A 55,207-nucleotide genomic window follows, 5' to 3' on the forward strand; every position below is an offset into this window, starting at 1 on the left:
GATCCGGAGCGCCTCCTCGACCGCGTTGCGTTCGAACGGCGAGACCGCCGGGTCGCCGGCGGCGGCGAGCTGGCTCGCGGCCACCTGCCGGGCCAGGTCCCAGTTGACCGGCCCGCTGCCCGGCGCGGACAGCAGGTGCTGCAACTGCGACATGAACTGCTGCATCTGCGCGGGATCGTTGGGGTCTGGTGGTTGACCACCCGGGAGCGCGAAGCCGAACGGAATATCAGGCACGACCTCTACGGTACGCGGGCCCCGCCGCAGGTCGTGCCCGTCGGCGTTGCGCTGAGGGCGAAGTCCGTCGGTCACCGCGCCGGACGGCGCGGCGCGGATCGGTACGCTCTGGCGCATGAGACGTCGCGGCGTGACCGTCCTGCTCGGTGCCCTGCTCACCGCCCTGCTCAGCGTCGGCGTGCTGAGCGTGCCCCTGCCGTACGTCGTGCTCGGCCCGGGCCCGACCGTCAACACGCTCGGCAGTGAGAACGGCAAGGAGGTCATCCAGGTCACCGGACGCGCGACGTCCACCTCCGCCGGGCAGCTCCGGCTCACCACGGTCGGGGTGCAGCCCACGGTCCGACTCCGCTCGGCACTGGCCGGCTGGTTCTCCTCCGACGAGGCGGTGGTGCCACGGGAGCTGGTCTACCCGCCCGGGGAGTCGCAGGAGGAGGTCGAGAAGCGCAACGCGGAGGACTTCCAGAACTCGCAGACCAGCGCCGAGACGGCGGCCCTGCGTGAGCTGGGCTACCCGATCAAGGTGCTGGTCAAGACCGTCACCCCGGGTGGGCCGTCGGTGGACGCGCTGCGGGTCGACGACGTGCTCACCTCGGTCGACGGGGCGCCGGTGACCAGCGCGGCCAAGCTCACCGAGCTGATCCGGGCCAAGCCCGCCGGCACCGCGCTGAAGATCGGTTACACCCGGGGCGGCACGCCCGGCACGGCGACGGTGACCAGCCGGGAGCAGGACGGCCGGCCGCGCATCGGGGTCGAGATCGACCAGCAGCAGCCGCACCCGTTCACCCTCCGGATCGACCTCGGGGACATCGGCGGTCCGAGCGCCGGCCTGATGTTCACCCTGGGCATCATCGACAAGCTGGAGCCGGCGGACCTGACCGGCGGGAAGATCGTCGCCGGCACCGGGACCATCGACGACGAGGGTCGGGTCGGCCCGATCGGCGGCATCGCGCAGAAGCTGGTCGGCGCCAAGGAGGCCGGCGCGAAGGTCTTCCTGGTGCCCGCGGACAACTGCGCCGAGGCGGTCCGTAACCCGCAGCCGGATCTGCCGTTGCTCCGGGTGGCGACGCTCGACGACGCGCTCAAGGCGCTGGAGGCGCTGCGTGCCGGGGGGCAGCCGACGCGCTGCTGAGCAGGACCGGTCAACGGCCCCCGGGCGATCGTGACGTGACCTTGACCCGACGTGTTCAGGAACACCCCGTACTCTTGGGTGCCTGGTCGGAGCCGATCACCTCAAACGTGCGGAGCCAATAGTGGTCATGCGTAGCAGTCCCCTGCCGAGGATGAGTCGACGCGGGCGCGTCACCATCGGGGTCCTGGTCGGGGTGTTCGTGCTGTTCACCCTGCTCGGTTGGGGGGTCAACGCCTGGACCGACTGGCTCTGGTTCGACGAGGTCCGCTACACCCAGGTCTTCACCGGCGTGCTCGCCACCCGGCTGCTGCTGTTCCTGGTCGTCGGCGTCGGCCTGGCGCTGATCGTCGGCGGCAACCTCTGGCTGGCCTACCGGCTGCGGCCCCGGATGCGCCCGCACTCGGCCGAGCAGGCCACGCTGGAGCGCTACCGGATGCTGCTGACCCCCCGGCTCGGCACCTGGATCGCGCTTGTCTCCGCCGTGATCGGGCTCTTCGCCGGGCTCTCCGCGCAGACCCGGTGGGCCCAGTGGCTGCTGTTCCGCAACGGTGGCAACTTCGGCGTCAAGGACCCCGAGTTCGGCGTCGACGTCGGCTTCTACGTCTTCCAGCTCCCGTTCTGGCGCTACGTGCTCGGCGTCGGCTTCACCGCGGTGGTGCTGGCCCTGCTCGGCGCGCTGGCCGTGCACTACATCTTCGGCGGGGTGCGCCTGCAGGGCGTCGGCGACCGGATGACCAACTCCGCCCGCGCCCACCTCAGCTCGCTGGTGGCCGTCTTCGTCCTGCTCAAGGCCGTCGCCTACGTGCTCGACCGGCGGGCCATGCTGCTGGAGTACAACGAGGGCGCCAAGCTCTACGGCGCCGGCTACGCCGACGTGAACGCGCTGCTCCCGGCGAAGGAGATCCTCGCCTGGATCTCCGTGCTGGTGGCGCTCGCGATCATCGTGTTCTCCAACGCGGTGATGCGGAACCTGGTCTGGCCCGGCATCTCGCTGGCCCTGCTGGGCGTCTCCGCGGTGGCCATCGGCGGCATCTACCCGTGGGCCGTGCAGACCTTCGAGGTGAAGCCGAGCGCCCGGGACAAGGAAGCGCCGTACATCCAACGCAGCATCGAGGCGACCAGGTCCGCGTTCGGGCTCAACGGCACGAAGACCACCGGGTACGCGGCGAGCAACCTCGTGCCACCCGCCAGCCTGGCCACCGACACCTCGGTGGTGTCCAACGTGCGGCTGCTCGACCCGCAACTGGTCTCCGAGACCTACACGCAGCTCCAGCAGGTGCGGGGCTTCTACGACTTCGGCTCGAAACTCGACATCGACAGGTACGCGGTCAAGGACAAGACCTCCGACTACGTGGTCGGCGTCCGCGAGATCAACTACGGCGAGCTGACCGACCAGCAGAGCAACTGGATCAACCGGCACACCGTCTACACCCACGGCTACGGCCTGGTCGCCGCCCCGGCGAACCAGGTGGTCTGCGGTGGCCAGCCGTACTTCGTCTCCGGCTTCCTCGGCGAGAAGGCGCAGGAGGCGTGCTCCGCGCCGACCGAGGAGATCCCGGCCCAGCAGCCGCGGATCTACTACGGCGAGCGGATGGAGCCCGACGACTACGCGATCGTGGGGCAGAAGGGCGACCGCAACGTCGAGTTCGACCGCCCCACCCAGACCGGCGGCGAGCAGTACTACACCTACTCCGGCGAGGGCGGCGTCAAGGTCGGCTCGTTCCCCCGTCGGCTGCTCTACGCGATCAAGGAGCAGGAGTCGAACTTCCTGCTCTCCGAGGCGGTCAACGAGAACTCGAAGCTGCTCTACGTGCGTAACCCGCGCGACCGGGTGGAGAAGGTCGCGCCGTTCCTCACCCTGGACGGCGACCCGTACCCGGCGGTGGTCAACGGCCGCGTCCTGTGGATCATCGACGGCTACACCACGGCGGCCACCTACCCGTACGCCGAGCGGGTCAACCTCCAGGCGGAGACCGCCGACGAGCTGACCGGTCGGGGCACGTTCCAGCTCGCCCGGGAGAACGTCAACTACATCCGCAACTCGGTGAAGGCGACCGTCGACGCGTACGACGGGACGGTCAAGCTCTACTCGTACGACGACTCCGACCCGGTGCTGAAGGCGTGGAACAAGGCGTTCGGCGGTGACCTGGTGCTGCCCAAGGGCGACATCCCGGCGGAGCTGGCCGAGCACTTCCGTTACCCGGCCGACCTGTTCAAGGTGCAGCGCAACCTGCTCACCAAGTTCCACGTCACCGACCCCGGCGACTTCTACTCCGGCCAGGACTTCTGGCAGGTGCCGAACGTGCCGGACGCGCCGGACAGCGGGCAGAAACAGCCGCCCTACTACCTGTTCACGCAGTTCCCGGGGCAGGAGGGGCCACGGTTCCAGCTGACCTCCGCGGTCACCCCGAACGGGCGGCAGAACCTCGCCGCGCTGGTCTCCGGCTCGTACGTGGACGGGCAGCCGCGCCTGGAGGTGCTGGAGTTGCCGGACCAGACCCGGATCTCCGGGCCGACCCAGGTGCACCAGCAGATGACCAACAACGGCGACATCCGGCAGCAGCTCAACCTGCTCTCCTCCAACCAGGCGCAGGTGCAGTACGGCAACCTGCTGTCGCTGCCGTTCGCCGACGGCATGCTCTACGTCGAGCCGGTCTACGTGAAGAGCAGCAGCCAGGACGCGTACCCGCTGTTGCAGAAGGTGCTGCTCTCATACGGTGACGGCGGTTCGTACGTGGTGCTCGCCAACAACCTGAGCGACGGCATCAAACAGCTCGTCGAGCAGGGCAAACGTGCCGGCGCGGGTAGCCCGCCGCCGGCGACCGACGACGGCGAGACCCCGCCGCCGACCGGTGGCAACAACAACACCCCACCGCCGCTCACCGGCGAGCTGGCCGACGCGGCAGGCAAGGTGCAGAGCGCCATCGCGGAGGTCAAGGCCGCGCAGGCGTCCGGCGACTTCGAGCGGTACGGCCGGGCGTTGAAGGCGCTGGACGACGCGATGGCCGCGTTCCAGCGGGCCCAGGCGGCGGCGGGCGGGTCCGCCGCACCCTCGGGCAGCGCCTCGCCGGCACCCTCGGCCTCGTCGTCACCGTCGCCGTCCCCGAGCGGCTGACCCGTTTTGCGCCTCGTCGGGTCGGTGCGCTACGGTTAACGAGCCGACGCGGGGTGGAGCAGCTCGGTAGCTCGCTGGGCTCATAACCCAGAGGTCGCAGGTTCAAATCCTGTCCCCGCTACTCGTGACGAAGGGCCCCGGAGTTCACTCCGGGGCCCTTCACCGTTCCGGCGCGAGGCGGTGTCGGCGGGATCGGGGGACCCGGCTGATCTCCCCGATTCCGATGCGCTAGGCTGTACATACCGACGCGGGGTGGAGCAGCTCGGTAGCTCGCTGGGCTCATAACCCAGAGGTCGCAGGTTCAAATCCTGTCCCCGCTACTCGTGACGAAGGGCCCCGGAGTTCACTCCGGGGCCCTTCTCCCTATCCGGATCCTTCCCTCGCGTCCGACGTGCCCCGGTTGCGTGCCTCGGCGAGGATGGGGGCATGGCTGGATTGAACAGATGGTGGGGCCGCCTGACCGCGGTCATCGGTACGGTCGTGCTCTCGGTCTTCGTACCGGTCGCGGCCTGGGCGTCGACCGGCACCGGCGAGGTCGTGGTCGAGGCCGCGCGCCGGCGCTCCCGGGGTGGCTTCGGCGTCCTCGGCCTGCTCTGCTGCCTGGTGGTGGTCGGCGGGATCGTGCTGCTCGTGCTGATGCTGATGCGGAACCGGCGCAAGGGTCCGCCGCGCTGACGCGCGGTCCTGAGATGTCGAGCGGGGGCTCCTCCTCCACGGGACGCGTGAAGAAGGGGCCCCGCCCTACCCGCCGGCGAGGGCGGCGTTCGCCCGGGCCATGAACCGTGAGGTAGCGGTGCGGGCGCCGGCCCGCTTGCCACGGATGCTCTCGGCCGCGTCGATCAGCAGGCTCCGCACCGCGGCGTGCCCCTTCGGCGGCGGCGCGGGGGCCGGGCCGGCCAACTGGTCCAGCTCCCCACCCAGGGCCGCCACCCGCTTCTCGGCCCGGTCGGTCACGCCGTCGACGACGTACGTGCGGACCTGCGTGCTGGGGCTCAGCCCGCGTTCCACGCCGAGGATCCGACCGGCCGCCACGTTGGTGGTCAGGAAGTTGAGCACGTCCACCACCACGCCCGGGTGGCGGGTGCCGCGGAAGCCGGCCCAGTACATCGACGCCCGCGGCCACTGGGCGGCCGGCGTGCCCGGGAAGGCGACGACGCCCAGGTTGTCCTCGGTGAGGCGTTGCAGCTCCGGGAACTGGTGCGACCAGGCGAAGGACGCCGCGGTGTGGCCGGTGACCACGAGCTGGCGGGCCAGCTCGCCGGTGTCCGCCTGCTCCACCAGGGCCGCGCTCGGGGTGGCCCGGTCGAAGCGGGCGACCTCCCAGAACTCGAACCAGGCGAGCAGTTCGGCCGAGCTGAAACCGAGCTGCCGCCCCTGGTACAGCTCGCTGCCCTGGCCGCGCAGCCAGAGCCAGAGCGCCCGGTAGTCGCCGGAGGGGTCCATGGTGCCGGCCACCCGGTTGCCGGAGGCCCGGGTGACGCGGGCCGCCCAGCGGGCGTACTCCTTCCAGGACATGCCGGTGCGCGGCTCGGGCTGGCCCAGCCGGCGCAGCAGGTCCCGGTTGAAGACCAGCGCCGCGTTGGTCTGCGCGGCGGGCACCGCCACGGTCCGCTCCTCCACCCGGCCGTAGCGGGCCAACTGCTCCGGCAGGCCGCGCAGCTCCAGCCGGTCGTCGTCGGCGTAACGGGTGAGGTCGAGCAGGATGTCGCGGCGGTCGTACTCGGTGAGCAGGGTGTCGTCGATCTGGAACAGGTCGGGCACGTTGCCGCTGGTGGCCTGGGTGGCGAGGCGGTCGTAGTAGCCGGCCAGCCCCTGCCAGGTGATCCGGAAGCTGACCCGGGGGTTCTGCTGGGTGTAGAGGCGCAGCGCCTGCTCGGTCACCTGGGCGCGGCGGTTGCCGCCCCACCAGAACACCGACAGCTCGATCGGCCCGTCGTCGGCCGCGGCCTCGTCCTCCGCCGGGCTGCAACCGGCCAGCCCGCCGCTCAGCCCGCCGGCGAGCAGCGGCAGGCCGGTGAGCGCGCCGAGGAACCGTCGCCGGTCGAGGCCGGGACGGGGGACGGGCCGCTGAGCGCGCACGGTTCTCTCCGATGATGGGCTGGACGAATCATTCCACCGGCCCCGGACGGGGGTGTCAACGCCGGGTGGGACGGCCGGCGGGCGCGCCGGACGGCGTACGCCGGTCATGGTGTACTTACCGCCGTGGAACTTCTGCACTCGGGCAAGGTCCGGGACGTCTACGCCGACGGCGCGGACCTGATCCTGGTCGCCTCCGACCGCGTCTCCATCTACGACGTGGTGCTGCCGACCCCGATCCCGGACAAGGGCCGCCTGCTCACCGCGCTCTCGCTGTGGTGGTTCGAGCAACTGTCGGACCTGGTGCCGAACCACGTCGTCTCCGCCACCGACGTGCCGGCGGAGTTCGCCGGGCGGGCGGTCCGGTGCCGGCGGCTGGAGATGGTGCCGGTCGAGTGCGTGGCCCGGGGCTACCTGACCGGCGGTGGTCTCGCCGAGTACGAGCGCACCGGCTCGGTGTCCGGCGTGCCGCTGCCCCGGGGCCTGGTGGAGGCGTCGATCCTGCCCGAGCCGATCTTCACTCCGTCGACGAAGGCGCCGAAGGGCGAGCACGACGAGCCGATCACCTACGACCAGGTGGTCGACAAGGTCGGGCCGGAGACCGCGGAGCGGCTGCGGGAGATCACCCTCGACGTCTACCGGCGGGGCGCGGAGATCGCCGCGGATCGGGGCATCCTGATCGCCGACACCAAGCTGGAGCTGGGCTGGGCGCCGGACGGCACGCTGGTCCTCGCCGACGAACTGCTCACCTCCGACTCGTCCCGGTTCTGGCCGGCCGAGTCCTACCAGCCCGGTCGGGCCCAGTTCTCCTTCGACAAGCAGTACGTGCGGGACTGGGCCGTCGAGAGCGGCTGGGACAAGCTCCCGCCGGCGCCGGAGGTGCCGGCCGACGTGGTCGAGGCGACCCGCGCGCGCTACGTCGAGGCGTACGAGAAGCTCACCGGCGACCGCTGGGACTGACCGGACGTCTAGTCTCGTCCGCATGGCGACGAGGCTCGTGCAGATCAACATGAAGGCCCGGAACGACGCCGCGCTCGGCGGCTTCTGGGCGAAGGCGCTGGGCTGGGGCATCTCCAGCGAGGGGCCGGGCGTGACCAACCTCGAACCCGAGGGCATCGTCTACCCCGACCCGGTCGCGGTCTGCGTCGACCTCGTCGTCTCCACCGAACCCAAGGTGGGCAAGAACCGGGTGCACGTCGACCTGGCCACCACGTCGGCGGCCCATCAGGCGGAGCTGGTCGCGCGGCTGACGGAGCTGGGCGCGACGCCCGCCGACATCGGCCAGGGTGACGTCCCGTTCACGGTGCTGGCCGATCCGGAGGGCAACGAGTTCTGCGTGCTGGAGCCGCGCCCGATCTACCGGGACACCGGGCCGATCGCCGCGGTGGTGGTCGACTGCGCGGACCCGCGCGAGATGGCCCGGTTCTGGGGCGAGGCGACGGACTGGACCGTGCACGAGGTGACCGACCAGCACGCCTCGCTGCGTTCCGCCGCGGGTGTCGGCCCCTACCTGGAGTTCGTCCGCAACCCCGACCCGAAGACCGGCTGGAACCGCGTCCACCTTGACGTCCGCCCCTACCCGGGTGACGACATGGCGGCCGAGGTGGCCCGCCTGGAGACGCTCGGCGCCACCCGCATCGACCTGTCCGGCGCCCACATCCACTGGACGGTCATGGCCGACCCCGAGGGCAACGAGTTCTGCGTCCTCACCCCCTCCTGACCCGCGATCTTGCACTTCCTGCCCCGGCACAAGGGGCATTCAGGGCGGATCGCGGGCCGAAAGTGCAAGATCGCGGGGGAGGGCGGGCGGGAGGTCAGTCTTCCCAGTTCAGGGTGCGTTGGACGGCCTTGTGCCACTGGTGCAGCTCGTGCTCGCGGTGGGTCGGGTCCATGGCGGGCTCCCACTGGGCGTCGGAGCGCCACTTGTCCCGCAGCGTCGCCAGGTCGGGCCAGAAGCCGACGGCCAGGCCGGCCGCGTACGCGGCGCCGAGGCAGGTGGTCTCCGTGATCCGGGAGCGCACCACCGGCACGTCGAGCACGTCGGCAAGGAACTGCATCAGCAGCGCGTTGCCGGTCATCCCACCGTCCACCCGCAGCCGGCGCAACGCGACGTCGGAGTCGGCGTTCATCGCGTCGACCACCTCGCGGGTCTGGAACGCGGACGCCTCCAGCACCGCCCGGGCCAGGTGGCCCTTGGTGATGTAGCCGGTCAGGCCGGCGATCACACCCCGGGCGTCGCTGCGCCAGTGCGGCGCGAACAGGCCGGAGAAGGCCGGCACCACATAGCAGCCGCCGTTGTCGTCGACCGTGCGGGCCAGCTCCTCGACCTGACCGGCGGTGGAGATCAGGCCGAGGTTGTCGCGCAGCCACTGCACCAGCGAGCCGGTGACCGCGATGGCACCCTCCAGCGCGTACGTGGCCGGCTGCCCCTCGATCCGGTAGGCCACGGTGGTGAGCAGGCCGTGTCGCGACGGCACCGGGCTCGCGCCGGTGTTGAGCAGCAGGAAACTGCCGGTGCCGTAGGTGCACTTGGCCTCGCCGGGCTGGAAGCAGGTCTGCCCGAACAGCGCGGCCTGCTGGTCGCCGAGCGCGCTGGCCACCGGCACCCCGGCGAGGACGCCCTCGGCGGTGCCGTAGACCTCGGCCGAGCAGCGGATCTCGGGCAGCATCGCGGCCGGGATGCGCAGCGCGTCGAGCAGCTCCGGCGCCCAGTCGAGCGTCTCCAGGTCCATCAGCAGGGTGCGGCTGGCGTTCGTCACGTCGGTGACGTGCCGCCCGGTCAGCTTCCAGATGATCCAGCTGTCCATGGTGCCGAACAGCACCTCGCCCCGCTCGGCCCGCTCGCGCAGCCCGTCGACGTGGTCGAGCAGCCAGCGCAGCTTCGGCCCGGCGAAGTAGGTGGCCAGGGTCAGCCCGGTGCGGGCCCGCAGCCGGTCGGTGTCGTACGCCTCGGCCAGCTCGCGCAGCTGCGGGCCGGTGCGGGTGTCCTGCCAGACGATCGCGTTGGCCACCGGCCGGCCGGTGGCCCGGTCCCAGACCACTGTGGTCTCCCGCTGGTTGGTGATGCCCACCGCGGCGAGTCGCTCGGGGCCGATGTCGGCGTTCGCCAACGCCTCCCGCACCACGTGCTCCACGTTGGTCCAGATCTCCTCGGCGTCGTGCTCGACCCACCCGGGTCGCGGGAAGATCTGCCGGTGTTCGCGTTGGGCCACCGCGACGATCTCACCGGCGGAGTCGAAGACGAGGCACCGCGAGGAGGTGGTGCCCTGGTCGATGGCGGCGACGAACTCTCCGGTCACGCAGGCACCGTACCCGCCGGGCGCGTCCCGCGCCTCCGTCGGCCGGTCCGTACGATCATCAGACGTGCGTGACATTGCCGTGTTCAGCGGGACCGCCCACCCGGACCTCGCCGCCGAGATCTGCGCCCACCTCGCCGTTCCGCTGCACCCGGTGCGGGTGTCCCGGTTCGCCAACGACTGCCTCGAGGTGCAGTTGCAGGCGAACTGCCGGGAGCGGGACGTCTTCCTCATCCAGCCGCTGGTGCCACCGGTGCAGGAGCACCTGGTCGAGCTGCTGCTCATGATCGACGCCGCCCGGGGCGCGTCGGCCGCCCGGATCACCGTGGTGCTGCCGCACTACGCGTACGCCCGGTCGGACAAGAAGGACGCGCCGCGGATCTCCATCGGCGGCCGGCTCGTCGCCGACCTGCTCACCTCGGCCGGCGCGCACCGCGTGCTGGCCATGACGCTGCACTCGCCGCAGGTGCACGGCTTCTTCAGCGTCCCGGTCGACCACCTGCACGCGCTGCGTGAGCTGGCCGCCCACTTCAAGGGACACGACCTGAGCAACGCGGTGGTGGTCTCGCCGGACCTGGGCAACGCCAAGGAGGCGGCGGCGTTCGCCCGGATGCTCGGCACCCCGGTGGCGGCCGGCGCGAAGCAGCGGTTCAGCGACGACCGGGTGCAGATCAGCACGATCATCGGCGAGGTGGCGGACCGGGACGTGATCGTGCTGGACGACGAGATCGCCAAGGGCAGCACGGTGGTCGAGCTGATCTCGCACCTGCGGGAACGGCAGGTGCGTTCGATCCGGCTGGCGTGCACGCACGGGCTCTTCTCCAGCGGCGCGCTGGAGCGGCTGAGCGCGCAGGACGGCGTACTGGAGATCGTCTGCACCAACACGGTGCCGATTCCGGCCGAGAAGCGGGTGCCGAAGCTGGAGGTGCTCTCGGTGGCGCCGGCGCTGGCCGAGGCGATGCGCCGGATCCACAACGGCGAGTCGGTGAGCGCGCTCTTCGGCTGAGGGCGAGGCGGCCCGGCGGCCGGTCAGCCGTCCGGTGGACGGGTGGCGCTCCGCCGGGCGGTCACCGCCGTGGTGATCCGGACGACCGTGCCGGCGTCGCCGGTCTCGACCTCCATCGTGTCGCTCAGCTCCCGGGCCAGCCAGAGGCCCCATCCGCCGGCGGTCTCGGGAGCCGGGCGGTCGCGGTCGCGCAGTCGCCGTTCGCTGATCCCGTGCCCGTGGTCGGCGACCTCGCAGACCAGGTCGTCGCCGCGTCGCCAGAGCCGCAACCGGCCCTGCCCGCCGCCGTGGCGCACCGCGTTGGTGATCAGCTCGTTGACCGCCAGCACGAAGTCGTCGAGCCGCTGCCCGGTGAGCCCCACCGCGAGCGCGCAGGAGGTGACCGTGTGCCGCAGCTCGGTCACGTGGGCCTGGTCGAAGGCCTCGGCGATCAGTTGGGAAGGTTCGATGGGCACAACCGTACGCGGTGCGGGGAGTTCTGCGTTTGTCATGACCCCGTCCCGGCGATGGCCCTCGACGAATTTCGCGGCTTTTCCACCGTACGTCAGGGTTTCCCGACCCGCACCCCGCGGCCCGCGCGTGACCGACTGTGGCAGGGTGACGCCCATGCCGTCGTCCTCCGGCCTGGAAGGCCCGTTCTGGCGGTCCATCGCGGTGTTCCGGTTCGCCTCGCTCGCGTACGTCGGTGTGCTCGTGCTGCGCGACGGCGGCGAGTACGCGCACCCGGTGGCCGCCGGCGCCGTCCTGCTGGGCATGCTGGCCTGGAGCGGCGTGACGGCGGTCGGCTACCGGCGCCCGGCAGGGCGACGCTGGCCGCTGCTCCTGGCCGACCTCGCCGTGGTGCTGGCGATCATCCTGGCCACGCCGTGGGTGGTCGGCCGCCCGGCGCTCGCCGCCGGCGTGCCGGTGCTGACCTCGGCCTGGCTGGCCGGGCCGGTGCTGGCCTGGGCGGTCTCCGGCGGCCGGCGGCGGGGCACGGTGGCCGCGCTGGTGCTCGGCGGCGCCGACCTGGCCACCCGCGACCCGATCAACCCGTCGGCGTTCACCGGGGCCATCCTGCTGCTGCTCGCCGGCCTGGTGGTCGGGCACGTGGGCCGGCTGGTCGTCGAGGCGGAGGCCCGGTTGCAGCGGGCGGTGGAGCTGGAGGCCGCCACCCGGGAACGGGAGCGGCTGGCCCGCGACATCCACGACTCGGTGCTCCAGGTGCTGGCGCTGGTCCGGCGGCGGGGCGCCGACCTGGACGGCGAGGCGGCCGAGCTGGCCCGGCTGGCCGGGGAGCAGGAAGCCGCCCTGCGGTCGCTGATCGGCCGGGTGGACGCCGAGCCGGAGCGGGCCGGGGCCGACCGGGACCTGCGCGACCTGCTGGACCGCTACGCCTCGGCGGCGGTGCAGGTGGCCGCGCCGGCCACCCCGGTGCCGCTGCCCGCGCGGGCGGCCGGTGAGCTGGCCGCGGCGGTCGGCGCGGCGCTGGACAACGTGACCCGGCACGCGGGCGGGCGGGCCTGGGTGCTGATCGAGGACGAGGAGGCGACGGTGACCGTGTCGGTCCGCGACGAGGGGCCGGGGATCCCGGACGGGCGGCTGGCGGAGGCCGCGGCGCAGGGCCGGCTCGGGGTGGCCCAGTCCATCCGGGGCCGGGTGGCGGACCTGGGCGGCGAGGTGCGGATCGTCTCCGCCCCGGGCGCCGGGACCGAGATCGAGCTGACCGTGCCGAGGAGCCGGCGGCGGTGAGCATCCGGGTGATGGTGGTCGACGACCACCCGATGTGGCGGGAGGGGGTGGCCCGCGACCTCACCGAGGCCGGCCTCGACGTGGTCGCGACCAGCGGCGAGGGACGGCAGGCGGTCCGGGTCGCCGCGGCGGTCCGGCCCGACCTGGTCGTGCTCGACCTGCAGCTGCCGGACGTCTCCGGCGTCGAGGTGGTCCGGGGGTTGCGCGCCGCGTTGCCCGAGGTGCGGGTGCTCATGCTCTCGGCCAGCGGCGAACCGCAGAGCGTGCTGGACGCGGTGAAGGCCGGCGCCACCGGCTATCTGGTCAAGTCGGCCGCCCCGGCCGAGTTCCTGGACGCGGTGCGCCGCACCGCGGCGGGTGAGCCGGTCTTCACGCCGGGACTGGCCGGGCTGGTGCTGGGCGAGTATCGCCGGCTGGCCGCCGCGCCGCCGGCCCCGCACGACGACGCGCCCCGGCTCACCGACCGGGAGACCGAGGTGCTGCGGCTGGTCGCCAAGGGGCTGTCCTACAAGCAGATCGCCGAGCGGCTCCGGCTGTCCCACCGGACCGTGCAGAACCACGTGCAGAACACCCTGGGCAAGCTCCAGTTGCACAACCGGGTCGAGCTGACCCGGTACGCCATCGAGCGGGGCCTGGACGGGTGAGTCAGCGGGCCGGCGGCGGCTGGGTCTCGTGCACCGCCAGCTCCTCCGCGGTGGCCCCGCCGCCGGCGGCGCCCGCGTCGTAGGCGACGTTGTCGGTCTCCTGGTCGGTGTGCGCGCCCTCGTCCGGTTCGACCAGCCGGCCCACCTCGTGGTCGGCGACGGTGCCGAGCTGGCCGTGGTCGTAGACGGAGACCGGGGAGTGCGGGTCGGAGACCGGCCCCGGGTCGATCACGTCCGCGTCGAGCTGCGCCTGCGCGGCGGCCTCCTCGCTGTCCGCCTCGGCCGCGATCGCCGGGTCGACGGTGCCGGCCAGCGGGTCGTCGGCGGGACGCTCGTACTGCTCGCGGTCGAGCTTGTAGTCCAGCGACTCGCCGTCGAGCTGCTCCTCGGCGGTGGTGCCGAACCGGTCGACGGCGACCGGGGTGCGGTCGCCGGGGATCTGGGCCGGCTCCGGGCCGTCCGCCTCGCGCCCGGTCAGCACGTCGTCGTTGGCGGTCGAGTCGTCGTCGGCGGTGTCCGGCAGGCCCTCCGCCTCGGGATCGGACACGGGGGTGGGGTACTCGTCGTCGCGCATGGGAGTGACCTACCCACTGCGCTCACCGCATTAACCGCGACCGGCGGGGTGGATCGGGATCAACGGGGCGAAACGGCACCTCAGTTGCGGAAGGCCGCCTCGTCCTCGGCGTACAGCACGCACCAGACCACCTTGCCGTCGGGCAGCGGCGTGCTGCCCCAGCGCCGGGCCACCGTGTCGATGAGCAGCAGCCCACGACCGCCGACCGAGTCGACCGGCGCCGGCCCGGTGTACGCGGGACGCCCGGCGGCGTGGTCCCGGACCGCCACGTGCAGGGCGGCGCCGCGCGGGGCGAGCCGCAGCGTCATCGGGGTCGCCGCGTGCGAGACCACGTTGTTGACCATCTCGGTGACCGCGATGCAGGCCGGCTCGGCCAGCTCGGGCAGGCCCCATCGGGCGCACCCCTCGGCGATCAGCGAGCGGGCCACGCGTGCCGCCTCCACCACCGGTGGTAGCTCGACCTCGAGCAGGTCGGGTGGCGCCGGCCGGGGCTCCGGTGGGGCGCCCGAGTCCAGCAGCAGCTCGGCGGCCGGCCAGTCGGCGACCTCGCGGCGGACCTCGTGGAGCGCGTCGCGCACCGCCGGGTCGGGGATCCGCACCCCGGACAGGTCGACCCGCACCGGGCCCGGCCGCTGCCACAGCCGGGCGAGCAGCGTGCCCCGTACGGCCTCGGCCTCGGACCGGTCGAGCACACCCGTCAACCTGACCGTCGAGGATTCGTCGGTCTCGACCAGGCAACGCGCGTCCGTCCGCATGATCGTCCCATTGTGCACGTCGGTCCCGGCGCGCGCATCAGTCCGGTCGACGGGACTCACGCTCGCCCCGAACGGGAGCGCCGGTTGATCGCCGCGACGGTGCCGACCGCCGTGCCGGCGGCCGCCAGGCCGAACGCCGCCGTCATCCGCAGCAACTGGCCGCGCCGGCCGGACCAGCCGTCGGTCCGCTCGGCCGCCGAGCCGGGCGTGAAGACGTTGCCGGTGGCGTCCAGGCGGACGCCGGGGCCGAACTGGGTCCGCGCGGTGTACCAGCCGAGCGCCCGCTCGGCCAGCGCCGGGGCGAGCCGCCACTGGACCCCCATCAGCCGGGCCGCGCCGCCCGCGTACGCCTCGCGCCGGGGCCGGCGTAGCAGCCGGACCATCGTCTCGGCCACCATCTCCGGCGGGTAGACCGGCGGCGGCGGGGTCAGCTCGCGCCCGGTGTGGTTCGCCGCGTGCCGGAAGAACGGGGTGTCGATGCTGGCCGGCAGCACGGTGCAGAGCGAGATGGTGGTGCGACCGGTGACCCGGAGCTCCTGCCGCACCGTGTCGGTCAGCCCGCGAATGGCGTGCTTGGTCGCGTTGTACGCCGACTGGTACGGCATGGCCACCTCGGCCAGCACGGACGCGTTGTTGATCAGCACGCCGCCGCCGGCCGCGGTGAGCCACGGCAACGCGGCCCGGGTCCCGTGCACGGTGCCGAGCAGGTTCACCTCGACCACCCGGCGGAACTCGGCGACCGGGATCTCGTCGAACAGTCCCACCGTGCCCACGGCCGCGTTGTTGATCCAGGCGTCGATCCGGCCGAACTCGTCCGCCGCCCGGGCCGCCAGCAGCTCCACCGCGTCCGGATCGGTCACGTCGGTGGGCACCACGAGGGCCTGCCCGCCCAGGTCCCGGCAGTGCTCGGCGACGCGCCGCAACGCCGCCTCGCTCCGGGCGGCCAGCACCACCGCGACGCCCCGGCCGGCCAGCGCGTAGGCGGTGGCCGCACCGATGCCACTGGAGGCGCCGGTGATGACGACGGTGGCGTCGGCGAGACTGCGGGTGAGTGGCATTCCCCGGCGGTACCCCGACGCCGGCCGGTCATGCCGGCGAACCCCGCGCTGATCGGGTTCGGTCCGCCGTGCTGTCCCGTGGACGGGACGCCGGACACAGTGGCGATCTGCCAGGTTTGGGGCCACCGACCCCGGGTTAATGGGACGCTCTACCGGGAGACCCCGCTACCGAAGCAACGCATGGAGGTGCACCATGCGCGTCGGCCTTGTTTGCGCGCACGCCGGCTCGTCCACCGACGGTCCCACCGTCGGGACTCAGGAGCATATTGCGCGTGTGGCGGCTGAACTCGCCGCCCGGGGCCACGAGGTCCGCGTGTACGAGCGCCGCGACGCGGCCACCCAACCGGCCCTGGTCGAGCTGGACGGCTACCGCCTGGAGCGGGTGCCGGTCGGCCCGCCCGATCCGCTGCCCACCGGAGAACTGGTGCCGTACGTGGCCGAGTTCGGCCGCTGGCTGGCCGGCGAATGGTCCGGCGACTGGGCGCCCGAGGTGGTGCACGGGCACTACTGGGTGGGCGGGCTGGCCGCCGCGCACGCGGTCCGCGCCACCGACATCCCGGTGGTGCAGACGTTCCACTCGCTCGGCGTCGAGCAGCTCCGCCACCTCGGCCGCGGCTACGCCGGGCCGGGCCAGCGCATCCCGCTGGAACGGGCGCTCACCCGGGCCGTGGACGTGGCGGTCGCCCAGTGCAACGACGAGGTCGACGAACTGACCCGGATGGGCCTGCAACGGACCTCGGTGGCGATGGTGCCGACCGGTGTGGACACCGGATACTTCCACCCCGACGGCGAGGCGGCCCCCCGGGACCAGCGCCCGCGCATCCTCTCCGTGGGCGGGCTCGCGCCCGGGCACGGCCAGGACGACCTGATCCGGGCGATGCGCCTGGTCGGCGACGCGGAGCTGGTGATCGCCGGCGGCCCACCGGCCGAGCGGCTGGCCGGGCACGCGGAGGCACGCCGGCTGCGCGAGCTGGCCGAGCGGGCCGGGGTGGCGGAGCGGATCCAGCTCGTCGGCGCGGTGCCGCACGACCAGATGGCCACCTGGTACCGCTCCGCGGACGTGGTGGCCTGCACCCCGCACTACTCCTCCGCCGGCCGGGTGTCGCTGGAGGCGATGGCCTGCGGCGTGCCGGTGGTCGGCTACGCCATGGGCGGCATCGCCGACGCGGTCGTCGACGAGGTGACCGGCAAGCTGGTGCCGCCCGGCGACGTGCGCACCCTCGGGGTCACCCTGCGCCGGATGCTCACCGACAACGCCGGCCGGTTCGCGTACGGGCACGCGGCCGTGGACCGGGTGCGGTGCAGCTACACCTGGGAGCGCACCGCCGCCGCCCTGGAGCGGCTCTACGAGCGGGTGATCGGCCGTCGCCGGCCGGCCATGCCGGTGGAGCCGACGCCGCCGGTCGAGGTGGTCGTCTCCGAACGCGGGCCGGTCGAGGCGGCCTGAGCCGGCACCACCCCGGCGCCGATCATCGCCGGTTCCCGGTCCCGGGCGGTCACGTGGTGGTGCTGCGGCTCGGCGTACCGGGTCAGGCCCACCACGGCCGCCAGGGTGACCAGGAAGCCGAGCCCGGCCAACCACTCCCGGCCCGGCCAGATCTTGTCGTTGAGCAGCAGCAACCCGACGATCGCGGCGGGCACCGCCCCGGCCGCGTCCATCGCGGCCACCGCCGCGGTGGTCGACCCGCGTTGCATGGCCAGGCCGAGCAGCAACTGGCCGACCACCGAGTGGGCGATCAGCAGGTAGAGCAGCGGGTCACGGACGAACGCCTCCGCCGAGTCGGCGGAGGCGAGCGGGCGGGCGGCGACCGCGGCGGCCGAGAACGCCATCCCGGCCAGCGACCCGAGCACCACCGAACCGAGCGCCCCCCGTAACCGGGCGGCGAAGAAACCCGACCCGGCGATCAGGCCGAGCGCCGCCACCAGGCCTACCAGCCCGGCGGTGCCGAGCTGCCGGGACGGCGCCGGCTCGGCCGCCAGCACCAGCGCGGTGATGCCGCCGAACAGCAGCACCAGCAGCACCACCTCGGCGGCCGGCAGGCGCCACTTGAGCACCAGCACGCCCAGCACCGCGGTGACCCCGAGCCCGGCCGCCACCGACGCCTGGACCAGGAACAACGGCAGGTCCCGCCGGGCCAGGAAGGCCAGCACGAAGCCGACGACCTGGCAGGCCAGGCCGATCAGGTACGTCCGGTGACCGGCCAGCCGCAGCAGCAGCCCCGGGTCGAAGGTGTGGTGCACGGTGGTCCGCGCCGCGGCCACCGACTGGAGGAGGTTGGCGAAGCCGTACGCGACGATCATCGCCGCGAGAAAGCACCAACCGGAGGAGACCACCTGGCGAGGATAGAGGCTCGGGCCCCCTCAGCGCTCGGCCGGCCGGCCGAGCCGGCCCAGGATGTCCTCGTGCAGCCGGCCGTTGCTGGCCACGGCGCTGATGTCGGCGGCGTCGACGCCGGCCGGTGCGGGTCGCCCGGCCAGGTCGGTGAACCGGCCTCCCGCCTCGGTGACGATCGGCACCAGCGCGGCGACGTCCCACAGCGACAGCTCCGGCTCCACCATCACGTCCAACGCGCCCTCGGCCAGCAGCACGTAGCCGTAGAAGTCGCCGTACGCCCGGCTGCGCCAGGTGTCCCGCATGAGCTGGAGCATCGCGTCCAGCCGGCCGGCCTGTTCCCAACCGGTCAGCGAGGAGTAGCAGACGCTCGCGTCGGCCAGCGCCGAGACACCCGAGACCCGGATCGGCGTGCCGTCCGCCGCGCCGGTGCCGGCGAACGCGCCCGCGCCGAGCGCGCCCCACCAGCGCCGGCCCAGCGCCGGAGCGGAGACCAGCCCGAGCACCGGCCGATCGTGCTCCAGCAGCGCGATCAGGGTGGCCCAGACCGGTACGCCCCGGACGAAGTTCTTCGTCCCGTCGATCGGGTCGACCACCCAGCGCCGCCCGTCCGGGCCGGCCGGCGGCTGCTCCCCGTACTCCTCGCCGAGCAGGCCGTCGGCGGGGCGGTGGGTGGCCAGCAGCGCGCGGATCTCCCGCTCCACGGCGGTGTCCGCGTCGGAGACCGGCGTCAGGTCCGGCTTCGACTCCACCCGCAGGTCGAGCGCGCGGAACCGGGCCGACGAGACCGCGTCGGCGGCGTCGGCGAGCAGGTGGGCGAGGGCGAGGTCGTCGGCGTACCCGGTCATGGTCGACACGCTAGCGCCGCCGCCGCGGCCGGGACCGGCGGGTGCCGTGCGGCCCGCCGGTCAGGAACCGGCGAGCGGATCACCGGGGTTGCGCTCCGGCTCGCGCGCGTCGCCCTCGCCGCTCTGCGAGGCCAGCAACCGACGGTACGAGGCCAGCCGGCGCGGGTCCGCCTTGCCGGCGGCGACCCAGGCGTCCAGCGCGCAGGTCGCCTCGTCGGCGGTGTGCGGACAGTTGGCCGGGCAGTCGACGGTCGCCTCGACCAGGTCGGGGAAGCCGTGCAGCAGGCTCTCCGCGGAGACGTGCGCCAGCCCGAAGCTGCGCACCCCCGGGGTGTCGACGATCCAGCCCGGGTCGCCGCCGGCCCGCGCGCCCGGCTCCGGCGGCAGGCGCAGCGCCACCGCGCTCGTCGAGGTGTGCCGGCCCCGCCCGATCGCGCTGACCGTGCCGACCGCCCGCTCCGCCTCCGGGACCAGGCGGTTGACGAGCGTCGACTTGCCCACCCCGGAGTGCCCCACCATCACCGAGACCCGCCCGGCGAGCAGCGTGCGCAGATCGGCCAGCTCGGAACCCGGCCGGATCAGCACGTACGGCAGCTCCAGCTCGGTGTAGTAGCCGAGCACCGCCTCCGGGCCGGCCAGGTCGGCCTTGGTCAGGCAGAGCAGCGGCTCGATGTCCGCGTCGTACGCGGCCACCAGGCAGCGGTCGATGAACCCGGTACGCGGCGGCGGGTCGGCCAGCGCGCTGACGATCACCAACTGGTCGGCGTTCGCCACCACCACCCGCTCCAGCCGCCCCTCGGCGGTGGTGTCGTCGTCGTCGGCGGTGCGCCGCAGCACGGAGGTGCGCTCGGCGATGCGCACGATGCGGGCCAGCGCGCCGGGTGCGCCGGAGACGTCACCGACCAGACCCACCCGGTCGCCCACCACCACCGACTTGCGGCCCAGCTCGCGGGCGCGCATGGCGGTGACGACCGGATCGTCGAGGCCGGCGTCCGGTCGGACGCAGGTGTAGCGACCGCGGTCGACCGCGATCACGAACCCGTCGACCGCGTCGTCGTGCCGGGGTCGGGTGCGGGTGCGGGGCCGCGACGACCGGCCGGGGCGCACCCGGACGTCGTCCTCGTCGTACTCCCGCCGCCTGGTCGCCAGGACGTCCCCCCGCTGTCAGTTCTTGCCGGTCACCATTCCCGACCATAGTGCCGGGAACTCCGGCATGGTCTTCGAGGTGCACGTCACGTCGTCGACCTCGATGCCGGGGACGGCCAGCCCGGCGACCGCCGCGGCGTGCGCCATCCGGTGGTCGGCGTACGTCCGGAAGGTCCCGCCGCGCAGCGGGCGGGGCCGGATCTCCAGGCCGTCGCGGGTCTCGGTGATGTCGGCGCCCAGCGCGGTGAACTCCTTGGCCAGCGCGGTGACCCGATCGGTCTCGTGGCCCCGGATGTGGCCGATGCCGGTCAGCCGGGACGGCGTGTCGGCCAGCAGGGTGAGCGCGCTCAGCACCGGGGTCAGCTCACCGACGTCGGAGAGGTCGGCGTCGAGGCCGCGCACCGTGCCGGTGCCCCGCACCCGCAGCCCGTCGGTGCCGAGCGTCACCTCGCCGCCCATCCGGTGCAGCAGCTCGCGCAGCCGCTCCACCGGCTGGAGGCTGCTGCGCGGCCAACCCTGGAGGGTGACCTCACCGCCGGTGACCAGGGCGGCGGCGAAGAACGGCGCGGCGCCGGAGAGGTCGGGCTCGATCTCCCAGCCGCGCCCGGTGAGCGGGCCGGGCTCGACCACCCAGACGTCGGGGGTGGTGTCGTCCACCGCCGCCCCGGCGGCGCGCAGCATCTGCACGGTCATCCGCACGTGCGGCGCGGAGGGCACCGGTGGGCCCTCGTGCCGGACCACCACGCCCCGGTCGAAGCGGGGCCCGGCGAGCAGCAGCCCGGAGACCAGCTGGCTGGACGCGGAGGCGTCGATGACCACCTCGCCGCCGGCCACCCGGCCGGCGCCCAGGACGACCAGCGGCAGGCTGCCGACCGGTGGGGCGTCGATGCGGACGCCGAGCGCGCGCAGCGCGTCGATCAGCGGGCCGAGCGGACGGGTGCGGGCGTGCGGGTCGCCGTCGAAGGTGACCCGGCCGGCCGCCAGCCCGGCCACCGGGGGCAGGAAGCGCATCACGGTGCCGGCCAGGCCGACGTCGACGTGCGCCGGGCCGACCGGCGGGTGCGGCCGGACCAGCCATCGTTCGTCGTCGGAGATCGACACGTGCGACCCGAGCGCGCGCAGGCCACCGGCCATCAGCTCGGTGTCCCGGGCGCGCAGCGGCCGGTCGAGCGTCGACGGCCCGCTGGCCAGCGCGGCGAGCACCAGGGCCCGGGCGGTCATCGACTTGGAGCCGGGCAGGCGCAGCGTCGCGGCGACCGGGTCGCTCGCGGTCGGCGCGGTCCACGGCTGCGGCGGACGCGTAGCGGTCGGATTCCCCACGCCCTCATTCTGCCAACCCGACACCGCCGGTGGGACCGGTCGTCGGGCCTGCTCCCGGTGGGCGGGACAGCCGGATCGGCCGGGTGGGGCTAGCGTGGGCGCCATGTGCGGGAGGTACGCGACGACCCGGAGCGCGGGCGACCTGAGCGCGCTGTTCGAGGCGGCCGACCCGGCCGGTGCGGTCGGGCCCGACTTCAACGTCGCGCCGACCGATCCCGCGCCGTTGGTGCGGCTCGCGCCCGAGGGGCACCGGCTGCTCTCGCTGGGTCGCTGGGGGCTGCTTCCGCCCTGGGCCCGCAGCGCGACCGGCGCCGCCCGGATGATCAACGCGCGGGCCGAGACGGTCGCCACCAGCCGGGCCTACGCCCCGTCGTTCGCCCGCCGTCGCTGCCTGGTCCCGGCCGACGGGTGGTACGAGTGGGTCCGTCGGCCCGACGGCGGCCGGCAGCCCTACTTCATGACCCCGCGCGACGGCTCGGTGCTGGCCTTCGCGGGCATCTGGTCGGTCTGGGAGTCGACCGGGTCGTCCCGGCTCACGTTCAGCGTGCTGACCACCGCGGCCCTCGGCGAGCTGGCGGAGGTGCACGACCGGATGCCGCTGCTGCTGCCCCGGGAGCGGTGGGCGTCCTGGCTCGGCCCGACCGACGAGCCGGCCGCGTTGCTCGTTCCGCCCGACACCGGGCAGCTGGCCGGGTTGGAGATCCGGCCGGTCTCGACGGCGGTCGGCGACGTCCGCAACGACGGCCCGGAGCTGATCGCCCGGGTCGTGCCGGCGGGTGCGGAGGCCGACGCCGAACCGACGCTGTTCTGATCACACTCAGCACATTGTCGAGTGCTGATTTGCCGGGGTTGCGCCTGATACGTCGCCCGGCCGTTTAGTCATGTTTACCGAAGACACTTGTCCCCGCGTGCGCGAGTGCGATAGAACACAGCGCCGGTGATGGGCGTCTGTTCGCACGGGGCGGATGACATCCATCGATCTCTAGCAAGATCTTCGCCGGTCCCACGGGGGAGGTGGGTGTATTGACACGGGCACGCATGCCGCGCCCGCACGAGGTGGCCGCCGCGCGGCGTGATCCGCGCCTGTTGCGGGCCTTGCGCGAACGGCGCCAGGACGAGGCGTGGCGCACCAGGGGAACCTGCCAGAGCGTCGATCCGGAGACGTTCTTCCCGGCGCCCAACGAGCCGGCCGACGCGGCGGTGGCACTCTGCCGCACCTGCGACGTGCAGGGCTCCTGTCTGGCCTGGGCGCTGGAGGTGGGCGACTGCCACGGCGTCTGGGGCGGCACCACGCCGCGGGAAAGGCGGGCCATGCTGGTCGCCTGGCGCAGCGAGGTGCAGCCGGATCCGGACGCGGTCGACGAGCCCGGTCCGCCGGTGCGCGACCGCCTGCTCACCCTGGTGCCGCTGAGCTGACGCCGACGTCGCCCGTGGCCCGCCTGCCGGCCACGATCGACGTCGGCTGCCGCCCGGGGTGGTCCGGCCGGCGACGGAGCGGCCACCCCGGGGTGGTCCGGCCGGCGATGGCGTCCCGCGTCGGGTCTACCCGGCGTCTGCGTGCCGGCCGGCCGCCTGTGGCGTCTGGGTGCCGGCCAGGTGGCGATGGCGTCTGGGTGCCGGGGCCGGGTGGCGATGGCGTCTGGGTGCCGGGGCCGGGTGGCGATGGCGTCTGGGTGCCGGATCGGTCCGGCGGCGACGGCTGTCGCCGGGTCTGCGTCGCCGGGCGATGTGCCGTGCGCAGAATGGGCCGGTGCGGCACGACGACGAGATCGACACACCGAGGGGACCGGCCCGCATCCGGCTCGACCCGCCGTCGGTGGCCGGCGGCACCGTGCTGGTGCTGGGTCACGGCGCGGGCGGCGACGTCGACGCGCCGGATCTCGTGGCGGTCCGCGACGCGGTGTGCGGCGCCGGGGCGGGGGTGGCGTTGGTGACCCAGCCCTACCGGGTCGCCGGGCGGCGCGCGCCCGCGCCGGCCGGGCACCTGGACGAGGCGTGGGCCGTGGTGCTGGCCGAGCTGCGTCGACGCCTGCCGGAGGCCGGCCGCTGGGTGGTGGGCGGTCGGTCCAGTGGCGCGCGGGTGGCCTGCCGGACCGCCGACGTGGTCGGGGCGGCGGGCGTGGTGGCGTTGGCGTTCCCGCTGCATCCGCCCGGCCGGCCGGAGCGTTCCCGGGCCGGCGAGCTGGGCACCGGCCTGCCCACGCTGGTGGTCAACGGTGACCGGGACCCGTTCGGCGTACCCGATGCCGGGCCCGGGATCGAGGTGGTCGTCCGGCCGGGGGAGCGGCACGACCTGCGGCGGGATCCGGCCGGCACGGCCGAGGTGGTGCGCGGGTGGCTCGCGGCCCGGGGTTGGCTGCCGTGACGTCGGCCTGAGGCCGGAACCGTCCTGCTCCGGGCATGGGCATCGGCGTGCGTGACCGTCCCTGGTGGGCGGTCGTTGCACCGGTTGGTGCCGTCCGCCCGGTTCGGGCGGGGCCGGGACCACCTCCCAGGCCCTTCCTGGTCCCAGCGTCGGTCGCGGCCGAGGCTGGGGCCGGGACGGGTGGCCGTCCCTCCGACGCGCATCGCGGAATGCGGTGGCCCGTGGTCCGCGTTGACCCCCTTGGAACGACATTGTCAGCGCGAGGGGGGTGACCGGTGCCGATCGAGACACGGAGCCGGGAGCGGGACGAACGGGACGAACGGCAGCTCCGGCGGCTGCTCGACGCGCCGGAGTGGCCCGCGGCGGCGTCGGCCGTGAGCACCGGCACACACTCGGGAAGTGAATCTGCCGTCAGGCGGGTACGCGTATCCTCGGCGGGAAAGCATCCGACGCGAGGGGATGTGCGGTTGACCACCGAGAAGACGGACGAGCGCAGGGCCCGCTTCGAGCGGGACGCGATGCCCTTCGTCGACCAGCTCTACGCTGCCGGGCTGCGGATGACCCGCAACCCGGCGGATGCCGAGGACCTGGTCCAGGAGACATACCTGAAGGCGTACGCGGCCTTCCACCAGTTCGAGCAGGGCACCAACCTGAAGGCCTGGCTGTACCGGATCCTGACCAACACCTACATCAACTCCTACCGGAAGCGGCAGCGCCAGCCGGTCCAGGCGCCGACCGACGAGATCACCGACTGGCAGCTCGCCGAGGCGGAGTCGCACACGTCCAGCGGCCTGCGCTCGGCCGAGACCGAGGCGCTCGACCGGCTGCCGGACAGCGACGTCAAGGAGGCCCTCCAGCAGTTGCCGGAGGAGTTCCGCCTGGCGGTCTACCTGACCGACGTCGAGGGCTTCTCCTACAAGGAGGTCGCCGACATCATGGGCACGCCGATCGGCACCGTGATGTCCCGCCTGCACCGCGGCCGACGCAATCTGCGGAAGCTCCTGGAGCGTTACGCGGCGGAGCGCGGGTTCAGCGCCGCGCCGTCGAAGGGTTCGACCGCCGCCGCCGGCCGGGAGGTGTGACCGTGAGTTGTGGACAACCGCACGAGACGGACTGCCGTGAGGTGCTCGCCGAGGTCTACCTCTACCTCGACCTGGAGTGCGGCGAGGAGCGCCGGGTGCTGATCCGGCACCACCTGGACGAGTGCGGGCCGTGCCTGCGCGAGTACGGCATCGAGCAGGAGGTCAAGGCCCTGGTCGCCCGGTGCTGCGGTAACGAGGCGGCGCCCGAGAAGCTGCGCGAGCGGCTCCGGCTGCGGCTGACCGAGCTGGTGGTGTTCGAGACCAGCGAGTCCCGCGAGCTGGCCGACTGAGGTCGGCGACCGATCAGACACCGGTGGCCCGGGTCCACGTGGACCCGGGCCACCGGTGTGTCCGGCCCCGGGCCGGCGTCGCTGATCGGTGATCAGGAGTTGGGGCGCTTGCCGTGGTTGGCGCCGCTCTTCTTCCGGGCCTTCTTCTTCCGGGCCTTCTTCGCCATGCTCTGCCTCCTCGTACTGGTCACGGTCCGGCCGCGGGCGAGCGCGGCGGAGGTCGCGTGCGGCCGGCGGATCGCCGGGCGCCGACCCGCACGATGCTAGTGCCGCCGCTGCCGCGCCGGGCGCGGTGGGGCCGCGTCGCGGGCCGGTGGTCAGCGGGCCGGCGTGACCGGGGTCATGGTTGGATACGTTCGCAGGACCCGTCGGACTTGAGGGAGGGCCCGGAGATGGCCGAGGAGATCCGCGCCGAGATGGTGGCGAACGTCTGGAAGGTCGTCGCGTCGGCCGGGGACACCGTGTCCGAGGGTGACACGCTGGTGATCCTGGAGTCGATGAAGATGGAGATCCCGGTGGTCGCCGAGTCCGACGGCGTGGTGCAGCAGCTCGCGGTGAACGAGGGCGACGTGGTGCAGGACGGCGACCTGATCGCGGTGATCGGTTGACCGGCCCGCTCGTCCGCCGGGCCCGGCCGGCGGACTTCCCGGCGGTGGCCCGCCTGACGGTGGCCGCGTACGAGGCGGACGGCCAGCTCAAGGCCGAGAACGGGTACGAAGCGGTGCTCGCCGACGTGGCCGGCCGGGCGGCGACAGGTGAGGTGCTGGTCGCGGTGGACGAGTCCACCGGCGCGGTGCTCGGCGCGGTGACGTTCGTGCTGCCCGGCACCCCGTACGCGGAACTCGCCGGGCCCGGCGAGGCCGAGTTCCGGATGCTCGCGGTCGATCCGGCCGCGCAGGGTCGGGGCGCCGGCGCGGCGCTGGCGGAGGCGTGCGTGGCGCGCGCCACCGAGCTGGGGTGCGTGGCCGTGGTGATCTGCGTGCGCGCCGGCATGTCGGCGAGCGCGCGCCGGCTCTACGACCGGCTCGGGTTCGTCCGCGTGCCGGAGAAGGACTGGACCCCCGCGCCCGGCGTCGACCTGCTCGGCCTGCGCCTGGACCTGACCGCCGCCCGCTGAGCCGGCCCGCACCGTCCCGGTCGTCGGCTCAGTCGCCGTCGCCGATCCTGGCGAGCAGCTCGTCCGCCACCTCCAGGGCGATCTTCTTGCGCTCCTCGTCGGTGACCCCGGGGGCGCGCACCGCGAACCAGCTGCTGTGCACCGCGAACAGGGTGAGCGCGGCGCGCAGCTGCGCGGCGGGCGACTCGTCGCCGCGGCTCAACTCACCGGCGAGCCGCATCATCCGGTCACGCATCTGCTGACCGACGACGAGGCTCTTCAGCAGGGTCTGGTTCTGCTCGAAGAAGCGCATCACCTTGGGCAGCTCGCCGGCGAACATGCTGTCCGCGTACCGGCCGATGAGGGTGCGCCGGGTCGCCAGCGTGGCCGGCTGCTCGGCGGCCCAGGCGATCAGCTCGTCCATCCGCCGCAGTCGGTCGTCGGCGAAGCTGCTGACGATCTCGTCCTTGCTCTTGAAGTGGTAGTAGAGCGCGGCCTTGGTCACGTTGAGCCGCTCGGCGATCTCCCGGAGCGAGGTCTTCTCGTACCCCTGCTCGGTGAAGAGCTCCAGCGCGACGGCCTGGATCCGTTGCCGTGTGCCGCCTGTGCTCTCGCTCACCCGACCGACACCTTCCAATCCGCTTGACGTTGTCCTCGCATCGAGCTTACCGTGCGGCTGGTAAGTCAACTAGCCGGGCGGCAAGTAAGTCGATCACCGATCTGCGGGGGAGCCTACCCATGAGTCAACCAACCCCGGTCACCGCGAAACCGAACGTCCGGGTCGTCCTGTTCGGCCTGATGATCGCGATGATGCTCGCGATGCTCGACAACATGATCGTCAGCACCGCGCTGCCGCGCATCGTCTTCGAGTTCGGCGGCGCCGACCACTTCACCTGGGTGGTCACCGCCTACGTGCTGGGCACCACGGTCTCCACCCCGATCTGGGGAAAGCTCGGTGACCTCTACGGCCGCAAGGCGGTCTTCCTCACCGCGGTGGTCGTCTTCCTCGTCGGCTCCGCGCTCTGCGGCATGTCCGGCTCCGGCGTCTTCGGCGGCACCGACAGCGGCATGATCGAGCTGATCGCGTTCCGGGCGGTCCAGGGCCTCGGCGCGGGCGGTCTGATGGTCGGCGTCATGGCGATCATCGGTGACCTGGTCCCGCCCCGCGAGCGCGGCCGCTACCAGGGCATGATCGCCGGCATCATGGCCATCGCCATGGTGGCCGGCCCGCTGGTCGGCGGCTTCATCACCGACAACCTCTCGTGGCGCTGGGCGTTCTACGTCAACCTGCCGCTCGGCGGCGTGGCGCTGCTGGTCCTCGCCACCACCATGCACCTGCCGAAGTACCGCACCGAACACAAGATCGACTGGCTGGGCGCGGCGCTGCTCTCCGTCGGCATCACCGCGATCGTGCTGGTCACCACCTGGGGCGGCAACGAGTACGCCTGGGCCTCGCCGCAGATCCTCGGCCTGGCCGTGCTGGCCGCGCTCGCGCTGGCCGCGTTCGCGGTGGTGGAGCGGCGGGTGCCCGAGCCGATCCTGCCGCTCGGCCTGTTCACCAACCGCAACTTCGCCCTCATCTCGGTGATCGGCTTCCTGCTCGGCTTCGCCATGTTCGGCGCGATGAACTTCCTGCCGCTCTACCAGCAGACCGTGCAGGGCGCCTCGGCCACCAACAGCGGCCTGCTGCTGCTCCCGCTGATGTTCGGCATGCTCGTGGTCTCGCTGGTGGTCGGCCGGACGATCACCAAGACCGGCCGCTACCGTGCCTTCCCGATCATCGGGGGCGTGGTGATGGCGCTCGGCATGGGCCTGCTCAGCCTGCTCGACCTCGACACCAGCAAGGCCCAGTCCTCGCTCTACATGGTCGTGCTCGGCGTGGGCATGGGCTTCCTCATGCAGACCTCGATGCTGATCGCGCAGAACAGCGTCGAGCAGAAGGACCTGGGTGCGGCGAGCGGCGCGGCCACCTTCTTCCGCTCCATCGGTGGCTCGTTCGGCGTCTCGCTCTTCGGCGCCGTCTTCGCCAACCGGCTGGCCGACTCGCCGGCCGGGCCGGCGTTCGCCACCAAGGGCGGCGGCGAGGGCGGCGCGATGGACCTGGAGAAGCTCAAGGAGCTCACCGGCCCGGCGCGGGAGCTGGTGCTCGGTGCGCTCTCCGACGCCATCTCGCACGTCTTCCTCTGGGCCGTCTTCTTCACCGTGGCGGTCCCGGTGCTCGCCTGGTTCATCAAGGAGGTGCCGCTGCGCGCGACGAACGACGCCCCGCCCGCCGGTGCCACGCCGGAGGACGAGGCCGAGGTCGCCCTCGGCAAGGCCCCCGTCTGAGGAGGTAAGGAGGGGGCCCCGGTTAACGCCTGGCGTGGTGGAGGGGCCCCTTCTTAACGCCGCCGCGGGACGCCGCGGCGAGGCGCCGAGCGGCGGCGTCGCCGACGCGTGCTCAGGCGCGGCGGAACAGGCCGGTGAGGCGTCGCCACAGGCGGCGCAGCGGGCCGGCCCCGGCCTCGGCGACCACCGACTCGGCGGTGGCGCGGGTGGCCGGATCGAGGGCCGGAGTGGCGCGTGCCAGGTGCGCCAGCGACACCGCCGCCGGGCTGCGGCGGGCGGCGCCGACCGCCACCCCGGCGAGCCGCCCGGCCACCAGGCCGGCCACGTCGGCGCGGACCGCCGGGTCCACCCAGGCGGCCGTGACCAGGGCGAACAGTGCCGCCTCGGCGACCGCTCCCGGCTCGCCCCCGGCCAGTTCCCGCAGCACCCGGCGGCGCGTCGACTCCGCCCACGGCTCGTCGGTGCGGTGATGCAGCAGGCCGAGGCAGGCCCAGACCTGCGCGCAGCGCGCCCAGAGCGCCGGGTCCTGGTCGCCGAGCACCCGGCCCAGCGCGGTGGACGGCGCGTCCGGCGGGAACGTCACCAGGCCGAGCAGGTCGGCCAGGTCCAGCGTGGCCAGCCCGACCGCGGCGTCGTAGGCGGCCGGCGGGTGCGGCCAGGCCGGATGGGCCAGGTGCTGGAGCCGCCGTGCCGCGTTCGCCGACGGGCGCGCGGCGTCGGCGGACGGCGCGGGGACGGGATCCGGACCGGCGGGGGTGACCTGGCCGAGCCACGGGCGCCCACGGCAGCACTCGGCGAGGTCCCCGTGCTCGTGCGAGTCGTCCGGATGGTCCCGGACGAAGTCGGCGAGCGCCACCAGGTGGTCCACGTCGCCGTCGCGCTGGAAGCGCAGCCGGTGTGCGGTGTGCACGGCGCAGTCGAACGTCGGGTCCTTGGCCAGCGCCCGGTCGACCCACACCAGCGCCGTGTCGAGCTTGCCGTGGTCGGCCAGCGTGCCGGCGATGTCCGCGTAGACCGCCAGGTCGTCCGGGTCGAGCGCGACCGCCCGTTCCAGCGCGGCGAGCGCGTCGGTGGGGCGGCCGGCGCTGCGGTACGCGTACCCGAGCCACACCTCGCCGAGTTTGGTGGGCTCCGCGCGTACCCCCCGGGTGGCCCAGCCGACCGCGAGGGCGACCTCGCCGAGGCGCCGGGCCAGCGCGGACGCGGCGCCCAGCAGCAGCGGGTGCGTGGGGTGCACGGCGATCGCGTTGCGGGCCAGGGTGAGGTAGGGCAGCAGCGGTTCGTGCAGCCGGCGCGGGACGGGGTCGGGCGTGGCGGCGCAGACCTGCATGAGGATCCGGGCGGTGCGTTCGGGGTCGAGCCGCTCGGGCAGGTCGGCCGCGGTCACCCAGGGCACGGCGGCCCACGGCGCGCCGGGGGCGTAGCCGGTGGCGGCGGCCAGCAGGTCGAGTCCTTCGGCGGGCCGGCCGGCGGCGGCGAGCAGGTGTGCGCGGGCCACCACGGCACCGACGAAGGCGTGCTGGCCGAGCGGGAAGAGGTCCAGGTCGCCGCCGCTGGCCGCGGCGAGCCGGGACAGCGTCTCGTGCGCCTCGGGCAGGGTGGGGGAGCGCACCAGCGCGGCGGCGACGTGGTCGGCGGCGTGCTTGAGGTCGCCCTCGCCCAGCGCCAGCCGGGCCAGCGCGAGTTCCTCCTCCGCGGAGAGCGCGGCGTCGTCCTCGGGCACGTCGTCCTTTCCTCGCCGGCGGGTCTGTCGGTCAGCCGGGCCAGCGTAGGGGATCTTGCCAACCAATGGTGATCCACTGCGCAGTAGTGTTCGTTGCTTTGCTTCAGGCGGCAGAAACGTGCAAGACTGAGCATCGAACGCGCGGCAATCGCGCAGAAGGGGGTGCGGGGTGACCCGACCAGGGGCCGGCATGGCAGCCGACATCGACGAGCAGCCGGCGGGCTACGAGCGGCTGCTCTCCACCGAGCACGCCACGGCGATCGCCGAAGTCGCGGCCGTCGTCGCCGACCGGCGACCCCGCCACGTGGTCTTCACCGCCCGGGGCACCTCCGACCACGCCGCGCTCTACGCCGCCTACCTCACCGAGATCCGCCTCGGGCTCCCCGCCGGGCTCGCCTCGCCCAGCGCGGTCACCCTCTTCGGCGCCCGCCCCGACCTCTCCGACGCGCTCGTCGTCGGCGTCAGCCAGAGCGGCGGCTCGCCCGACCTGGCCGAGGTGCTCCGGGTGGCCCGGGCCTCCGGCGCGCTCACCCTCGCGGTCACCAACAACCCCGACTCGCCGCTGGTGGAGACCGCCGAACTCAGCGTGGACATCGCCGCCGGCCATGAGCGCGCGGTCGCCGCCACCAAGACCTACACCGCCGAGCTGCTCGCGCTGCTCATGCTGGTCGAGGGGGTACGCGCCGGCGACGGCGCGCTGCCGGCCGAGGAGCGGGCCGCCCTGGCCCGGCTGCCCGAGCTGGCCGCCCGCACGCTGGCCGACGACACCCCGGCCCGGCTCGCCCCGCGCTACCGGTTCGCCGCCCAGCTCGTCACCACCGGCCGGGGCTACGCGTACCCGACCGCCCGGGAGGCGGCGCTGAAGCTGATGGAGACGTCCTACCTGCCGGCGCTCGCCTTCTCCGGCGCCGACCTGCTGCACGGCCCGCTCGCCATGACCGACCCGGACGTGCCGGTGCTCGCCGTGGTCGGCTCCGGCCCCGGCGGCACGTCGATGCGCGAGGTGCTGCCCCGGCTCGGCGAGCGCCGCGCCGACGTGGTGGTGGTCGGCTCCGCCGACGTCGGCACCACCCGGATGGCGGTGCCGGACGTCGACGAGCGCTACGCGCCGCTGCTCGACATCCTGCCGCTGCAACGGCTCGCCCTGTCCCTGGCGCTGGCCCGGGGCGAGGACCCGGACGCACCACGCGGTTTGAAGAAGGTCACGGCGACGATGTGAGCCCGGCGTGGCACGCTGTGGGGCGTGTCCACCCTCCGTGACCTCGCCGAGGAGCACACCGCGCTCCGGCCGGCCGACATCGACCACCTGCACCGCATCGCCGGTGACTGGCAGCTGCTGTCCGACCTGTCCTTCGCCGACCTGCTGCTCTGGGTGCCGGTGGACGGCGACGGCACCTTCCTCTGCGTGGCCCAGGTGCGCCCGACCACCGCCCCGACCGCCTACCTGGACGACCAGGTCGGCCGGATCGTCGGCGGCCCCGAGGTGGCGCACCTGGAGGTCGCCCACCGGCAGGGGCGGATCTGGCGGGAGGGCGACCCGGTCTGGTACGGCGACGTGCCGGCCCGGCACGAGGCCATCCCGGTGCGGCTGCGCACCGGCGACGGGGAGAACGGCGAGGTCATCGCCGTGGTCGGCCGGGACACCAACCTCTCCACCGCGCGCACCCCGAGCCAGCTCGAACTGAACTACCTGACCACCGCCGACGACCTCGCCCAGATGATCGCCGACGGCACGTTCCCGCCGCCCCGGCACCCGGGCGAGACCACCTCCGCGCCCCGGGTCGGCGACGGCCTGGTGCGGCTGGACGCCAACGGCAAGGTCACCTACGCCAGCCCGAACGCCCAGTCCGCGTACCGCCGGCTGGGTTACGCGTCCCACCTGGTCGGGGAGGACCTGGCCAAGCTGCACCGCCGGCTGGCCGGCGACCCCCTCGACGGCACCGAGGCGGGCAACGCGGTGCTCGCCGCGCTGCGCGGCGAGGCACCGCCCCGGCGGGAGATCGACGCCCGGGGCGCCACCATGCTGACCCGGGCGCTGCCGCTGATGCCCGCCGGGGTGCCGATCGGCGCGCTGGTGCTGGTCCGCGACATCACCGAGGTACGCCGCCGCGACCGCGCGCTGATCACCAAGGACGCCACCATCCGGGAGATCCACCACCGGGTGAAGAACAACCTGCAGACCGTCGCCGCGCTGCTGCGCCTCCAGGCCCGCCGGGTGGCCATGCCCGAGGCGCGGGTCGCGCTGGAGGAGTCGGTACGCCGGGTCGCCTCCATCGCGCTGGTGCACGAGACGCTCTCCATGTCCAGCGACGAGGCGGTGGAGTTCGACGGCATCGTGGACCGGGTGGCCAGCGCCGCGACCGAGGTGGCCGCCACCGAGGTGACCGTCGGCATGCGCCGTAGGGGCAGCTTCGGCATACTGCCCGCCGAGATCGCCACCTCGCTGGTGATGGTCCTCAACGAGCTGCTGCTCAACGCCGTCGAGCACGGCTTCCCGCCGGCCGACGAGGAGGCGGAACCCGCACCGGCCGACGCGCCGCGACCCGAGGTGGTGGTCTCGGTGCACCGGCTGCGCAAGGAACTGCACGTCTCGGTCACCGACAACGGCCGGGGCCTGCCCGGCCAGTTCGACGCCGAGCGCGGCGGCAACCTCGGGCTCCAGATCGTCCGGGCGCTCGTCACGGGCGAGCTGCGCGGCACCATCGCGCTGCGTGACGGCGCGGCCGGCGGCACCGAGGCGGTCCTCGTCGTCCCGCTGGCCCGGGGCACCACCGACCGCCTGTCCGGCTGAGCCTCGGGTCGGCGACGGTCCGGGCGTTCACCTGGCGAGCAGGGCCACCGTGAGGCCCGGGCGGGGCCAGACCTGGCGGACCGTGAAGCCGTCGCGCAGCGCCTCGCCCTTGACCCCGGGCACCGCCGCCAGCGGGTCCGCCCGGCGACCGGTGACCACCAGCCAGACCCGGTCCACGCCGGCCAGGCAGCGGGCCGGGTCGCCGCACTCGACGGCCCAGAGGCTCGCGTTCGCCCGCTGGTCGCGCACCACCAGCACGTCACGCGGTCGCCGCGACCCCAGGTGGTACGCCAGGCCGAGGTCCGGAAAGAGCCACCCGTCGCGGGGCGAGTAGACGATCGCGTCTCCCGGACGCCGGCCTCCGGCCACGATCCCGGCCGCGCCCGCGTAGTCGACCGGGGCGCTGCGAGGCCACTCGTGGGTCCGGCGCAGCGCCGCCTGGTCGGGCAGGCCGAGCAGCCCGGCCAGGGCGACCACGGCCACCGCCGCCGCGAGCCCCCTGCCGTCCGATCCCCTGCCGTCCGATCCCCTGCCGGCCGCTCCCGGTCCGGGCGGTGGTGTTCGGGTCGGGCTGGTTCGCGCTGGTCCTGGTTCGGGCGGTCCCGCCGCGGCGGGACCGGCGCCGGCCGGCGCCGGTCCGGCCAGCGCGGCCCCGGCCGGCAGGCAGGCGAACGGCAGGATGAAGACCAGGTAGCGGGTCACCCAGAGCGGCACCACCGTGCCGGCGGCGAAGAGCAGCAGCACCGGCAGCAGCACCGCCGCCCCGGGCAGCAGCGCCCGCCGACCGAGCCGGACCGCGCCGAGCGCGGCGAGAGCCAGCACGAACCCACCGACCGCGCCGCTCTGCGCCAGCCCGCCGGGCAGCGAGGCCAGATCCGGCAGGCGCGCCGGGTCCACCCAGTCGAGCTGCCGGCCGCGCTGGCCCCGGGCGACAAGTGCCAGCGGGACGACGAGCACGACGGCCGGCACCAGCGCCAGCAGCCACCACGCGAGCACTCGCCGGCCGGTCACCGGTGTCCCGGGGTCGCCCCGATCCGTGCCGCCCACGTCCCTCGGCTGCGTTCCCGGGCCGTCGGTTGGGTTCGCGTCGCGATCCTCGCTCGCGTCGTGCTCGCTGCTCGCCGCGTGCGGTGACACCCATGGCGTTCCACCCGCGGTCGATGTCGCCGGTGAGTGGAACGCCATGGGTGTCTCCCGGGTGCCGTGACACCCATGGCGTTCCACTCCCGGTCGGCGTCCGGGGCGGGTGGGACGCTGTGGGGGTGAGGGCTGGGTGGGTGGGTCGAGGCCGGCGGCGGCCGGGCCGCGTGCGGTGGTCAGCAGCACCGCCACGGCGTGCGCGGCGAGCAGGGTGAGCGCGATGAGGTGGAGCAGGCCGAGCGCGGCGACCGCGACGGCGTACCCGGCCCAGCGCCGCCACGTCGGCCGGCGCAGTCCGTCGACCAGCAGCAGCGTGGCGAGCACGGCGAGCAGCGTGGCGAGCGCGTACGGGCGGGCCTCCTGGCCGTACCGCGAGGTGGCCGGCAGCACGCTGAACAGCAGTCCGGCCAGCAGCCCGGCCCGGTCACCGGCGAGCCGCGCGCCGAGGCGGGCGGTCAGTGCGGCGGCACCGGCCATGGCGAGCGCGGAGGGCAGGCGCAGCGCGGTGGGCGAGGTGCCGGCCAGCGCGGTCCAGGCGTGCATGAGCAGGTAGTACGGGCCGGTGGCGGCGTCGATGGTGCCGGTCAGGCGGGCCAGGTCGGGAAGGGGGCGGGTGGCGGCGCTCCAGGTGGCCAACTCGTCCCGCCAGAGCTGCGCGTGGCCGATCCCGACCAGCGTGACCGCGAGCGTGAGCAGGCCGGGGACCGCCCACACCGGCCAGCCGAGGCGGACTCGGGACGGCGCGGGCTCGGCGTAACCGCTCACACCCCGCAGCGTCACACGCCCACCCGCCCCCACCACCCCGCTCCGCCGATTCCACCCCGGCGCGGTTGCCTCGACGGAGTCGACCAAGGAGTTCGCGTCCCGGGGAGAGCCCTCCGCCGACCCGAACTCCTTGATCACCTCAAGGGAGGGAGGGGTGGGGTGGGAGTGACGCTGGTCACGAGGGGTGGGGGGTGGACGGGCGTCGATCTGGGCGGCGTTGGCCCGTGATGTGGGATCGGCGGGCCTGGCGGTGGTCGGGCCTGCCGTGGTGTGGCAGCATGAGGCGCATGACCGCCGCTGTCGTCCGCCGCTTCGTGGCCCGTCGCCACGTCGACTACGGCCGCGTGCGCAGCGCGATCTGTCCGGCCCACTGACGACGCCCGACCCATCCGTCTCGGGCGCGTATCCGCGCCGGCCGTCATCGACATCGCCGTCCACGGCCCCTGAAGGGCCGGCCGTCGCGTCCGCGCTCCCAGGCACCGCAGCAGACAAACGGAGGACGCCGCGATGGCGGTCAGCAGCACCCCCACCCGCCCGGACCAGCCGGCTCCCGCCGCCCGGGCGCCCCGTCGGCCGCGTGGCGAGGGCCAGTGGGCGCTCGGGCACCGCGAGCCGCTCAACCCCAACGAGCGGATCAAGAAGGACGACGACCCGCTGAACGTGCGGGACCGGATCGAGAACATCTACGCCCACCGGGGTTTCGCCTCGATCGACCCGCAGGACCTGCGCGGCCGGTTCCGCTGGTGGGGCCTCTACACCCAGCGCAAGGCCGGCATCGACGGCGGACGCACCGCCGTGCTGGAGCCGCACGAGCTGGAGGACGAGTTCTTCATGCTCCGGGTGCGGGTGGACGGCGGCCAGCTCAGCCTGGCGCAGCTCCGGGTGATCGCGGAGATCTCCCGGGAGTTCGCCCGGGACACCGCCGACATCACCGACCGGCAGAACATCCAGTACCACTGGATCCGGGTCGAGGACATGCCGGAGATCTGGCGCCGGCTGGAGGCGGTCGGCCTGCAGACCACCGAGGCGTGCGGGGACTGCCCGCGGATCGTGCTCGGCAGCCCGGTCGCCGGGGTGGCCCGCGACGAGCTGCTCGACCCCACCCCCGCGATCGACGAGATCGTCCGCCGGTACGTCGGCGACAAGCAGTTCTCCAACCTGCCCCGCAAGTTCAAGACCTCGATCTCCTGGCTCGTCGACACCCCGTACGAGGCGAACGACATCGCGCTGCTCGGGGTGGACCACCCGGAGCACGGGCCGGGCTTCGACGTGTGGGTCGGCGGCGGGCTCTCCACCAACCCGATGCTGGCCAAGCGGCTCGGCGTCTGGGTGCCGCTGCACGAGGTGCCGGACGTGTGGGCCGGCGTGGTCGGCATCTTCCGCGACTACGGCTACCGCCGGCTGCGCAACCGGGCCCGGCTGAAGTTCCTGGTCGCCGACTGGGGCGTGGAGCGGTTCCGCGAGGTGCTGGAGAAGGACTACCTGGGTCGGGCCCTGCTCGACGGGCCGGCCGCGGAGCTGCCGGCGAAGCCGGTCGACCACATCGGCGTGCACCCGCAGCGCGACGGCGCCAACTACGTGGGGGCGGCCCCGGTGGTGGGTCGGGTCTCCGGCACCCAGCTCGCCGCGCTGGCCGACGTGGTGGAGGCGCACGGCAGCGACCGGGTGCGGCTCACGCCGTACCAGAAACTGCTCGTGCTGGACGTGGCGCCGGAGCGGACCGAGGAGCTGGTGACGGCGCTGCGGGGGATCGGCCTGGAGGCCCGGCCGTCGGCCTGGCGGCGCGGCACCATGGCCTGCACCGGCATCGAGTTCTGCAAGCTGGCCATCGTGGAGACGAAGCGGCGCGGCGAGGAGCTGGTGGCCCGGCTGGAGGAGCGGCTGCGCGACTTCGACGCGGACATCTCCATCCACCTCAACGGCTGCCCGAACGCCTGCGCCCGCACCCAGGTCGCGGACATCGGGCTCAAGGGCCAGCTCGTGGTCGGCCCGGACGGCCGGCAGGTCGAGGGCTTCCAGGTGCACCTCGGCGGCGGGCTCGGCATGGCCGCCGGGCAGACCGCCGGCTTCGGGCGCAAGCTGCGCGGCCTGAAGACCACCGCCGACGAGCTTCCGGAGTACGTGGAACGGCTGGCCCGCCGCTATCTGGCCGGCCGGAGCGACGGCGAGAGCTTCGCCAACTGGGTGATCAGAGTCGACGAGGAGGAACTCCGATGAGTGATGCCCGATCTGCGCCTCTCTACTGCCCGTACTGCGGCGAGGAGGACCTGCGACCGCACGAGGCCGGCCACGGCGCCTGGGAGTGCCACGCCTGCGCGCGGGTCTTCTCGGTGAAGTTCACCGGCCTGCTGAGCCGGGCGGTGAACCGGTGACCGGCCTGCTCTCCGCCGCCGGCCTGGGTCTGGTCGGCGCGACCGCGACCGCCCCGGCGGACGAGGCCCGGCGGGATCCGGAGGAGCTGCGCGCGCTGGCCGAGGAGGCCGGGCGGGAGCTGGCCGACGCGCCCGCGTTGGAGATCGCCCGCTGGGCGGCGCAGACGTTCGGCGACCGGTTCTGCGTGACCAGCTCGATGGCGGACGGCGTGGTGGCGCACCTGGTGTCCCGGGTCGCGCCCGGCGTCGACGTGGTGTTCCTGGACACCGGCCTGCACTTCCCGGAGACGCTCCGGGTCCGCGACGAGGTGGCCCGGCGGATGCCGGTGCGGGTCCGCTCGATCCGGCCCCGGATGACGGTCGGCCAGCAGGACGGCCAGTACGGCCCGCGCCTGTTCAACAGGTCCCCGGACGAGTGCTGCCAGTTGCGCAAGGTGGAGCCGTTGGAGCGGGCGCTGGCCGGGTACGACGCCTGGGCCGCCGGGCTGCGCCGGGACGAGTCGCCGACCCGGGCCAACACGCCGGTGGTCGGGTTCGACCCGCGACGCGGCAAGGTCAAGGTGAACCCGATCGCGGCCTGGACGCAGCGCGAGGTGGACGCGTACGTGGCCCGCCACGACATCCCGGTCAACGAGCTGTTCGCCCGGGGCTACGGCTCGATCGGCTGCTGGCCGTGCACCCGCCGGACGAAGGCGGGGGAGGACCCCCGGGCCGGCCGGTGGGCGATGTTCGAGAAGACCGAGTGCGGCCTGCACACCTGACGGGCGCGCCGCCCGTGGTGCTGGTGGCGCACGGCAGCCGTGATCCGCGCGCGGCGGAGGCGACCCGGGCGTTGGCGCGGGCGGTGGCCACCGCCTGCCCGGGCCGGCCGGTGCGGCCGAGCTGGCTCGACCACACCGATCCCGGGCCGGCCGGCGTGCTGCGCGACCTGGCCGCCGACGGGCACTCCCGGGTGGTCCTGGTGCCGTTGCTGCTGACCGCCGCGTACCACCGGAAGGTGGACATCCCGGCGGCGGTGGCGTCGGCGGGCGTCGACCTCGACGTGCGGGTGACGGAGGTGCTGGGGCCGTCCGACGGCGTGGTCGACGGCCGGTTGCTGGCCGCGCTGCGGCGCCGGCTGGGCGAGGCGGCCGGCGCGGACGCGGACGCGGTGGTGCTGGCCGCGGCCGGCACCCGCGATCCCGGGGCCCGCGCGTCGGTGGGCCGGGTGGCCGCGGCGCTCGGCGCCGGCCTGGGCGTGCCCTGCCGCGTCTCGTACGCCTCGGCGGCGCCCCCGGAGGTCGGCGGCGCGGTGACGCGGCTGCGCGCGGCGGGCGCCCGCCGGGTCGCGGTGGCTGCCTACTTCCTGGCCCCGGGCCGGTTCCACGACGGGGTACGCGCGGCGGCCCGCTCGGCCGGCGCGGTGGCGGTCGCCGAACCGCTCACCGACCTGCCGGAACTGGCCGACCTGGTGCGTCGACGGGTGACGGCGGCAACGGACTGACCGGAGCGGACAGCGCGACGCCCCGGCCGGGATCCCGGCCGGGGCGTTCGCGTGTGATGTGGGTCAGGCGGAGTGAGCGCGCAGCACCCGGAGACCGCCGCGGCGCTTGACCGCGCGGCGCTCCTCCTCGCTCATCCCGCCCCAGACGCCGGCGTCCTGACCGGACTCCAGCGCCCACTGCAGGCACTGGTCGGTCACGGGGCAGCGCCGGCAGACGGCCTTCGCCTGCTCCACCTGCAGGAGGGCCGGACCGGACGTCCCGATCGGGAAGAACAGCTCCGGGTCCTCGTCGCGGCAGACCGAATCGTGGCGCCAGTCCATGGCGGCAACACTCCTCATTCTTAGTGGATGGCTGGATAACGCTTTGTTGCTATTCCTATATGCATCCGCATTGCCGATCGGTGACGGTCAGCATCCGTCAATTCGGCGCTGCGTGAGCAGGCTGCTGGCCCCCGGACCTGCTGGAACAGCTCAACCTGACGAGCATATCCAGGCAATGTCGCGGTAACACGAGTTCGCTTGTGAATACTTTCACGAACTACAGCGATGTCAAGGGTGACGCTCGGAAAAACTCCGAACAGTGAGCGGGCTCACCACCCATTTGTCCCGGTTTGCGAGGGCTCTCGTTACCCGGCGTGCCACAGTCGAGGATCAATATAGTACGGTCTGCGTGACGTTGCTGACATTTCCGGCACCCTTCCTCGGCGTGGCGGCCACCTCACCCTCTGCGGTGGGGGGTCCGCGTCAACCGACGGGGATACCCGAGACCTAGCAGATTACTCTCAGTGCGGCCGGCACGGAGGTGAATCTGACTTTTTCCCGTTCGCCGAGATAGTCGCCGTCCAGCTGGAACGGCAGCGGCCGCGTCGTGACCAGCGTGAACTCCGACAGGTCGTGCAACCGGAGCACCTGCTTGCCGTGCGGATCGGGCTGCCGGGAGAAGAACTGGGTCACCGTCCGTGCGGTGCTCGCCACCTTGAGCTGCCGGATGGCGAGCACGTCGAGCCCGAGGTCGAACGACGCCTCCGGATTCGGGTTGATCTCCCGGTCGCCGAGGAAGGTCCACGGTGCGGTGTTCTGGATGATGGCGGTCGCCAGCTCGGTCGCCGGGGCCTCACCGGGGCGCTCCAACGTGATCGACGGGTGGCGGCGGTCCGAGCCGACGAAGTACTGGCTCGCGGTGGAGCGGAAGTAGAGCGCCGGCGTGGAGACGCGCCCACGCTTGCGGGCCTGCTCCACCCGGCGGATGACGGCCGCGTCGAGCCCGAAGCCCGCGCAGAACGTGAAGTAGCGGTCGTCCGCCCGGCCCAGGCCGATGGTGCGCGAACGGCCCAGCCGCAGCCCCTCCAGGATCATGCTGGTGCCGTCCGGCCACTCCCGCGGCAGGCCGAGGGCGCGGGCGAAGACGTTCGTCGAGCCGCCCGGGACGGTGGCCAGCGCCGGCAGCCGCTCGGCCGACGTCGGCCCGGTGCGGAACGTCGGCGGCTCCGCCGCCATCAACCCGTTGACCACCTCGTTGACCGTGCCGTCACCGCCGAGCGTGACGACCAGGTCCACACCCTCCTGGGCGGCCTCCCGGGCCAGATCCATGGCGTGGCCCCGTCGGCGGGTGTAGCGCACCGACAGGTCGACTTCACTGCGCAGAGCCCGGACCAGCACGTCCCGGCTGCGCTCGCTTGTGGTGGTGGCCTTCGGATTGACCACCAGGACGGCCCGCATGGGCGGCACATTACCGCGCCTACCCACCGGTATCGTGGCGGCCGTGACGATCGACTCCGACCCGGTCCCCGGCCCGCTCCGCGCGGCGGTGCTCCTGCTGCGCGCCGAGGCGGTGGCGCTCGGGCTGGTCGCGGTGTGGCTGATCTGGTCGGATCTCACCGCGACCACCACCGACCTGACCTCCGCGCTGCTGGTGACCGCGTTCGCGGTCGGCGGCGCGGCGGCCCTCTGGGCGCTCGGTGGGGCGTTGTCACGCCGCCGGGCCGGTGCCCGCGCGCCCGCCATCGTGCTCCAGCTCATGCTGATGCCGATCGGGTTCTTCATGATCCAGGGCGGGATGGGCTGGCTCGGCGTGCCGCTGATGGCGCTCGGGCTCGGCGTGGCCGGGCTGCTGGTCAGCGGCCCGACGAACCGGGCGCTCGGCTTCGGCGACCCGGCCGGCCGCTGACCGCCCACCGGTGCCTCCGCGCCGTGGCCGATCGCAGCGGGCCGGCGCGACCCCCGGCCCGGACCGGTCAGAAGCCGCCGGAGCGGCGGGTCAGCAGCGAGATGGTGGCCCGGCCGTCGGCCGCCCGGGCACCCGCCGAGGTGGTCAACGCGGTGAGCACCTTCCAGGCGAAGGACGACTCGGACGGGAGCGTGGCCCCGCGCACGGTCGGCACGGTCACCTCGACGGTGAGCGCGTCCTCGGTGACCGCGAAGCGGCACTCCAACTCGGCGTCACGGGTGGCGATGGCGAGCAGCATGGCGCACGCCTCGTCGACCGCGATGCGCAGGTCCTCGATCTCGTCGAGGGCGAACTGGAGTCGGGCCGCGAGCCCGGCCGTGGCGGTGCGGAGCACGCCGAGGTAGCCACCGTCGGCGGGCACGGTGAGGTGCACGACGTCGTCATCCGTCGTCGGCTGCCCGGTCAGTTGAGTCACGGCTCATCCCCCCGGTGCGGGACTCTACCCGGTCAGGCGGCCGGGCGCGTGGGTGCGGGCGTCGCCTGTGCGGCGAGGTCGCGCAGCGCGGCCCCGGCCAGCCGGTACGGCGTCCACTCGTCCATCGGCGTGGCGCCGATCGCGGCGTAGAAGCGGGCCGCCGGATTCCAGTTGATCATCCACCACTCGAGTCGCCGGTAGCCACGCTCGACGCAGATCGCGGCCAGGGCGGCCAGCAGCAGCCGACCGGCGCCGCTGCCCCGGGCGTCCGGCCGGACATAGAGATCCTCCAGGTAGATGCCGTGCACGCCGGCCCAGGTGGAGAAGTTGAGGAACCAGAGGGCGAAGCCCACCGGGTGGTCCGCGGCGTCCACCGCGACGTGTCCGAACAGCGCCGGCTGCGGACCGAACAGTGCGGTGTGGAGCTGGTCGTCGGTCAGGTGGCACTGCTCCGGGGCGCGCTCGTACGCGGCGAGTTCGTGCACCATGACGACGACGGCCGGCACGTCCTCGGGACGTACCGGCCGGATCGTCGGTGCCGTGGCGGGCGACGTCACGCCTGCTTGGTCTCCCAGAAGATCTTGGAGATCTCGTCGATCTTCGAGAGCAACTCGTCGGCCTTGGCCGGGTCGGTGCCGCCCTTGGCGCCGGCCGCACCGGCCAGCTTGGTGGCCTCGTTGAAGAGCTGGTGCAGGTGCGGGTACTTCTCGAAGTGCTGCGGCTTGAAGTAGTCGGTCCAGAGCACCCACAGGTGGTGCTTGACCAGGTCGGCCCGCTGCTCCTTGATCAGGATGGCGCGGGTGCGGAACTCCGGGTCGGTGTTCGCCTGGTACTTCTCGCAGATCATTTTGACCGACTCGGCCTCGATCCGGGCCTGAGCCGGGTCGTAGACGCCGCAGGGCAGGTCACAGTGGGCACTGGCGGTCGTACGGGGCATGAGGATGCGAGGAAGGCGCATCAGGGTCCTCCACGGGATGTTTGCGATGATCCAAGACGACATTACTCCTGGAGATGCTTTCCAGCGGGCGGGAGGTGAAACCCGTGCTGCCCGTCCTGATCACCGGCCCGTCCATGTCGCCGACGCTGCGCCACGGCGACGCGGTGCTGGTCCGCACCGGTGGCCGCCCGGTCCGCGCCGGCGACGTGGTGATCGCGGTCTTCCGCAGCCGCCCCGACCTGCTGGTGGTCAAGCGGGCGGTCGAGCCGCGGGACGGCGGCTGGTGGCTGCGCGGCGACAACGACCTGGTCACCGACGACTCCCGGGCGTACGGGGTGGCCGACGTGCGCGGCCGGGTGGTGCTCCGCTGGTGGCCGCGCCCCGGCCGGATCAGGGGCGGACAGGGGTGGTGATGGATATGACCCCGCTCACATCCTGGGAGCCGGTGCGTGACTATGCTCGGAAAGTGCCCGGGTGACCCCCCGCACCGCCGCCCCGCCGGTCGCTGACCTCCGCTGACCGCGCCGGCCGGTCCGTCTGCTCGACAGATCCTGGAGTCACCATGTCTGCGTCCACCCCGGACCCCGCCGATCCCGTCTTCCGACTGCACGTCGGCGGCAAGATGGCCGTCGCCTCCACCGTGCCGCTGACCAGCCGGGAGGACCTCTCCCTCGCGTACACCCCGGGGGTGGCCCGGGTGTGCGAGGCGATCGCCGCCGACCCCACCCTCGCCGACACCTACACCTGGGTGTCGCACACCGTCGCCGTGGTCACCGACGGCTCCGCCGTGCTCGGCCTGGGCAACATCGGCCCGCGTGCCGCACTGCCCGTGATGGAGGGCAAGGCCGTGCTGTTCAAGCAGTTCGCCGGCGTGGACGCGGTGCCGGTCTGCCTGGACACCCAGGACGTGGACGAGATCGTCGCGACGGTGAAGGCGCTCGCGCCCTCGTTCGGCGGGATCAACCTGGAGGACATCAGCGCGCCCCGCTGCTTCGAGGTGGAACGCCGGCTGGACGAGGCGCTCGACATCCCGGTCTTCCACGACGACCAGCACGGCACCGCGATCGTGGTGCTGGCCGCGCTGCGCAACGCGGCGACGCTGCTCAACCGCAAGCTCGGCGACCTGCGGGTGGCGGTCAGCGGCGCCGGCGCGGCCGGGGTGGCGGTGACCAAGATGCTGATCGCCGGCGGCGTCGACCCGGCCCGGGTGGTGGTGTGCGACTCGCGCGGCATCATCGGCCGGCACCGCGAACTCACCGGCACCAAGGCCGAGCTGGCCGACCTCACCAACGCCGACGGCCGCCAGGGCGACGTCACCGAGGCGCTGCGCGACGCGGACGTGCTGATCGGCGTCTCCGGCGGCCAGATCCCCGAGGCGGCGGTGGCCGGCATGGCCCCCGGCGGCATCGTGTTCGCGCTGGCCAACCCCACCCCGGAGGTGCACCCCGAGGTGGCCGGCCGGCACGTCGCGGTGGTCGCCACCGGGCGCAGCGACTACCCCAACCAGATCAACAACGTGCTGGCGTTCCCCGGGGTGTTCCGCGGCGCGCTGGACGCCGGGGCCACCCGGATCACCGACGCGATGAAGGTGGCCGCCGCCGACGCCATCGCCGGCGTGGTCGCCGAGTCGCTGACCGCGGACGCGATCGTGCCGTCCCCGCTCGACCCGCGCGTCGCCCCCGCGGTCGCCTCGGCGGTGGCCGACGCCGCCCGCCGCGACGGGGTCGCCCGCCGCTGAGGTGTAAGGAGGGACCCCTCCTTAACGCCTCCGGTAGAGGAAGGGCCCCTTCTTAACGCCCGCTCAGCTTGTTACCGTGCCGATCATGCGTGCTGCCTATGCCTCGGCCTTCGACGCCGACAACCCGCTCGCCGCGCTCGCCGTCGGCGACCGCCCCGAGCCGACCCACCCGCAGGACGACTGGGTCACCGTGCGGGTGCGGGCCAGCTCGCTCAACCACCACGACCTCTGGTCGCTGCGCGGCGTGGGCCTCACCGCCGACCAGCTCCCGATGATCCTGGGCTGCGACGCGGTCGGCACCGACCCGGACGGCAACGAGATGGTCCTCTACCCGGTCGTGCCCACCCCGGGCGACCCGCGCGGGGTCTCCATCCTCTCCGAGCACTACCAGGGCACGTTCGCCGAGCTGGTCGCCGTACCCCGGACGAACCTGCTGCCGCTGCCCGACGGCCTGTCGGCCACCGACGCGGCGTGCCTGCCCACGGCCTGGCTCACCGCGTGGCGGATGCTCACCACCAAGGGCCGGGTCGCCGACGGCGAGTCGGTGCTGGTCCAGGGCGCCGGGGGTGGCGTGGCCACCGCGGCGGTCGCGCTCGCCGTCGCGCTCGGCAAGCGGGTGTACGCGACCAGCCGCGACGCCGCGAAGCGGGAGCGGATCGCCGAACTGGGCGCCACCGCGCTGGAGCCCGGCGCCCGGCTGCCGGAGCGGGTCGACGTGGTGATCGAGACGGTCGGCGCGGCCACCTTCGACCACTCGCTGAAGTCGGCCGCCCCGATGGCCCGGATCGTGGTCTCCGGCGCCACCGCCGGGCACGAGCCCACTGTCAACCTGCGCCGCGTCTTCGCCATGCAGCTGGAGATCCTCGGCACCTCCATGGGCACCCCGGACGAGTTGGCCGAGCTGCTCGCGTTCTGCGCCGAGCACGGGGTCCGCCCGGTGGTGGACCGGGTCGTGCCGTTCAGCCGGATCGACGAGGCGTTCGCGCGGCTGCACTCCGGCGACGTCTTCGGCAAGGTGGTCGTCGACCACACGGCGTGAGGTGTTAAGCGGGGCCCCCGCCTCTACCGCAGGCGTTAAGCGGGGGCCCCGCCTTACAGCCGGTCGTCGAGGGTGGCGACGCCGCCACGAGTCGCGTCGGCAGGGAGGCGCTTCTTCGCGGCGGGATCGCCGTAGAGGGTCCAGCGGAGGAACTCGACGGTGGTGTCGGCGACCACCCGCAGCGCCTTCCCGTCGCCGAGCAACGCCCGACCGTGGTCACCCTTCGGCAGGCTGAGCATCGCCTTCGGCCACGGGACCGCGTCGAAGACGGCCTTGCCGGCGGCGTAGGACACCACCTCGTCGGCCTCGCCGTGCACGAACAACTGCGGCGCCGCCGCGCCGGCGAACGCGGTGCCCACGCCGAGCGCGGTGCCGGCGAACACGATCCCGGCGTCCAACCGCTCGTCCCGGCCGGTGGTGAACAGCCCGATCGTGGTCACCCCACCGGCGCTGTGCCCGGTCGCGGCGACCCGTTCCGGATCCAGCCGGCCGCGCAGCGGGTCCCCCGCCGTCTCCCCGAGCGCGAGCACCCGGGTCAACACGTACGACACGTCGGCCGGCTGGTTGAGCACGTCCAGCGGGTTGCCGTCACCGCCCCGGGAGGTGTGCGGGAAGCGCGGCGCGGCGACCACGAACCCGGCCGCCGCCCAGCGGGTCAGCAGCACCTGGTAGTCCTCCGGCCGGGCGCCCAGGCCGTGGCTGAACAGCACCACCGGGAACCGCCCGGTGGCCGCCCGGGCGGACCGCTCGGCCGTGCCGCCGGCCGCGCCCGTCGCCGGGTACCACAGCGTCACCGGCAGCGGCCGGTCGCCGTCGCGGGTCAGCTTCAGCTGGCGTACCCCGACCGCGAAGCTGTTCGTGGGCGCCGTGCCGGCGGCTACCCGCGGACCGGGCGTGGTGGCCCGCGGCGGGCTGTCGGGAGCGGGCCGCCCGGCCGGGGCAGCCGGCGGCCCGGAACAGCCGGCCAGACCGACGCCGAGCAGCGCAACGGCAACGAGACGATGGCGCATGAACCCGATTGTGCCTCGCGATCTGAAGGAGGGGCCCCTTCTTAACGCCTGCGGTAGAGGCGGGGCCCCCGCTTAACACCTCGTGGGGGCGGTGCGGCGGGTCAGGCCGGTGGACGGTCGCCGACCGACGCTCGGAGGCGGGCCACGTCGGCGGCGTCCTTGGCGCGGCGGGGACGCTCCGGCATCCAGACCGGGAACATCTCCTTGAACTCGATCTGCGCGGTGACACTGATCACCGGTGCCACCAGCGAGCCGATCCGGCCGGGCGGAGCGGCCAGCATCCCGTCCGGCAGGGCGGTGCCGGCCCACGGCCCGGCGCCGACGACCACCCGGCCGGCCGGATCCCGCGCCAGGTAGGCGAAGCTCAGTTCCACGTCGTCGTGGATCAGGTCGAGCTGCTTCGCGGCCGGCATCCGGGGATCGGGACGCCAGCCCCACCCACGGAGCAGGGTGGCCAGCCCGTCGGCGTCGTGCCGCCAGCAGTACCAGTCGACGTCGACGTGCGGGCGGCTCACCGCGCCGAGGTGGAAGTCCATCGCCCAGCCGCCCCGCAGCCAGACCTCGATCCCGGCCGCGCCGGCCAGGTCGACCACCTCACGGATCGCGTCCAGTTGCCGCCCGGTCACCTCGTCCATCGCGGCAACGCTACCGCCGCCGGGGTGAAGGAGGGGCCCCCTGTTAACGCTCCCGGTAGAGGCGGGGCCCCCTGTTAACACCCGGCGACGGGTACGGGCGGCCGGCGACAGGGTGCCCGGGTCAGGCGGGGAAGGAGCGGGTGGTGAAGGCGGTGACGCCGGGCGTGGTGGCGTCGGCGGGGAGGCGGCGCAGGGCGGCCCGGTCGCCGTAGAGCGTCCAGCGGAGGAAGTCGGTGGTGGTGGCGAGCACCTCCGGGAAACCCGGCCGACCGGGCCCCAGGTACTCGCCGTGGCCCTGGCCGCGCAGGCTGAGGAACGCGGCCGGCCCGAGACAGCGGGCGTACGCGGCCCGGCCGATCGACTGCGGGACGATCCGGTCGGCGGTGCCGTGTACGAACAGCACCGGTGCGAGCGGCCGGACCGGGCCGACGACCGGTCGGCCACCGGCGATCACGATGGCTGCCCGCAGCGGGACCGGTGGTGCGGATCCGAACATGCCGAGGGTGGTGTGGCCACCCGCCGAGTGCCCGGCGGCGGCGAGCCGGTCCATGGCCAGGTGTGCGCCGAGCGGGTCACCGGGGCGGGTGCTCAGCCGGACGAGGTGGCGGACCAGCCGCCAGGCGTCGGCCGGTTGGTTGCGGACGTCATCGCGGCTGAAGGTCCGGGCCCGCCGGTTGGTACGCGGATAGGCGGGCGCGACCACCACCAGGCCGGCGGCCGCCCAGCGGCTGGTCAGCGGCGCGTGCAGCGCGGGGAGGCTGCGCAGCCCGTGGCTGTAGACGACCACCGGGAACCGTCCGGCGGCCACCGGCGCCCCGGCCCACACCCTCGGCCCGGTCTTCGTGCCGGGGCTCGGCGCGACGGCCGGTCGACCCGACCCGGACCGGCCGGGTGCGGGCGCCGCGTGGGAGGCCACGTCGGCGGCCGGATCGGAGGAGGGCGGCGCGGGCACGGTGCCGGAGGAAGGGCTGTCGGCGGCCGGATCGGCGGAGGACGGCGCGGGCACCGTGGCGGAGGAAGGGCTGTCGGCGGCCGGATCGGCGGAGGGCGGCGCGGGCACCGTGGCGGAGGAGGGGCTGTCGGCGGCCGGACCGGGCGCGGTGCGGGACGTGGTCCGGCCGGGGGAGGCCGGCGGGTCCACCGGGTACCAGACGGTGACCGGCAGGGGTCGGGGGCCGTCGGGGTCGACGGTGAACTGGCGCATGCCCACCGCGTACGGGTGCTCGGGCGCGGGCCGGACGGTGGCCGGGACCGGGTCGGAGGTCGCGACGGCCGGCCCGCAGCCGGCCAGCAGCGCTGTCGTCAGCGCGGCCACCAGCCGCTGCCCCCTCACCCCTGCACGGTAAGCGGCCGAGCGGTCGACGCGCGCCCGCCGTCCGGCCGGGCCGGGCCTCCACCGGCCGGACCGGTTTCGCCGGAAGCGGGACGCCGTGGGCGCGGGCGCCGGCCCGGCGGGGCACTCGGGTCCGGCGGGTTTCGCTAGGGTCACGCGCATGACTGAGAACTACACCGACCCGAGCGGCAACACGGCGCAGTTCCGTGCCTTCGTCGACGCGCCCGACTCGGCCGCGGCACCGTCGCCCGCCCCGTCCCGGCTGCCGCTGATCGCCGGGCTCGGCGTGGCCGTCGTGGTCGTCGTCGCCCTGGTCGCCTGGCTCGCGCTGCGCTGAGCCGGGCCGCGCTGAGCCGGGCCGCGCTGAGCCGGAGGGCGCCGCGCCGCGCCGCACCGGGCCGGGCGGGTGGTCAGGCGAGCACCTCGCGGGTCTCGCGGGCGATCTCCCGCTCCTCGTCGGTGCCGACCACGAGCACGGTGACCTCCGCGCCGGCCGGCGAGACGGCCCGGTCGCCCGTACCGTCGTTGCGGGCCGGGTCGACGGCGATGCCGAGCCGGTCCAGGCCGGCCAGCGACGCGGCCCGGACGGCCGCGGCGTGCTCGCCGACCCCGGCGGTGAAGGCGATCGCGTCGACCCGCCCGAGCAGCGCGTAGTACGCGCCCACGTAACCGGTGATCCGGCGGCAGTAGACGTCGAACGCCAGCGCGGCGGCCGGGTCGCCGGCGTCGCGGCGGGCCAGCACCTCCCGCATGTCGTTGGCCCCGGTGAGCCCGAGCAGACCGCTGCGGTGGTTGAGCAGGTCGTCGATCTCGTCCACGCCCATGCCGCCCTCGCGGCGCAGGTGGAAGATGACGGTCGGGTCGAGGTCGCCGCTGCGGGTGCCCATCACCAGGCCCTCCAGCGGTGACATGCCCATCGAGGTGGCGATGCTGCGGCCACCCCGGACCGCGCACGCGCTCGCCCCGTTGCCCAGGTGCAGCGTGATGGTGTTCAGCTCGGCGTACGGCCGGTCCAGCAGTTCGGCGGTCCGCCGCGACACGTACGCGTGCGAGGTGCCGTGGAAGCCGTACCGTCGCACGTCGTACCGTTCGGCGGTGGCCCGGTCGATGGCGTAGGTGGCGGCGGCCTCCGGCAGCGTGTGGTGGAACGCGGTGTCGAAGACCGCGACCTGCGGGGTGTCCGGCAGCGCTTCTCGGGCCACCCGGATGCCGGCCAGGTTGGCCGGGTTGTGCAGCGGGGCGAGCGGGACGAGTTCCTCGATCGCGGCGACGACCGCGTCGTCGATCAGCACCGGGGCGCTGAACCGTCGCCCGCCGTGCACCACCCGGTGCCCGACGCCGGCCAGGCCGGTGAGGTCGAGCCGGTCGATGATCTCCCGCACGGCGCTCTCGTGGTCGGCCGGCCCGCCGCCCGGCTCGCCGACCCGCTCCACGATGCCCTGGTCGAGGACGTCGTCGCCGTCGTACAGCCGGTACTTGACCGACGAGGATCCGGTGTTGAGGACCAGGATGCGGCTCATTCCGACGCCTCCGTGGCGGCCTGGATGGCGGTGATCGCCACCGTGTTGACGATGTCCGGTACGGTCGCGCCCCGGGACAGGTCGTTGACCGGCCGGCGCAGGCCCTGCATGACCGGGCCGACCGCCACCGCGCCGGCCGAGCGCTGCACCGCCTTGTAGGTGTTGTTGCCGGTGTTCAGGTCCGGGAAGATGAACACGGTGGCCCGTCCCGCCACCGCGCTGTCCGGCAGCTTGGTGGCCGCGACCTGCGGGTCGATCGCCGCGTCGTACTGGATCGGGCCCTCGACCAGCAGCTCCGGCCGGCGTTTCCGGACCAGCTCGGTGGCCGCCGCGACCTTCTCCACGTCCGCGCCGGCGCCGGAGCTGCCGGTGGAGTAGGACAGCATGGCCACCCGGGGTTCGATGCCGAACCGGGCCGCGGTGTCGGCCGACGAGATGGCGATGTCGGCGAGCTGGGCGGCGTCCGGGTCCGGGTTGACCGCGCAGTCGCCGTAGACCAGCACCCGGTCGGCGAGCAGCATGAAGAAGACGCTGGACGCGACCGAGACGCCGGGCACGGTGCGGATGATCTCGAAGGCCGGGCGGATGGTGGCGGCCGTGGTGTGGGTGGCCCCGGAGACCATCCCGTCGGCGCGACCGGCCTGCACCATCATGGTGCCGAAGTAGTTGGGCTGCGCCACGACGTCGTGCGCCAGTTCCTGGGTCATCCCGCGGTGCGCGCGCAGCTTCGCGTACGCGGCGGCGAACTCGTCCCGCCACTCGCTGGTCGCCGGGTCGACCACCTGCGCGTCGCCGACGTCGACGCCCAGCTCCCGGGTCCGTCGGGCGATCTCGTCCGGCCGGCCGAGCAGGGTCAGGTCGGCGACGCCGCGGCGCAGCAGCACCTCCGCCGCGCGCAGGATCCGCTCCTCGCTGCCCTCGGGCAGCACCAGCCGGCGACGGTGGGCCCGGGCCCGGTCGATCAGGTCGTTCTCGAACATCAGCGGGGTGACCCGCGCGGAGCGGGTGACCCGCAGCCGGCGGGCCAGGTCGTCGGTGTCCACGCAGCGCTCGAACGCGCCCAGCGCGGCCTCCACCTTGCGCGGGTTGGCGGTGCTGGGGCGGCCCTCGATCCGGCTGGACGCCTCGACCGTGTCGTAGCTGTCGCTGGTCACCGAGAGCACGGCCAGCCCGGTGTTCATCCGCTCGACCAGCCGCATCGCCCGCGGGTCGGGTTGTTCGCCGAGCGTGAGCACCAGCCCGGCCAGCGAGACCTGCCCGGCCACGTGCGCGGCGCCGGCGGCGACCAGCAGGTCGGCCCGGTCGCCGGGGGTGATCACCAGCGCTCCGTCGGTGAGGTGGTCCAGCAGCGTCGGCACGTGCGCGGCGCCGACCACGTAGTCGAGCACGTCGCGGTCCAGCGCGGCCTGGTCGCCGGCGAGCCGGCTGGCGCCGAGCGCCGCCGCCACCTCGGCCACCGTCGGCGCCGACACCGTCGGCACCTCCGGGATGGTGTACGCGGGGACCGGTAGCTCGGGCGCCGTGGTCGGCTCGGGCACCCGGTTGGCGACCACCGCGACCACCGTCGCACCCAGGTCGGCGAGATCGTGGTACGCGCCGCGCATCGTGGCCGCGATCGCCTCGGGTGGCTGCCCGAGCCCGTCCACCACGGGCACCACGACGCTGCCGAACTCGGTCGCGAGGCGGGCGTTGAAGGCCAGCTCGCGGGGGCCGGCGCCGTCGCCGTCGGCGAAGTCGCTGCCCACCACCACGACGGCGGGGCAGCGCCGCTCCACCTCCCGGTAGCGGGCCACGATCCGCGAGATCAGTTCCTCCCGCCGACCGTTCGCGACCAGGTCGGTGGCCTCGGCGTACGTCGCGCCGTGCAGCTCGTCGACCGGCAGCTCCACCCGGTAGCGCTCGGTGAGCAGGGCGAGGATCGGGTCGGTGCCGTCGCCGGCCACCAGCGGCCGGAACGCGGCGATCCGGCCGACCTGCCGGGACAGCAGCTCGGCCAGCCCGAGCGCCAGTGTCGACTTCCCGCCGCCCGATCCCACGCTGGTCAGGTACACGCTGCGCGCCACGCCCCCACGCTACAAGATCGCGGTAGCCCTCGCCCGGGTCCTTGGGCCCCCTGCGGCGCGGGCCGGAGTCTGTTGTGGCTGGTCAGGAGCGGGGGCGGGGGAGAAGGTGTGGTTTTTTCGCATCTATAGTGATCCGGGTGGAAGGCCCGACCGATCTGATCCCCGTCACCCCCGAACCGCCGCCCGTCTTCGTCGACTCGACCGGCCGGCGGCGTCGACGGCTGCGCCGTCTCGCCTACTGCGCCGGGGCGGCCGGGGTGCTCTACACGGGGCTGGTGGGGATCAGCTTCGCCGGCGGGCCGGTGACCCCGGACACCGTCATCCCGTTCGTCGAGGCGACCGCCGAGGACCAGCGGCCGGCGTCGACTCCGCCGACGACCTCGCCCCCGCCCTCGGCGACGGCCGTGCCGCCCCCGGCCCGTACCGCCCCGGCGCGGCCACCGGTCACCTCGGCCACGCCCGGCGGGACGTCCGGTACCGCCGGCCCGACCGCCGGTCGGTCCCCGCGACCGACCGGGAGCCCGTCGACCGTGCCCCCCACCACGAGGCCTCCGGCGGCCACCACCGCGCCGCCGACCACGACCCCGGCCACCACCGCGCCGCCCACCACGACCCCACCCCCGGTGATCGACCTGCCCGACCTGCCCGACCTGCTCACCGAGGCGGCCGGTACCGCCGGTGCGTGACGACCCCACCACCCGCCTCGACGGCCGCCGCCTCGCCGCCCTCCGCCGTCGCCGCGCCGCGCCGCCACTGGCGGACGCCCCCACCGTCGTGCTCGACGCCCGGGGGACGACCGCCGCCCGGCGGGTCCGCAGCCGGCGGATCGCGCCCCGGCCGAGCTGGCTGATCCTCACCATGGTCCTCGTCGTCCTGGGCGGCCTGCTCTTCGTCGAGGCGTACGCCAACGCCGCGTTCGTGCCCGGGGAACGGACGGCGCCGGGCAGCCAACGGGAGGTGCCCACCTCAATCGTCGAGGGCGGCCCGATCGTCAACGTCGGCGCGGAGGGCCGGACCCAGTCGCACCGGCTGCCGCCGCGTACCGTCGCGCTCACCTTCGACGACGGCCCGGACGCCCGGTGGACGCCCGAGGTGCTGCGGGTCCTGGACAAGCACCAGGTGAAGGCGACCTTCTTCGTCATCGGCACGCAGGTCGTGCGCAATCCTGAGCTGGCCCGCCGGATGGTGGCCGACGGGCACGAGCTGGGCGTGCACACGTTCACCCATCCCGACCTCGCCGCGCTGCCGGGCTGGCGGCGGGAACTGGAGTACGCGCAGACGCAGCTCGCCATCGCCAGCGCCACCGGCGTGCGGACGTCGCTGCTGCGCTTCCCCTACTCGTCGAGCGCGGACGCCTACACCGACCGGGACTGGCCGATGCTGCGCCAGGCCGGCGAGCTGGGCTATCTCACCGTGGTGAACGACGTGGACAGCCGCGACTGGGAGAAGCCCTCCGTCGACGCGATGCTCGCCAACGCCACCCCGGCAGGGACCGGCGGCACGATCGCGCTGTGGCACGACGCGGGCGGCGACCGGGCCGGCACCGTCGCCGCGCTGGACCGCTACATCCCGATGATGCGGCAGCGCGGATACACCTTCACCACGGTGAGCGAGGGCTTCGGCCGCACGCTCACCGACGCCGGCGTGACCGGTCCCGGTGCCCAGGTGGCCGCCCCGCGCGCCGACAGGTGGCGGGGTGACGTGCTGGTCGGCGCGGTGCGCGCGGCCGACGGCATGTTCCGGGTGTTCGGCGTCTTCTTCGTGGTGGTCGGCGTGCTCACCGTCGGCCGGGCCCTGCTGCTCTTCGTGCTGGCGCTGCGGCACGCGTACCGCCGTCGCCGGCGCGACTGGTCCTGGGGGCCGCCGGTCACCGCGCCGGTCTCGGTGATCGTGCCCGCCCACAACGAGAAGGAGGGCATTGCGGCGGCCGTCCGGTCGCTGGCGGCCGGCGACCACCCCGGCGGCATCGAGGTGGTGGTCGTCGATGACGGGTCGACCGACGGCACCGCCGACATCGTGGCGGCGCTCGGGCTGCCCGACGTGCGGGTGGTCCGCAAGCCCAACGGCGGCAAGCCGAGCGCCTTGAACACCGGCGTGGCGCTGGCCCGCCACGAGCTGATCGTCATGGTCGACGGCGACACGATCTTCGAACCCGACGCGGTCCGACGGCTGGTCCAGCCGTTCGCGGACCCCCGGGTCGGCGTGGTCGCCGGCAACGTCAAGGTCGGCAACCGCCGGAGCCTGATCGCCAAGTGGCAGCACATCGAGTACGTCATCGGCTTCAACCTGGACCGCCGCCTCTACGAGACGCTGCACTGCATGCCCACCGTCCCCGGCGCGATCGGCGCCTTCCGGCGGGAGGCACTGGCCCAGGTCGGCGGGATGACCGACGAGACGCTCGCCGAGGACACCGACGTCACCATGGCGTTGGGCCGGGCCGGCTGGCACATCGTGTACGAGGAGAGCGCCCGCGCCTGGACCGAGGCGCCGGCCACGCTCGGCCAGCTGTGGAAGCAGCGGTACCGGTGGAGCTACGGCACCATGCAGGCGATGTGGAAGCACCGGCGCGCGGTGCTCGACCGTGGCCCGTCGGGCCGGTTCACCCGCCGGTGCCTGTCCTTCCTGACCCTGTTCGGCGTGCTGCTGCCGCTGGCCGCCCCGGTGATCGACCTGCTCGCGCTCTACGGGCTGATCTTCCTCGACCGGGGCGAGACAGTTTTGGCCTGGCTGGCGATGCTCGCGGTGCAGTTCCTCACCGCGGTGGTGGCCTTCCGGCTCGACCGGGAGAAGCTCGGCGTGCTGTGGGTGCTGCCGTTGCAGCAGTTCGTCTACCGGCAGTTGATGTACCTGGTGCTGCTCCAGTCGGTGGTCACCGCGTTGACCGGCGGCCGGTTGGGCTGGCAGAAGTTGCGGCGTACCGGCGAGCTGGACCTGGCCGCGCGGCGCGGCACCGCTTGACCGCCGTCAGGCCGGTGTGGTGGAGCGGGGGTTGGGGTCGAGGGTGACCCGGGGTTCGGCGGCGCGCAGCAGGGCGTCGCTCTTCGCCACCCAGGCCGCGCCGAAGGCGAACACGGCGAGCGTCTCGCACCACAGCACCGGCTTGACGGTGTGCCGGACGTCCTCGGGAAGCTGCGTGCTGGCCAACGCGAGCGCGATCGCCAGCACGATCAGCCCGCCGCAGACCCGGTAGAAGACCACCGCCGAGCGGCGCGGCGGTACGCCGGCGGTGTCCGGGCGGACGAACAGCACCAGGCAGAAGATCGCGAGCAGGGCGAAGAGGCCGGCGGCCGCGACCTGGTGCACCACGCCGGCGGTCCGGTCCAGCCCGTCGACCGTGACGGCCGGCGCGCCGGTGGTGGTGGGGAAGAGGGCCACCGTGACGGCCAGGACGCCGGCGACGGTGCCCAGCACGTCCTCCGGCCGGCGGTAGCGGTAGCCGATCAGGAAGACGCCGACGGCGCACATCGACCCGACGAAGACGTCCCGCATCTCGGAGTGGTAGTAGCCGCTGAGCGAGTCCAGCAGGGTGAGTCGCCGGGTGGCGGCCATGTGGCCGACCACCAGCACGACGGGCAGCGCGAGACCTACCGA

The 55,207-nt window shown here is 73.9% G+C and carries 56 protein-coding genes and 2 tRNA genes (2 of these 58 cut by a window edge); 32 read left to right on the forward strand and 26 right to left on the reverse strand.

Features of this window, described 5'->3' with window-relative positions:
* Window positions 1-234, reverse strand: partial view of a zinc-dependent metalloprotease gene (locus GA0070213_RS23040; RefSeq protein WP_091069063.1) — the beginning only. 1,041 nt of this gene lie to the left of the window's left edge; the window shows 234 of its 1,275 coding nt (coding positions 1-234); it begins with the start codon at window positions 232-234; its stop codon lies off the left edge, out of view.
* A gap of 115 nt (window positions 235-349) precedes the next feature.
* Between GA0070213_RS23040 and GA0070213_RS23045 the strand changes: the two genes are divergently transcribed.
* From GA0070213_RS23045 to GA0070213_RS23065, 5 genes are all read left to right on the forward strand, one after another.
* Window positions 350-1,363, forward strand: a complete 1,014-nt coding sequence (locus tag GA0070213_RS23045; RefSeq protein WP_175441450.1) for a YlbL family protein — start codon at window positions 350-352, stop codon at window positions 1,361-1,363.
* A 127-nt stretch (window positions 1,364-1,490) separates the two neighbouring features.
* Complete coding sequence (locus tag GA0070213_RS23050; RefSeq protein ID WP_175441451.1) at window positions 1,491-4,478, forward strand: UPF0182 family membrane protein; 2,988 nt, start codon at window positions 1,491-1,493, stop codon at window positions 4,476-4,478.
* 47 nt (window positions 4,479-4,525) lie between these two features.
* Window positions 4,526-4,599 (forward strand) — tRNA-Met (locus tag GA0070213_RS23055).
* Window positions 4,600-4,724: 125 nt separating this feature from the next.
* Window positions 4,725-4,798 (forward strand) — tRNA-Met (locus tag GA0070213_RS23060).
* 106 nt (window positions 4,799-4,904) lie between these two features.
* A complete protein-coding gene (locus GA0070213_RS23065; protein WP_091068640.1) occupies window positions 4,905-5,153 on the forward strand; it encodes a hypothetical protein in 249 nt (82 codons plus the stop codon).
* 66 nt (window positions 5,154-5,219) lie between these two features.
* Here GA0070213_RS23065 and GA0070213_RS23070 read toward each other — a convergent pair whose 3' ends face one another.
* On the reverse strand, window positions 5,220-6,557 hold the full coding sequence (locus tag GA0070213_RS23070; RefSeq protein WP_091068644.1) for an ABC transporter substrate-binding protein: 1,338 nt from the start codon (window positions 6,555-6,557) through the stop codon (window positions 5,220-5,222).
* A 123-nt stretch (window positions 6,558-6,680) separates the two neighbouring features.
* On the opposite strand from GA0070213_RS23070, the gene GA0070213_RS23075 reads away from it, so the two are divergent.
* Both GA0070213_RS23075 and GA0070213_RS23080 read left to right on the forward strand, forming a co-directional pair.
* Entirely contained in the window at window positions 6,681-7,514 is an 834-nt protein-coding gene (locus tag GA0070213_RS23075) for a phosphoribosylaminoimidazolesuccinocarboxamide synthase (RefSeq protein WP_091068648.1), read from the forward strand.
* Window positions 7,515-7,536: 22 nt separating this feature from the next.
* On the forward strand, window positions 7,537-8,274 hold the full coding sequence (locus GA0070213_RS23080; RefSeq protein ID WP_091068651.1) for a VOC family protein: 738 nt from the start codon (window positions 7,537-7,539) through the stop codon (window positions 8,272-8,274).
* Between the two features lie 94 nt (window positions 8,275-8,368).
* Here GA0070213_RS23080 and glpK read toward each other — a convergent pair whose 3' ends face one another.
* Window positions 8,369-9,853, reverse strand: a complete 1,485-nt coding sequence (gene glpK, locus GA0070213_RS23085) for a glycerol kinase GlpK (RefSeq protein ID WP_175441452.1) — start codon at window positions 9,851-9,853, stop codon at window positions 8,369-8,371.
* A 64-nt stretch (window positions 9,854-9,917) separates the two neighbouring features.
* Here glpK and GA0070213_RS23090 point away from each other — a divergent pair, with 64 nt between their 5' ends.
* Window positions 9,918-10,856 carry a ribose-phosphate diphosphokinase gene (locus GA0070213_RS23090; protein ID WP_091069066.1) on the forward strand — a complete coding sequence of 313 codons (939 nt, stop codon included), beginning with the start codon at window positions 9,918-9,920 and terminating at the stop codon, window positions 10,854-10,856.
* A gap of 23 nt (window positions 10,857-10,879) precedes the next feature.
* On the opposite strand, the gene GA0070213_RS23095 is transcribed toward GA0070213_RS23090, so the two are convergent.
* Window positions 10,880-11,347: an ATP-binding protein gene (locus tag GA0070213_RS23095; protein ID WP_091068658.1), complete on the reverse strand. Its 468-nt coding sequence runs from the start codon at window positions 11,345-11,347 to the stop codon at window positions 10,880-10,882.
* Window positions 11,348-11,462: 115 nt separating this feature from the next.
* Between GA0070213_RS23095 and macS the strand changes: the two genes are divergently transcribed.
* Together macS and GA0070213_RS23105 are read left to right on the forward strand one after the other, a co-directional pair.
* Window positions 11,463-12,587, forward strand: a complete 1,125-nt coding sequence (macS, locus tag GA0070213_RS23100) for a MacS family sensor histidine kinase (RefSeq protein WP_091068662.1) — start codon at window positions 11,463-11,465, stop codon at window positions 12,585-12,587.
* An 11-nt stretch (window positions 12,588-12,598) separates the two neighbouring features.
* Complete coding sequence (locus tag GA0070213_RS23105; RefSeq protein WP_175441460.1) at window positions 12,599-13,231, forward strand: response regulator; 633 nt, start codon at window positions 12,599-12,601, stop codon at window positions 13,229-13,231.
* A 1-nt stretch (window position 13,232) separates the two neighbouring features.
* On the opposite strand, the gene GA0070213_RS23110 is transcribed toward GA0070213_RS23105, so the two are convergent.
* From GA0070213_RS23110 to GA0070213_RS23120, 3 genes are all read right to left on the reverse strand, one after another.
* The gene (locus GA0070213_RS23110) at window positions 13,233-13,805 is read right to left on the reverse strand and encodes a DUF5709 domain-containing protein (protein ID WP_091068669.1); all 573 of its coding nucleotides are present in this window, start codon (window positions 13,803-13,805) and stop codon (window positions 13,233-13,235) included.
* An 80-nt stretch (window positions 13,806-13,885) separates the two neighbouring features.
* Window positions 13,886-14,560: an ATP-binding protein gene (locus tag GA0070213_RS23115; RefSeq protein WP_091068673.1), complete on the reverse strand. Its 675-nt coding sequence runs from the start codon at window positions 14,558-14,560 to the stop codon at window positions 13,886-13,888.
* 56 nt (window positions 14,561-14,616) lie between these two features.
* Complete coding sequence (locus GA0070213_RS23120) at window positions 14,617-15,618, reverse strand: SDR family oxidoreductase (RefSeq protein ID WP_091068676.1); 1,002 nt, start codon at window positions 15,616-15,618, stop codon at window positions 14,617-14,619.
* Between the two features lie 193 nt (window positions 15,619-15,811).
* Here GA0070213_RS23120 and GA0070213_RS23125 point away from each other — a divergent pair, with 193 nt between their 5' ends.
* Window positions 15,812-17,065: a glycosyltransferase gene (locus GA0070213_RS23125; protein WP_091068679.1), complete on the forward strand. Its 1,254-nt coding sequence runs from the start codon at window positions 15,812-15,814 to the stop codon at window positions 17,063-17,065.
* Here GA0070213_RS23125 and GA0070213_RS23130 read toward each other — a convergent pair.
* From GA0070213_RS23130 to aroA, 4 genes are all read right to left on the reverse strand, one after another.
* Window positions 16,963-17,919, reverse strand: a complete 957-nt coding sequence (locus tag GA0070213_RS23130; RefSeq protein WP_175441461.1) for a hypothetical protein — start codon at window positions 17,917-17,919, stop codon at window positions 16,963-16,965. The genes GA0070213_RS23125 and GA0070213_RS23130 overlap by 103 nt on opposite strands.
* Window positions 17,920-17,979: 60 nt before the next feature.
* On the reverse strand, window positions 17,980-18,798 hold the full coding sequence (gene hisN, locus GA0070213_RS23135; protein ID WP_091068686.1) for a histidinol-phosphatase: 819 nt from the start codon (window positions 18,796-18,798) through the stop codon (window positions 17,980-17,982).
* A gap of 60 nt (window positions 18,799-18,858) precedes the next feature.
* Window positions 18,859-19,758, reverse strand: coding sequence for a ribosome small subunit-dependent GTPase A (rsgA, locus tag GA0070213_RS23140; RefSeq protein ID WP_091069070.1), 900 nt, complete (start codon window positions 19,756-19,758; stop codon window positions 18,859-18,861).
* Between the two features lie 204 nt (window positions 19,759-19,962).
* Window positions 19,963-21,264, reverse strand: a complete 1,302-nt coding sequence (gene aroA / locus GA0070213_RS23145) for a 3-phosphoshikimate 1-carboxyvinyltransferase (RefSeq protein WP_091068689.1) — start codon at window positions 21,262-21,264, stop codon at window positions 19,963-19,965.
* A 103-nt stretch (window positions 21,265-21,367) separates the two neighbouring features.
* Between aroA and GA0070213_RS23150 the strand changes: the two genes are divergently transcribed.
* The 5 genes from GA0070213_RS23150 to rsrA all read left to right on the forward strand — a co-directional run bounded on the left by GA0070213_RS23150 (window position 21,368) and on the right by rsrA (window position 25,001).
* Entirely contained in the window at window positions 21,368-22,075 is a 708-nt protein-coding gene (locus GA0070213_RS23150; RefSeq protein WP_091068692.1) for an SOS response-associated peptidase, read from the forward strand.
* A 212-nt stretch (window positions 22,076-22,287) separates the two neighbouring features.
* Window positions 22,288-22,680 carry a WhiB family transcriptional regulator gene (locus GA0070213_RS23155; RefSeq protein ID WP_091068696.1) on the forward strand — a complete coding sequence of 131 codons (393 nt, stop codon included), beginning with the start codon at window positions 22,288-22,290 and terminating at the stop codon, window positions 22,678-22,680.
* 334 nt (window positions 22,681-23,014) lie between these two features.
* Complete coding sequence (locus GA0070213_RS23160; RefSeq protein ID WP_091068700.1) at window positions 23,015-23,629, forward strand: alpha/beta hydrolase family protein; 615 nt, start codon at window positions 23,015-23,017, stop codon at window positions 23,627-23,629.
* 275 nt (window positions 23,630-23,904) lie between these two features.
* The gene (locus GA0070213_RS23165; protein ID WP_091068704.1) at window positions 23,905-24,711 is read left to right on the forward strand and encodes a sigma-70 family RNA polymerase sigma factor; all 807 of its coding nucleotides are present in this window, start codon (window positions 23,905-23,907) and stop codon (window positions 24,709-24,711) included.
* A 2-nt stretch (window positions 24,712-24,713) separates the two neighbouring features.
* Window positions 24,714-25,001 carry a mycothiol system anti-sigma-R factor gene (gene rsrA, locus GA0070213_RS23170; protein WP_091069073.1) on the forward strand — a complete coding sequence of 96 codons (288 nt, stop codon included), beginning with the start codon at window positions 24,714-24,716 and terminating at the stop codon, window positions 24,999-25,001.
* Between the two features lie 92 nt (window positions 25,002-25,093).
* On the opposite strand, the gene GA0070213_RS32805 is transcribed toward rsrA, so the two are convergent.
* Window positions 25,094-25,168, reverse strand: coding sequence for a 50S ribosomal protein bL37 (locus GA0070213_RS32805; protein WP_369700219.1), 75 nt, complete (start codon window positions 25,166-25,168; stop codon window positions 25,094-25,096).
* Window positions 25,169-25,393: 225 nt separating this feature from the next.
* Here GA0070213_RS32805 and GA0070213_RS23175 point away from each other — a divergent pair, with 225 nt between their 5' ends.
* Window positions 25,394-25,609: a biotin/lipoyl-binding carrier protein gene (locus GA0070213_RS23175; protein ID WP_091068708.1), complete on the forward strand. Its 216-nt coding sequence runs from the start codon at window positions 25,394-25,396 to the stop codon at window positions 25,607-25,609.
* Complete coding sequence (locus GA0070213_RS23180) at window positions 25,606-26,118, forward strand: GNAT family N-acetyltransferase (protein ID WP_091068712.1); 513 nt, start codon at window positions 25,606-25,608, stop codon at window positions 26,116-26,118. The genes GA0070213_RS23175 and GA0070213_RS23180 overlap by 4 nt, the downstream gene beginning before the upstream one ends.
* A gap of 28 nt (window positions 26,119-26,146) precedes the next feature.
* On the opposite strand, the gene GA0070213_RS23185 is transcribed toward GA0070213_RS23180, so the two are convergent.
* On the reverse strand, window positions 26,147-26,716 hold the full coding sequence (locus GA0070213_RS23185) for a TetR/AcrR family transcriptional regulator (RefSeq protein WP_091068715.1): 570 nt from the start codon (window positions 26,714-26,716) through the stop codon (window positions 26,147-26,149).
* A gap of 119 nt (window positions 26,717-26,835) precedes the next feature.
* On the opposite strand from GA0070213_RS23185, the gene GA0070213_RS23190 reads away from it, so the two are divergent.
* Window positions 26,836-28,425, forward strand: a complete 1,590-nt coding sequence (locus GA0070213_RS23190) for an MDR family MFS transporter (RefSeq protein ID WP_091068719.1) — start codon at window positions 26,836-26,838, stop codon at window positions 28,423-28,425.
* A 112-nt stretch (window positions 28,426-28,537) separates the two neighbouring features.
* Here GA0070213_RS23190 and GA0070213_RS23195 read toward each other — a convergent pair whose 3' ends face one another.
* Window positions 28,538-30,148 carry a tetratricopeptide repeat protein gene (locus GA0070213_RS23195; protein ID WP_091068724.1) on the reverse strand — a complete coding sequence of 537 codons (1,611 nt, stop codon included), beginning with the start codon at window positions 30,146-30,148 and terminating at the stop codon, window positions 28,538-28,540.
* A 190-nt stretch (window positions 30,149-30,338) separates the two neighbouring features.
* Here GA0070213_RS23195 and GA0070213_RS23200 point away from each other — a divergent pair, with 190 nt between their 5' ends.
* Window positions 30,339-31,367: an SIS domain-containing protein gene (locus tag GA0070213_RS23200; RefSeq protein WP_091068728.1), complete on the forward strand. Its 1,029-nt coding sequence runs from the start codon at window positions 30,339-30,341 to the stop codon at window positions 31,365-31,367.
* 24 nt (window positions 31,368-31,391) lie between these two features.
* The gene (locus GA0070213_RS23205; protein WP_091068732.1) at window positions 31,392-32,939 is read left to right on the forward strand and encodes a PAS domain-containing sensor histidine kinase; all 1,548 of its coding nucleotides are present in this window, start codon (window positions 31,392-31,394) and stop codon (window positions 32,937-32,939) included.
* 27 nt (window positions 32,940-32,966) lie between these two features.
* On the opposite strand, the gene GA0070213_RS23210 is transcribed toward GA0070213_RS23205, so the two are convergent.
* Window positions 32,967-34,844 (reverse strand): glycosyltransferase family 39 protein, encoded by a 1,878-nt coding sequence (locus tag GA0070213_RS23210; RefSeq protein WP_091069078.1) that lies wholly within the window; start codon window positions 34,842-34,844, stop codon window positions 32,967-32,969.
* 507 nt (window positions 34,845-35,351) lie between these two features.
* On the opposite strand from GA0070213_RS23210, the gene GA0070213_RS23215 reads away from it, so the two are divergent.
* The 4 genes from GA0070213_RS23215 to GA0070213_RS23225 are packed head-to-tail and all read left to right on the forward strand — an operon-like array spanning window position 35,352 to window position 38,699.
* Complete coding sequence (locus GA0070213_RS23215; RefSeq protein WP_091068736.1) at window positions 35,352-37,061, forward strand: nitrite/sulfite reductase; 1,710 nt, start codon at window positions 35,352-35,354, stop codon at window positions 37,059-37,061.
* The gene (locus GA0070213_RS31210) at window positions 37,058-37,216 is read left to right on the forward strand and encodes an IS1 family transposase (protein WP_139128717.1); all 159 of its coding nucleotides are present in this window, start codon (window positions 37,058-37,060) and stop codon (window positions 37,214-37,216) included. Before GA0070213_RS23215 ends, GA0070213_RS31210 begins: the two co-directional genes overlap by 4 nt.
* Window positions 37,213-37,977, forward strand: coding sequence for a phosphoadenylyl-sulfate reductase (locus GA0070213_RS23220; RefSeq protein ID WP_091068738.1), 765 nt, complete (start codon window positions 37,213-37,215; stop codon window positions 37,975-37,977). Before GA0070213_RS31210 ends, GA0070213_RS23220 begins: the two co-directional genes overlap by 4 nt.
* Complete coding sequence (locus GA0070213_RS23225) at window positions 37,959-38,699, forward strand: sirohydrochlorin chelatase (RefSeq protein WP_175441454.1); 741 nt, start codon at window positions 37,959-37,961, stop codon at window positions 38,697-38,699. Before GA0070213_RS23220 ends, GA0070213_RS23225 begins: the two co-directional genes overlap by 19 nt.
* A 63-nt stretch (window positions 38,700-38,762) precedes the next feature.
* Here the strand turns inward: GA0070213_RS23225 and GA0070213_RS23230 are convergent, their stop codons facing one another.
* The gene (locus GA0070213_RS23230; RefSeq protein WP_013288358.1) at window positions 38,763-39,020 is read right to left on the reverse strand and encodes a WhiB family transcriptional regulator; all 258 of its coding nucleotides are present in this window, start codon (window positions 39,018-39,020) and stop codon (window positions 38,763-38,765) included.
* Window positions 39,021-39,467: 447 nt separating this feature from the next.
* The gene (locus GA0070213_RS23235) at window positions 39,468-40,418 is read right to left on the reverse strand and encodes a diacylglycerol/lipid kinase family protein (RefSeq protein WP_091068745.1); all 951 of its coding nucleotides are present in this window, start codon (window positions 40,416-40,418) and stop codon (window positions 39,468-39,470) included.
* A 43-nt stretch (window positions 40,419-40,461) separates the two neighbouring features.
* Between GA0070213_RS23235 and GA0070213_RS23240 the strand changes: the two genes are divergently transcribed.
* Window positions 40,462-40,866 carry a hypothetical protein gene (locus GA0070213_RS23240; RefSeq protein ID WP_091069081.1) on the forward strand — a complete coding sequence of 135 codons (405 nt, stop codon included), beginning with the start codon at window positions 40,462-40,464 and terminating at the stop codon, window positions 40,864-40,866.
* A gap of 67 nt (window positions 40,867-40,933) precedes the next feature.
* Here GA0070213_RS23240 and GA0070213_RS23245 read toward each other — a convergent pair whose 3' ends face one another.
* Genes GA0070213_RS23245 through sodN form a run of 3 tightly spaced genes read right to left on the reverse strand, consistent with a single transcriptional unit; the run spans window position 40,934 to window position 42,299 of the window.
* On the reverse strand, window positions 40,934-41,341 hold the full coding sequence (locus GA0070213_RS23245) for an ATP-binding protein (RefSeq protein ID WP_091068748.1): 408 nt from the start codon (window positions 41,339-41,341) through the stop codon (window positions 40,934-40,936).
* Between the two features lie 32 nt (window positions 41,342-41,373).
* Window positions 41,374-41,898, reverse strand: a complete 525-nt coding sequence (locus tag GA0070213_RS23250) for a GNAT family N-acetyltransferase (protein ID WP_091068751.1) — start codon at window positions 41,896-41,898, stop codon at window positions 41,374-41,376.
* The gene (gene sodN / locus GA0070213_RS23255) at window positions 41,895-42,299 is read right to left on the reverse strand and encodes a superoxide dismutase, Ni (protein WP_091068755.1); all 405 of its coding nucleotides are present in this window, start codon (window positions 42,297-42,299) and stop codon (window positions 41,895-41,897) included. The genes GA0070213_RS23250 and sodN overlap by 4 nt, the downstream gene beginning before the upstream one ends.
* A 53-nt stretch (window positions 42,300-42,352) precedes the next feature.
* On the opposite strand from sodN, the gene GA0070213_RS23260 reads away from it, so the two are divergent.
* From GA0070213_RS23260 to GA0070213_RS23270, 3 genes are all read left to right on the forward strand, one after another.
* Window positions 42,353-42,691: a S26 family signal peptidase gene (locus GA0070213_RS23260; protein ID WP_091068760.1), complete on the forward strand. Its 339-nt coding sequence runs from the start codon at window positions 42,353-42,355 to the stop codon at window positions 42,689-42,691.
* Window positions 42,692-42,840: 149 nt separating this feature from the next.
* A complete protein-coding gene (locus tag GA0070213_RS23265) occupies window positions 42,841-44,016 on the forward strand; it encodes an NAD(P)-dependent malic enzyme (protein ID WP_091068763.1) in 1,176 nt (391 codons plus the stop codon).
* Window positions 44,017-44,092: 76 nt separating this feature from the next.
* On the forward strand, window positions 44,093-45,055 hold the full coding sequence (locus GA0070213_RS23270; RefSeq protein ID WP_175441455.1) for a zinc-binding dehydrogenase: 963 nt from the start codon (window positions 44,093-44,095) through the stop codon (window positions 45,053-45,055).
* Between the two features lie 53 nt (window positions 45,056-45,108).
* Here GA0070213_RS23270 and GA0070213_RS23275 read toward each other — a convergent pair whose 3' ends face one another.
* The 3 genes from GA0070213_RS23275 to GA0070213_RS23285 all read right to left on the reverse strand — a co-directional run bounded on the left by GA0070213_RS23275 (window position 45,109) and on the right by GA0070213_RS23285 (window position 48,033).
* The gene (locus GA0070213_RS23275) at window positions 45,109-46,065 is read right to left on the reverse strand and encodes an alpha/beta hydrolase family protein (protein ID WP_091068767.1); all 957 of its coding nucleotides are present in this window, start codon (window positions 46,063-46,065) and stop codon (window positions 45,109-45,111) included.
* 101 nt (window positions 46,066-46,166) lie between these two features.
* The gene (locus GA0070213_RS23280) at window positions 46,167-46,700 is read right to left on the reverse strand and encodes a nucleotidyltransferase domain-containing protein (RefSeq protein WP_091068770.1); all 534 of its coding nucleotides are present in this window, start codon (window positions 46,698-46,700) and stop codon (window positions 46,167-46,169) included.
* Window positions 46,701-46,821: 121 nt separating this feature from the next.
* Window positions 46,822-48,033, reverse strand: a complete 1,212-nt coding sequence (locus tag GA0070213_RS23285) for an alpha/beta hydrolase family protein (protein WP_091068773.1) — start codon at window positions 48,031-48,033, stop codon at window positions 46,822-46,824.
* Window positions 48,034-48,193: 160 nt separating this feature from the next.
* Between GA0070213_RS23285 and GA0070213_RS31670 the strand changes: the two genes are divergently transcribed.
* Window positions 48,194-48,370, forward strand: coding sequence for a hypothetical protein (locus tag GA0070213_RS31670; RefSeq protein ID WP_175441456.1), 177 nt, complete (start codon window positions 48,194-48,196; stop codon window positions 48,368-48,370).
* A 73-nt stretch (window positions 48,371-48,443) separates the two neighbouring features.
* Here the strand turns inward: GA0070213_RS31670 and GA0070213_RS23290 are convergent, their stop codons facing one another.
* Window positions 48,444-49,553, reverse strand: coding sequence for an acetate/propionate family kinase (locus GA0070213_RS23290; protein WP_091068775.1), 1,110 nt, complete (start codon window positions 49,551-49,553; stop codon window positions 48,444-48,446).
* On the reverse strand, window positions 49,550-51,616 hold the full coding sequence (gene pta, locus GA0070213_RS23295) for a phosphate acetyltransferase (RefSeq protein WP_091068777.1): 2,067 nt from the start codon (window positions 51,614-51,616) through the stop codon (window positions 49,550-49,552). Before pta ends, GA0070213_RS23290 begins: the two co-directional genes overlap by 4 nt.
* Before the next feature lie 137 nt (window positions 51,617-51,753).
* On the opposite strand from pta, the gene GA0070213_RS31675 reads away from it, so the two are divergent.
* On the forward strand, window positions 51,754-52,302 hold the full coding sequence (locus GA0070213_RS31675; RefSeq protein ID WP_175441457.1) for a hypothetical protein: 549 nt from the start codon (window positions 51,754-51,756) through the stop codon (window positions 52,300-52,302).
* A 172-nt stretch (window positions 52,303-52,474) separates the two neighbouring features.
* Window positions 52,475-54,574, forward strand: a complete 2,100-nt coding sequence (locus GA0070213_RS23305) for a bifunctional polysaccharide deacetylase/glycosyltransferase family 2 protein (protein ID WP_245716525.1) — start codon at window positions 52,475-52,477, stop codon at window positions 54,572-54,574.
* Window positions 54,575-54,580: 6 nt separating this feature from the next.
* Here the strand turns inward: GA0070213_RS23305 and GA0070213_RS23310 are convergent, their stop codons facing one another.
* A protein-coding gene (locus GA0070213_RS23310; RefSeq protein ID WP_091068783.1) for a hypothetical protein crosses the window boundary here: on the reverse strand, window positions 54,581-55,207 show its 3' portion. The gene runs 69 nt beyond the window's last position; the window shows 627 of its 696 coding nt (coding positions 70-696); its start codon lies beyond the right edge, outside the window — the gene reads right to left on this strand; its stop codon occupies window positions 54,581-54,583.

This window comes from Micromonospora humi (assembly GCF_900090105.1).
GTDB classification, from domain to species: domain Bacteria; phylum Actinomycetota; class Actinomycetes; order Mycobacteriales; family Micromonosporaceae; genus Micromonospora; species Micromonospora humi.

Bases quoted from the DNA above. Each gene is read 5' to 3' on its own strand.
- sodN (WP_091068755.1), bottom strand. From the start codon at position 42,299: ATGCGCCTTCCTCGCATCCTCATGCCCCGTACGACCGCCAGTGCCCAC.
- GA0070213_RS23120 (WP_091068676.1), bottom strand. From the start codon at position 15,618: ATGCCACTCACCCGCAGTCTCGCCGACGCCACCGTCGTCATCACCGGC.
- GA0070213_RS23200 (WP_091068728.1), top strand. From the start codon at position 30,339: ATGGCAGCCGACATCGACGAGCAGCCGGCGGGCTACGAGCGGCTGCTC.
- GA0070213_RS23150 (WP_091068692.1), top strand. From the start codon at position 21,368: ATGTGCGGGAGGTACGCGACGACCCGGAGCGCGGGCGACCTGAGCGCG.
- rsgA (WP_091069070.1), bottom strand. From the start codon at position 19,758: ATGCGCGCCCGCGAGCTGGGCCGCAAGTCGGTGGTGGTGGGCGACCGG.
- GA0070213_RS23065 (WP_091068640.1), top strand. From the start codon at position 4,905: ATGGCTGGATTGAACAGATGGTGGGGCCGCCTGACCGCGGTCATCGGT.
- GA0070213_RS23265 (WP_091068763.1), top strand. From the start codon at position 42,841: ATGTCTGCGTCCACCCCGGACCCCGCCGATCCCGTCTTCCGACTGCAC.
- GA0070213_RS31210 (WP_139128717.1), top strand. From the start codon at position 37,058: ATGAGTGATGCCCGATCTGCGCCTCTCTACTGCCCGTACTGCGGCGAG.
- GA0070213_RS23105 (WP_175441460.1), top strand. From the start codon at position 12,599: ATGGTGGTCGACGACCACCCGATGTGGCGGGAGGGGGTGGCCCGCGAC.
- GA0070213_RS23290 (WP_091068775.1), bottom strand. From the start codon at position 49,553: ATGAGCCGCATCCTGGTCCTCAACACCGGATCCTCGTCGGTCAAGTAC.
- GA0070213_RS23050 (WP_175441451.1), top strand. From the start codon at position 1,491: ATGCGTAGCAGTCCCCTGCCGAGGATGAGTCGACGCGGGCGCGTCACC.
- GA0070213_RS23260 (WP_091068760.1), top strand. From the start codon at position 42,353: ATGCTTTCCAGCGGGCGGGAGGTGAAACCCGTGCTGCCCGTCCTGATC.
- GA0070213_RS23125 (WP_091068679.1), top strand. From the start codon at position 15,812: ATGCGCGTCGGCCTTGTTTGCGCGCACGCCGGCTCGTCCACCGACGGT.
- GA0070213_RS23080 (WP_091068651.1), top strand. From the start codon at position 7,537: ATGGCGACGAGGCTCGTGCAGATCAACATGAAGGCCCGGAACGACGCC.
- GA0070213_RS23275 (WP_091068767.1), bottom strand. From the start codon at position 46,065: ATGCGCCATCGTCTCGTTGCCGTTGCGCTGCTCGGCGTCGGTCTGGCC.
- macS (WP_091068662.1), top strand. From the start codon at position 11,463: ATGCCGTCGTCCTCCGGCCTGGAAGGCCCGTTCTGGCGGTCCATCGCG.
- hisN (WP_091068686.1), bottom strand. From the start codon at position 18,798: ATGACCGGGTACGCCGACGACCTCGCCCTCGCCCACCTGCTCGCCGAC.
- GA0070213_RS23305 (WP_245716525.1), top strand. From the start codon at position 52,475: ATGGTCCTCGTCGTCCTGGGCGGCCTGCTCTTCGTCGAGGCGTACGCC.
- GA0070213_RS23280 (WP_091068770.1), bottom strand. From the start codon at position 46,700: ATGGACGAGGTGACCGGGCGGCAACTGGACGCGATCCGTGAGGTGGTC.
- GA0070213_RS23215 (WP_091068736.1), top strand. From the start codon at position 35,352: ATGGCGGTCAGCAGCACCCCCACCCGCCCGGACCAGCCGGCTCCCGCC.
- GA0070213_RS23235 (WP_091068745.1), bottom strand. From the start codon at position 40,418: ATGCGGGCCGTCCTGGTGGTCAATCCGAAGGCCACCACCACAAGCGAG.
- GA0070213_RS23190 (WP_091068719.1), top strand. From the start codon at position 26,836: ATGAGTCAACCAACCCCGGTCACCGCGAAACCGAACGTCCGGGTCGTC.
- GA0070213_RS23230 (WP_013288358.1), bottom strand. From the start codon at position 39,020: ATGGACTGGCGCCACGATTCGGTCTGCCGCGACGAGGACCCGGAGCTG.
- GA0070213_RS23045 (WP_175441450.1), top strand. From the start codon at position 350: ATGAGACGTCGCGGCGTGACCGTCCTGCTCGGTGCCCTGCTCACCGCC.
- GA0070213_RS23130 (WP_175441461.1), bottom strand. From the start codon at position 17,919: ATGATCGTCGCGTACGGCTTCGCCAACCTCCTCCAGTCGGTGGCCGCG.
- GA0070213_RS23115 (WP_091068673.1), bottom strand. From the start codon at position 14,560: ATGCGGACGGACGCGCGTTGCCTGGTCGAGACCGACGAATCCTCGACG.
- GA0070213_RS23095 (WP_091068658.1), bottom strand. From the start codon at position 11,347: ATGACAAACGCAGAACTCCCCGCACCGCGTACGGTTGTGCCCATCGAA.
- GA0070213_RS23110 (WP_091068669.1), bottom strand. From the start codon at position 13,805: ATGCGCGACGACGAGTACCCCACCCCCGTGTCCGATCCCGAGGCGGAG.
- GA0070213_RS31670 (WP_175441456.1), top strand. From the start codon at position 48,194: ATGACTGAGAACTACACCGACCCGAGCGGCAACACGGCGCAGTTCCGT.
- GA0070213_RS23175 (WP_091068708.1), top strand. From the start codon at position 25,394: ATGGCCGAGGAGATCCGCGCCGAGATGGTGGCGAACGTCTGGAAGGTC.